This is a genomic window from Haliea sp. E17, assembly GCF_048323675.1.
Classification (GTDB): domain Bacteria; phylum Pseudomonadota; class Gammaproteobacteria; order Pseudomonadales; family Halieaceae; genus Mangrovimicrobium.
The window spans coordinates 114,215-171,885 of record NZ_JBLWFK010000008.1; the positions used below are offsets into that span (position 1 = coordinate 114,215).

General features: G+C 64.8%; 46 protein-coding genes and 1 tRNA gene (2 of these 47 running past the window's edge). 15 read left to right on the forward strand and 32 right to left on the reverse strand.

What is annotated here, in order from left to right; all coding sequences use genetic code 11:
- A protein-coding gene (locus ACNKU3_RS19135) for a sulfotransferase domain-containing protein (protein WP_418261171.1) crosses the window boundary here: on the reverse strand, positions 1–438 show its beginning. Its footprint begins 492 nt before the window's first position; the window shows 438 of its 930 coding nt (coding positions 1–438); it begins with the start codon at positions 436–438; its stop codon lies beyond the left edge, outside the window.
- Between the two features lie 186 nt (positions 439–624).
- Between ACNKU3_RS19135 and ACNKU3_RS19140 the strand changes: the two genes are divergently transcribed.
- The 4 genes from ACNKU3_RS19140 to ACNKU3_RS19155 are packed head-to-tail and all read left to right on the forward strand — an operon-like array spanning position 625 to position 4,642.
- On the forward strand, positions 625–1,761 hold the full coding sequence (locus tag ACNKU3_RS19140; protein ID WP_418261172.1) for an ABC transporter ATP-binding protein: 1,137 nt from the start codon (positions 625–627) through the stop codon (positions 1,759–1,761).
- The gene (locus ACNKU3_RS19145; RefSeq protein ID WP_418261173.1) at positions 1,758–2,675 is read left to right on the forward strand and encodes an ABC transporter permease subunit; all 918 of its coding nucleotides are present in this window, start codon (positions 1,758–1,760) and stop codon (positions 2,673–2,675) included. Before ACNKU3_RS19140 ends, ACNKU3_RS19145 begins: the two co-directional genes overlap by 4 nt.
- Entirely contained in the window at positions 2,665–3,507 is an 843-nt protein-coding gene (locus tag ACNKU3_RS19150) for an ABC transporter permease subunit (protein WP_418261174.1), read from the forward strand. Before ACNKU3_RS19145 ends, ACNKU3_RS19150 begins: the two co-directional genes overlap by 11 nt.
- 37 nt (positions 3,508–3,544) lie before the next feature.
- Positions 3,545–4,642, forward strand: a complete 1,098-nt coding sequence (locus tag ACNKU3_RS19155; RefSeq protein ID WP_418261175.1) for an extracellular solute-binding protein — start codon at positions 3,545–3,547, stop codon at positions 4,640–4,642.
- A gap of 160 nt (positions 4,643–4,802) precedes the next feature.
- On the opposite strand, the gene ACNKU3_RS19160 is transcribed toward ACNKU3_RS19155, so the two are convergent.
- The 4 genes from ACNKU3_RS19160 to ACNKU3_RS19175 all read right to left on the reverse strand — a co-directional run bounded on the left by ACNKU3_RS19160 (position 4,803) and on the right by ACNKU3_RS19175 (position 11,773).
- On the reverse strand, positions 4,803–6,047 hold the full coding sequence (locus ACNKU3_RS19160) for a cytochrome P450 (RefSeq protein WP_418261176.1): 1,245 nt from the start codon (positions 6,045–6,047) through the stop codon (positions 4,803–4,805).
- A 5-nt stretch (positions 6,048–6,052) separates the two neighbouring features.
- Positions 6,053–7,201 carry an LLM class flavin-dependent oxidoreductase gene (locus ACNKU3_RS19165; protein ID WP_418261177.1) on the reverse strand — a complete coding sequence of 383 codons (1,149 nt, stop codon included), beginning with the start codon at positions 7,199–7,201 and terminating at the stop codon, positions 6,053–6,055.
- A 260-nt stretch (positions 7,202–7,461) separates the two neighbouring features.
- Positions 7,462–10,590, reverse strand: coding sequence for an efflux RND transporter permease subunit (locus ACNKU3_RS19170; RefSeq protein ID WP_418261178.1), 3,129 nt, complete (start codon positions 10,588–10,590; stop codon positions 7,462–7,464).
- A gap of 34 nt (positions 10,591–10,624) precedes the next feature.
- Positions 10,625–11,773 carry an efflux RND transporter periplasmic adaptor subunit gene (locus tag ACNKU3_RS19175; RefSeq protein WP_418261179.1) on the reverse strand — a complete coding sequence of 383 codons (1,149 nt, stop codon included), beginning with the start codon at positions 11,771–11,773 and terminating at the stop codon, positions 10,625–10,627.
- 362 nt (positions 11,774–12,135) lie between these two features.
- Between ACNKU3_RS19175 and ACNKU3_RS19180 the strand changes: the two genes are divergently transcribed.
- From ACNKU3_RS19180 to ACNKU3_RS19195, 4 genes are all read left to right on the forward strand, one after another.
- Positions 12,136–12,486, forward strand: a complete 351-nt coding sequence (locus tag ACNKU3_RS19180) for a Rieske (2Fe-2S) protein (protein ID WP_418261180.1) — start codon at positions 12,136–12,138, stop codon at positions 12,484–12,486.
- 134 nt (positions 12,487–12,620) lie between these two features.
- On the forward strand, positions 12,621–14,018 hold the full coding sequence (locus tag ACNKU3_RS19185; RefSeq protein ID WP_418261181.1) for an aromatic ring-hydroxylating oxygenase subunit alpha: 1,398 nt from the start codon (positions 12,621–12,623) through the stop codon (positions 14,016–14,018).
- A 147-nt stretch (positions 14,019–14,165) separates the two neighbouring features.
- Positions 14,166–14,939, forward strand: a complete 774-nt coding sequence (locus tag ACNKU3_RS19190; protein WP_418261182.1) for an SDR family NAD(P)-dependent oxidoreductase — start codon at positions 14,166–14,168, stop codon at positions 14,937–14,939.
- Between the two features lie 107 nt (positions 14,940–15,046).
- Positions 15,047–15,541 carry a hypothetical protein gene (locus ACNKU3_RS19195; protein WP_418261183.1) on the forward strand — a complete coding sequence of 165 codons (495 nt, stop codon included), beginning with the start codon at positions 15,047–15,049 and terminating at the stop codon, positions 15,539–15,541.
- Here ACNKU3_RS19195 and ACNKU3_RS19200 read toward each other — a convergent pair.
- The 6 genes from ACNKU3_RS19200 to ACNKU3_RS19225 form a co-directional block, all read right to left on the reverse strand.
- Positions 15,531–18,686, reverse strand: coding sequence for an efflux RND transporter permease subunit (locus tag ACNKU3_RS19200; RefSeq protein WP_418261184.1), 3,156 nt, complete (start codon positions 18,684–18,686; stop codon positions 15,531–15,533). The genes ACNKU3_RS19195 and ACNKU3_RS19200 overlap by 11 nt on opposite strands.
- Before the next feature lies 1 nt (position 18,687).
- Positions 18,688–19,770 carry an efflux RND transporter periplasmic adaptor subunit gene (locus ACNKU3_RS19205; RefSeq protein WP_418261185.1) on the reverse strand — a complete coding sequence of 361 codons (1,083 nt, stop codon included), beginning with the start codon at positions 19,768–19,770 and terminating at the stop codon, positions 18,688–18,690.
- A 338-nt stretch (positions 19,771–20,108) separates the two neighbouring features.
- Positions 20,109–20,354 (reverse strand): hypothetical protein, encoded by a 246-nt coding sequence (locus ACNKU3_RS19210; protein WP_418261186.1) that lies wholly within the window; start codon positions 20,352–20,354, stop codon positions 20,109–20,111.
- Between the two features lie 19 nt (positions 20,355–20,373).
- Positions 20,374–22,683 carry a xanthine dehydrogenase family protein molybdopterin-binding subunit gene (locus ACNKU3_RS19215; RefSeq protein ID WP_418261187.1) on the reverse strand — a complete coding sequence of 770 codons (2,310 nt, stop codon included), beginning with the start codon at positions 22,681–22,683 and terminating at the stop codon, positions 20,374–20,376.
- 4 nt (positions 22,684–22,687) lie between these two features.
- Entirely contained in the window at positions 22,688–23,176 is a 489-nt protein-coding gene (locus ACNKU3_RS19220; RefSeq protein WP_418261188.1) for a (2Fe-2S)-binding protein, read from the reverse strand.
- A 9-nt stretch (positions 23,177–23,185) separates the two neighbouring features.
- A complete protein-coding gene (locus tag ACNKU3_RS19225; protein WP_418261189.1) occupies positions 23,186–24,055 on the reverse strand; it encodes an FAD binding domain-containing protein in 870 nt (289 codons plus the stop codon).
- 238 nt (positions 24,056–24,293) lie between these two features.
- Here ACNKU3_RS19225 and ACNKU3_RS19230 point away from each other — a divergent pair, with 238 nt between their 5' ends.
- From ACNKU3_RS19230 to ACNKU3_RS19250, 5 genes are all read left to right on the forward strand, one after another.
- Positions 24,294–26,720: a tetratricopeptide repeat protein gene (locus ACNKU3_RS19230; RefSeq protein ID WP_418261190.1), complete on the forward strand. Its 2,427-nt coding sequence runs from the start codon at positions 24,294–24,296 to the stop codon at positions 26,718–26,720.
- A gap of 186 nt (positions 26,721–26,906) precedes the next feature.
- A complete protein-coding gene (gene mddA, locus ACNKU3_RS19235; RefSeq protein WP_418261191.1) occupies positions 26,907–27,674 on the forward strand; it encodes a methanethiol S-methyltransferase in 768 nt (255 codons plus the stop codon).
- 22 nt (positions 27,675–27,696) lie between these two features.
- Positions 27,697–27,837 (forward strand): hypothetical protein, encoded by a 141-nt coding sequence (locus ACNKU3_RS19240; RefSeq protein ID WP_418261192.1) that lies wholly within the window; start codon positions 27,697–27,699, stop codon positions 27,835–27,837.
- A 143-nt stretch (positions 27,838–27,980) separates the two neighbouring features.
- Positions 27,981–28,505 carry an RNA polymerase sigma factor gene (locus tag ACNKU3_RS19245; RefSeq protein ID WP_418261193.1) on the forward strand — a complete coding sequence of 175 codons (525 nt, stop codon included), beginning with the start codon at positions 27,981–27,983 and terminating at the stop codon, positions 28,503–28,505.
- Positions 28,502–30,577, forward strand: coding sequence for a vWA domain-containing protein (locus ACNKU3_RS19250; RefSeq protein WP_418261194.1), 2,076 nt, complete (start codon positions 28,502–28,504; stop codon positions 30,575–30,577). The genes ACNKU3_RS19245 and ACNKU3_RS19250 overlap by 4 nt, the downstream gene beginning before the upstream one ends.
- 72 nt (positions 30,578–30,649) lie before the next feature.
- On the opposite strand, the gene ACNKU3_RS19255 is transcribed toward ACNKU3_RS19250, so the two are convergent.
- Positions 30,650–33,265 carry an ExeM/NucH family extracellular endonuclease gene (locus tag ACNKU3_RS19255; RefSeq protein WP_418261195.1) on the reverse strand — a complete coding sequence of 872 codons (2,616 nt, stop codon included), beginning with the start codon at positions 33,263–33,265 and terminating at the stop codon, positions 30,650–30,652.
- Between the two features lie 178 nt (positions 33,266–33,443).
- On the opposite strand from ACNKU3_RS19255, the gene ACNKU3_RS19260 reads away from it, so the two are divergent.
- Complete coding sequence (locus ACNKU3_RS19260; RefSeq protein ID WP_418261196.1) at positions 33,444–33,956, forward strand: nuclear transport factor 2 family protein; 513 nt, start codon at positions 33,444–33,446, stop codon at positions 33,954–33,956.
- Between the two features lie 15 nt (positions 33,957–33,971).
- On the opposite strand, the gene ACNKU3_RS19265 is transcribed toward ACNKU3_RS19260, so the two are convergent.
- The 11 genes from ACNKU3_RS19265 to ACNKU3_RS19315 all read right to left on the reverse strand — a co-directional run bounded on the left by ACNKU3_RS19265 (position 33,972) and on the right by ACNKU3_RS19315 (position 46,562).
- On the reverse strand, positions 33,972–34,952 hold the full coding sequence (locus ACNKU3_RS19265) for a PA2778 family cysteine peptidase (protein WP_418261197.1): 981 nt from the start codon (positions 34,950–34,952) through the stop codon (positions 33,972–33,974).
- A gap of 56 nt (positions 34,953–35,008) precedes the next feature.
- Positions 35,009–35,398, reverse strand: a complete 390-nt coding sequence (locus tag ACNKU3_RS19270) for a PA2779 family protein (RefSeq protein ID WP_418261198.1) — start codon at positions 35,396–35,398, stop codon at positions 35,009–35,011.
- Between the two features lie 73 nt (positions 35,399–35,471).
- Positions 35,472–36,533: a hypothetical protein gene (locus ACNKU3_RS19275; protein ID WP_418261199.1), complete on the reverse strand. Its 1,062-nt coding sequence runs from the start codon at positions 36,531–36,533 to the stop codon at positions 35,472–35,474.
- Complete coding sequence (locus tag ACNKU3_RS19280; RefSeq protein ID WP_418261200.1) at positions 36,530–37,222, reverse strand: hypothetical protein; 693 nt, start codon at positions 37,220–37,222, stop codon at positions 36,530–36,532. Before ACNKU3_RS19280 ends, ACNKU3_RS19275 begins: the two co-directional genes overlap by 4 nt.
- A complete protein-coding gene (locus ACNKU3_RS19285) occupies positions 37,219–39,189 on the reverse strand; it encodes a VWA domain-containing protein (RefSeq protein WP_418261201.1) in 1,971 nt (656 codons plus the stop codon). Before ACNKU3_RS19285 ends, ACNKU3_RS19280 begins: the two co-directional genes overlap by 4 nt.
- A complete protein-coding gene (locus ACNKU3_RS19290; protein ID WP_418261202.1) occupies positions 39,186–39,752 on the reverse strand; it encodes a DUF4381 domain-containing protein in 567 nt (188 codons plus the stop codon). The genes ACNKU3_RS19285 and ACNKU3_RS19290 overlap by 4 nt, the downstream gene beginning before the upstream one ends.
- Entirely contained in the window at positions 39,749–40,759 is a 1,011-nt protein-coding gene (locus ACNKU3_RS19295) for a DUF58 domain-containing protein (protein ID WP_418261203.1), read from the reverse strand. The genes ACNKU3_RS19290 and ACNKU3_RS19295 overlap by 4 nt, the downstream gene beginning before the upstream one ends.
- A complete protein-coding gene (locus tag ACNKU3_RS19300) occupies positions 40,728–41,696 on the reverse strand; it encodes an AAA family ATPase (protein ID WP_418261204.1) in 969 nt (322 codons plus the stop codon). Before ACNKU3_RS19300 ends, ACNKU3_RS19295 begins: the two co-directional genes overlap by 32 nt.
- A 160-nt stretch (positions 41,697–41,856) precedes the next feature.
- Entirely contained in the window at positions 41,857–43,449 is a 1,593-nt protein-coding gene (locus ACNKU3_RS19305) for an arylsulfatase (RefSeq protein ID WP_418261205.1), read from the reverse strand.
- 156 nt (positions 43,450–43,605) lie between these two features.
- Positions 43,606–45,186: an alpha/beta fold hydrolase gene (locus ACNKU3_RS19310; protein WP_418261206.1), complete on the reverse strand. Its 1,581-nt coding sequence runs from the start codon at positions 45,184–45,186 to the stop codon at positions 43,606–43,608.
- A gap of 302 nt (positions 45,187–45,488) precedes the next feature.
- Entirely contained in the window at positions 45,489–46,562 is a 1,074-nt protein-coding gene (locus ACNKU3_RS19315) for a glutamine synthetase beta-grasp domain-containing protein (RefSeq protein WP_418261207.1), read from the reverse strand.
- Positions 46,563–46,787: 225 nt separating this feature from the next.
- Here ACNKU3_RS19315 and ACNKU3_RS19320 point away from each other — a divergent pair, with 225 nt between their 5' ends.
- On the forward strand, positions 46,788–48,821 hold the full coding sequence (locus ACNKU3_RS19320) for a S9 family peptidase (protein WP_418261208.1): 2,034 nt from the start codon (positions 46,788–46,790) through the stop codon (positions 48,819–48,821).
- Positions 48,822–48,857: 36 nt separating this feature from the next.
- On the opposite strand, the gene ACNKU3_RS19325 is transcribed toward ACNKU3_RS19320, so the two are convergent.
- From ACNKU3_RS19325 to tolB, 9 genes are all read right to left on the reverse strand, one after another.
- Positions 48,858–50,783, reverse strand: coding sequence for a diguanylate cyclase domain-containing protein (locus ACNKU3_RS19325; protein ID WP_418261209.1), 1,926 nt, complete (start codon positions 50,781–50,783; stop codon positions 48,858–48,860).
- Between the two features lie 167 nt (positions 50,784–50,950).
- The gene (locus ACNKU3_RS19330) at positions 50,951–51,913 is read right to left on the reverse strand and encodes a glycosyltransferase (RefSeq protein ID WP_418261210.1); all 963 of its coding nucleotides are present in this window, start codon (positions 51,911–51,913) and stop codon (positions 50,951–50,953) included.
- An 83-nt stretch (positions 51,914–51,996) separates the two neighbouring features.
- Positions 51,997–53,175: an O-antigen ligase family protein gene (locus tag ACNKU3_RS19335; protein ID WP_418261211.1), complete on the reverse strand. Its 1,179-nt coding sequence runs from the start codon at positions 53,173–53,175 to the stop codon at positions 51,997–51,999.
- 415 nt (positions 53,176–53,590) lie between these two features.
- Positions 53,591–53,666: transfer RNA gene (locus tag ACNKU3_RS19340), tRNA-Lys, on the reverse strand.
- Positions 53,667–53,744: 78 nt separating this feature from the next.
- Entirely contained in the window at positions 53,745–54,422 is a 678-nt protein-coding gene (gene queC / locus ACNKU3_RS19345) for a 7-cyano-7-deazaguanine synthase QueC (RefSeq protein ID WP_418261212.1), read from the reverse strand.
- 15 nt (positions 54,423–54,437) lie between these two features.
- Entirely contained in the window at positions 54,438–55,097 is a 660-nt protein-coding gene (queE, locus tag ACNKU3_RS19350) for a 7-carboxy-7-deazaguanine synthase QueE (protein WP_418261237.1), read from the reverse strand.
- 175 nt (positions 55,098–55,272) lie between these two features.
- On the reverse strand, positions 55,273–55,878 hold the full coding sequence (ybgF, locus tag ACNKU3_RS19355) for a tol-pal system protein YbgF (RefSeq protein ID WP_418261213.1): 606 nt from the start codon (positions 55,876–55,878) through the stop codon (positions 55,273–55,275).
- A gap of 355 nt (positions 55,879–56,233) precedes the next feature.
- A complete protein-coding gene (pal, locus tag ACNKU3_RS19360) occupies positions 56,234–56,758 on the reverse strand; it encodes a peptidoglycan-associated lipoprotein Pal (RefSeq protein WP_418261214.1) in 525 nt (174 codons plus the stop codon).
- A 52-nt stretch (positions 56,759–56,810) separates the two neighbouring features.
- A protein-coding gene (tolB, locus tag ACNKU3_RS19365; protein WP_418261216.1) for a Tol-Pal system beta propeller repeat protein TolB crosses the window boundary here: on the reverse strand, positions 56,811–57,671 show its 3' portion. Its footprint extends 441 nt past the window's final position; 861 of the gene's 1,302 nt are visible here — the last part of the coding sequence; the start codon falls outside the window, past its right edge — the gene reads right to left on this strand; the stop codon is at positions 56,811–56,813.

The window sequence follows — 57,671 nt, forward strand, 5'->3', positions numbered from 1 at the left end:
CTTCTCCGGGCGCATGCGGTACTTCCACTGGAAGAACTGCGATACCGCCACGTCCTGGGGCTTGCGCACCAGCAACACGGTCTTCTTGTCGTAGAAATCCGCCTTGGAATCCACGTTACCCGTAAAACCGCGCAGGTAGTTGTCGTGGGTAAAGAAAATCCGCGGGATATCGCTGTTCAGGCGGGTGTAATTGTCGAAACCCATGAGGATGTTGTCGGGCAGCTGGTACATCAGCTGGTAGTAGCGGGAGATCATCACCCGCACCCAGGTGCGACCGCTCTTGCCGTAGGAGGCGAATATGTACTCGCAGCGCTGGTACTTCCAGTACTCCTCCCGCCCCCGGCGCCAGCGCTCCAGGCGGTGTGCCTGCGCCTCGGGAAGAAAGACGCAAATTAGGCGCACCAGCCACTTGGTCAGGCGCTTGACGATCATATGCATGGGCGGTCCCCGGCTGGAGCTGGCTAAAGCGCCGTACTTTAGCGGTTGGGGAGCGCTTTCTCAATATAGAAGGACGATTGCCCGCGGCCGTAAATATGGTCGTTTTACCGCGCTCGGAATACTGCTCAGCCGGGCCCGTTTATTGCTAGTATTAGCTCTGGTTGCCATTACAGAGTCTCATAACCCATGCCCAACAAGGTTGCTGCCGACAACAGCGCCAACCCGACTCCGAGCCCAAGGCTCGAATTGCGCAATGTCGTCAAGGATTTCGACGGCTTCCGCGCCGTCGACGATGTCAGCCTGAGCATCCAACGGGGTGAAATCTTCGCCCTCCTCGGTGCATCCGGCTGCGGCAAATCCACCCTGCTGCGCATGCTGGCGGGCTTCGAAACGCCCACCGAGGGCGAGATTTACCTCGACGGCACGCTGCTCAACCCGATTCCGGCCCACGAACGGCCGCTGAACATGATGTTCCAGTCCTATGCGCTGTTCCCGCACATGACGGTGGAAGAAAACATCGCCTTCGGGCTCAGCTACAACCGGCTGAGCAAGCCCGCCATCCGCCAGAAGGTGGGCGAGGCGCTGGAACTGGTGCGCATGACCGCCTACGCGAAACGCAAGCCGCACCAGCTCTCCGGCGGCCAGCAGCAGCGCGTGGCCCTGGCCCGCAGCCTGGCCAAGGCCCCCACCCTGCTATTGCTCGACGAACCGATGGGCGCGCTGGACAAGAAGCTGCGCTCGCAGATGCAGCTTGAGATTGTCGACATCATCGAGTCGGTGGGGGTGACCTGCGTGATGGTGACCCACGACCAGGAAGAGGCCATGACCATGGCCACCCGCATCGGCATCATGGACGCCGGGGTCATCCGCCAGGTGGGCACGCCGCACGAGATCTACGAACAGCCCAACTGCCGCATGACCGCCGAGTTCATCGGCTCGGTCAACATCTTCGAGGGTACTCTCGACGTCGATGAGGTGGACCACGTGGAGATCGGCTGCCCCGCGCTGGGCGGGACTGTCTACGTCGGCCACGGCATCAGCGGCAGCATCGGGATGGAGCTCGCCTTCGCCCTGCGCCCGGAGAAAATCCGTATTTCGCGGGAGGCCCCCGTCCAGGCCCACAATGTCGCCCACGGCAGGATCGTCGATATCGCCTACCTCGGCAGCCACTCGATCTTCCACGTCGCCCTCCCCAGTGGCAAGGTGGTGATTGCCTCGGAGGCCAATCACCTGCGCGGCACCACTGGTGAAGAGCGGCTGACCTGGGAAGACGAGGTCTGGCTGTCCTGGGAAGAACTGAGCGGCGTGGTGCTCACCTCGTGAAAACGCTTTCCACCTGGAGGAGCGAAAGCTGGGGGAAGCGGCTGGTCACTGGCGCGCCCTACCTGTGGCTGCTGCTGTTTTTCCTCGCTCCCTTCCTGATCGTCATCAAAATCAGCTTTGCCGAGTCGCTGCTCGCGCAGCCGCCTTTCAGCGACCTCGCCAGCTATGCCGACGACGTACTGACCCTGCAGCTGAACCTGTTCAACTATATCGACCTCTACCAGTACGACCTGTACCTGGAGGCCTACCTCAGCTCGCTGAAGATCGCGGCCACCGCCACCGGCATCGCCCTGCTGGTGGGCTACCCCATCGCCTATGCGATCGCGCGGCTGCCGGAGCACTCGCGCAACCTCGCCCTGATGCTGGTGATCCTGCCCTCCTGGACCTCGTTCCTGATCCGCATCTACGCCTGGATAGGGCTGCTCAAGGACAACGGGCTGATCAACAACACCCTGCAGTCCCTGGGCCTGATCGACCAGCCGCTGGTGCTGCTGCACACCAACTTCGCCGTCTACCTGGGTATCGTCTACGCCTACCTGCCGTTCATGGTGCTGCCCATCTACACCAACCTGGTGAAACACGACCGGCGCCTGCTGGAAGCGGCGGCAGATCTCGGCGCGCCGCCGGTGGCGGCATTCCTGCGCATCACCCTGCCGCTCTCCGTCGGCGGGATCGTCGCCGGCTGCATGCTGGTGTTTATCCCTGCGGTCGGCGAGTTCGTCATTCCCGAACTGCTCGGCGGGCCGGACACGCTGATGATCGGCAAACTGCTGTGGGCGGAGTTCTTCAATGCCCGCAACTGGCCGGGCGCCTCGGCGGTGGCCGTGGTAATGCTGTTGTTGCTGATCGTGCCGATCACCATTTTCCAGCGCTACCAGGCGCGGGAGCAGGAGGCGGCGCAAAATGGCCACTGAGCAGAGCGCCGGCTGGCCCACCCGCCTGATCCTCGCCGCGGGCTTCATCTTCCTCTATGCGCCGATCCTCGTGCTGATGATCTACTCCTTTAACGAGTCGCGCCTGGTCACGGTATGGTCCGGATTTTCGACCCGGTGGTACGGGGAACTGCTGAACAACCAGCAGATTCTCGGCGCCGCCTGGATGAGCGTGCGCATCGCCTTCGTCAGCGCCACCTCGGCGCTGGTCTTCGGCACGCTGGCTTCGGTGGCGATCGTGCGTTTCGGCCGCTTTCGCGGCAAGACCCTGTTTACCGGGATGATCACCGCGCCGCTGGTGATGCCCGAAGTGATCACCGGGTTGTCGCTGCTGCTGCTGTTCGTGACCCTCGGCCAGTTGGTCGGCTGGCCCCAGGAGCGCGGCATGGCGACCATCTGGATCGCCCACACCACCTTCAACATGGCCTACGTCTCGGTGGTGGTCTCGGCGCGCCTGCGCGAGTTCGATACCACCCTGGAAGAGGCCGCCATGGACCTCGGCGCCGGCCGCCTGGCGGTGTTCTTCCGCATCACCCTGCCGATCATTGCGCCGGCCCTGTTTTCCGGCTGGCTGCTCGCCTTTACCCTGTCGCTGGACGACCTGGTGATAGCCAGTTTCGTCTCCGGCCCCGGCTCGACGACACTGCCGATGGTGGTGTTTTCCAGCGTGCGGCGCGGTGTCAGCCCGGAAATCAACGCGCTGGCCACGATTCTCGTCGGCCTGGTGGCGTCCGTCTCGCTGTTGAGCTGGTGGCTGATGCGCCGGCGCGAGACGCAGCGGCAGCGCGACATGCAACGCGCCGCCTTGCAGTAAACTGTTTTCCTGTCACTCACAATCGGGAGGACCCTCCGTGAGAACCCTCGTTAAACTCGCAACCGCAGTCGCCATTGCCCTGGCTCCCACCCTTGGCAATGCCGAAGAAAAGGTACTCAACGTCTACAACTGGTCGGACTACATCGCCGAGGACACCCTGGCCAAATTCCAGGCCGAGACCGGCATCAAGGTCACCTACGACGTTTTCGACAGCAACGAGGTGCTGGAGGCGAAACTGCTCTCCGGGCGCACCGGCTACGATATCGTGGTGCCGACCTCGACCTTCCTCGCCCGCCAGATCCGCGCCGGGGTGTTCCAGAAACTGGATCGCGCCAAGCTGCCCAACTACGGCAACCTGGATGCGGGCCTGATGGCAAAACTCGCCGCCCTCGATCCGGACAACGCCTACGCGGTGCCCTACCTGTGGGGTACCACCGGCATCGGCATCAACGTGGACAAGGTCAAGGAACGGCTGGGTGCCGACTTCCCGCTGGACTCCTGGGACATGCTGTTCAAGCCCGAGATCGCGGCGAAACTCGCCGACTGCGGCGTCACCATGCTCGACGCCTACGACGAGATGGTGCCGACGGTCCTCAACTACCTGGGTGAAGATCCCAAGTCCCAGGATGCGGGGTTGATCCAGGGCAAGGCAGCCGAGACGCTGCAGGCCATTCGCCCCTACGTGCGCTACTTCCACTCCTCGCAGTACATCAATGACCTGGCCAACGGCGACGTCTGTCTCTCGGTGGGCTGGTCCGGCGATATCCTGCAGGCGAAGACCCGCGCCGAGGAGGCCGGCAACGGCGTCAATGTCGCGTATATCATCCCGAAAGAAGGCGCCGGCCTGTTCACCGACATGCTGGCGATTCCCACCGACGCCACGCACGTGGAAAACGCCCACACCTTCCTCAACTACCTGATGCGCCCCGACGTCATGGCGGAAATCACCAACTACGTCTGGTACGCCAACGCCATCCCCGCGTCAAAAACTGCTGTCGACGAGGCCATTGCCTCGGACCCCTCGATCTACCCCTCCGAGGAAGTGGCGGCCAAGCTGTTCACCTTCCCGGTCTACGAGCCGCGCGCCGACCGGGTCGGCACGCGTATGTGGACTGCGTTGAAGGCGGGGCGGTAACTTCCTGACGGGGCCCACCGGACGGGGCCAGAGTCAAAGACTCTGGCCCCATTAGTCGCTCCGCCTCCACCTCACTTCGATTCAGGGTTAGTGGTACGCACGGAATGGGGTCAGAGTCGTTGACTCTGACCCCGTTGGTCACTCCGACTCCGACTTTTCTTTATTCCGTATCGAACTCGATCGGCAGGCCGCGCAGGCCCCAGGTTCCGGGGAACGGCCGGTAGCCCAGTGGACCGGGTGAGCGCGGATTGCGCATGCGCCGGGCGATTTCGTGCAGGCCCTCGTGGATCTGGAAGCGGGCGATGTACTGCCCGAGGCAGATATGTGGCCCCAGGCCAAAGGCGATATGCCGGTGCTGCGTCTCGCGCTCCGGGTTGAAGCGGTCCGCATCCGCAGCGTAGCGCTCGTCCCGGGTGGCCACGCTCAGCGGGAACCAGACAATCGAATCTTTCTCCAGCACCACGCCGCGGTAGGCAATATCCCGGTTCAGCACCCGCTGGTTGGAGGTCGTGCTGTGGAAGCGGAAGGTCTCCTCGACCACCTTGCGCGCATAGTCGTAATCCTGCGCGCAACGCTGGTACATCTCCGGCCGGCTCAGCAGTTCCCAGAAGGTGAGCGTGAGCATGTTTTTCGAGGTGTCGTAGCCGGCGACAAACAGGAAGATCAGCAGATCGGCCAGTTCCCGGTCGCTGAGTTCACCCCGCGCATTGGTTTCCAGCAGCAGGTCCAGCAGGTCCGGCTCCCGAGCCCCGCCCGGGCTGGCGCGGCGTTCGGCAATCAGTTCGTCGGCGAATTTCTCCATGGTGATGACACCTTCCTGCATCGCCGGCAGCCAGCGTTTGTCCATGCTGGTGGACAGGCCGATCGCCTCCATGGCGTCGCGCAGCCCGGGGATGACAGCGGGAGAGGCGCCGATCAACCGGCACATCACCGTGATCGGGAACCAGGACGCGAACTCCTCGAAATCGAAAGCGCCCCTGGGCAGCCACTCGTCGAGCAACTCGCCGATCACCTCGCGCATCAACTCGCGCTTTTCGTTGGCCCGCCGCGGCGTAAAGGACGGCGCCAGCACGTCGCGCAGGCGCTGGTGCGGCGGCCCGGAGATACTCAGCATGTGGCGCTCCTGGAAATTGCCCCAGGGGGTACCTTTCGCGTCCATGATCTCGACGATGCCGTCGTACATCATGCGCATGTCGTCTTCCCTGGCGAACAGGTCGCGCATCGCCTGGTAATCGGTGACCACGTAGCCGAGGGGCCAGCGGGCGAGCCAGGGATGCTGCGCCCGCGCCCGGGCGAAGTGGGGGAAGGGGTCCACGGAAAACGCGTCCTCGTCCATCGCCAGCCAGGGCAGTTCCAGGCTGGCCCCCGCTTGCAGCGTCGTCTCCTGTTCCGTCTGTTCGGGCATCGCGCTCACTCCGCCTTGCGACCGGTCTGCTCTTCCCACTTCCTGAAGGCCGCGTCGGCACCTTTCTGCCGCTCGGACTCGAGGCGATCGATGGCGTTGCCGAGGTCGTCGTAGGAGTCCTGCCGATTGCGGTTGGTGCCCGCGAAATGGGGCATGACGAAGCGGGCGTAAAGCTCGTAACTCTTGCGGGTCTCCTCCCAGTCCGCCCAGTTGTGCGCCTGCAGCAGGACCACACCGAACTCGCCCTGCTTGGCCTGCAGCTTCTCGATCATGGCGATTGCATCCGCCGGGGTACCGATCACCGCCCGGCCCGAATTGACCAGGGTGTCCACCGGGTCGCCACTGGACATGCCGCGCATGCCCGCCGGCGCCACGCGGTCGAAGTATTCCACCCACCGGGACAGGCCGTACTCCACGTCCCGGCGCGCCTGTTCGCGGGAATTCGCCAGGTGCATCGGCACCACCAGGCGCAATTTCTGCGGGTCCATGGTCTTGCCGTGTTCGGCGGCGATCTGCCGGGCTATTTTCCAGTTCTCGTCCAGCACATCGAAGCCCGCGCTCTCGGTCGCCGCGACGCAGAGCATACCGAAACCGTGTTTGCCCGCCAGCATACCGCCGGAGGGCGTCACCGCGCTGGCGCAGGCAATTTCCGGGTGCGGCTGGGTATAGGGCAGGATGTGGGCGCGGGCCTTGTTCAGCTTGTACCAGGAAGTCTCGTGGGTCACTTCCTCGCCCATCAGCAGCGGTACGAGGATCTCCGCCACTTCGGTCAGTTTTTCCCGCAGGCTTTTCACCTCCACACCGATCATGTCGGCATCGGTGGGCAGCAGGCCGGGCCCAATGCCGAACATCGTGCGGCCCAAGGTCATGTGGTCGAGTTGGAGTATGCGGTTCACCACCATCAGCGGGTTGTGGTAGGGCATGGAGACGACGCCGGTGCCCAGGCGGATGCGACTGGTGCGCTCGGCGGCCGCGGCGATCATCAGTTCCGGCGAACAGATGGTTTCCCAGCCGGTGGAGTGGTGTTCACCGAACCAGGCTTCGGCGAAACCCAGCTTCTCGACCCATTCGACGATCTCGACATCGCGGCGCAGGGCGATGGTGGGGCTTTCAGTGACATCGTGATAGGGCGCTATAAACAAGCCGTGCCGCACGGTGGATTCCTTTTATGCCGACCGGCGGGCCCGCACGCACTATCCGCGGGGCCTGCTGGTACCTGTTATGTTTTTGGTCAGTGCAGCTTCGATCGCGGGGGTCGGGATCGGAGCGGGAATTATAAAATTATACTTTGTAGTTTCTGCATTACAACCGCCCTGGTCTGGGGCGGGGGAAAAGGGTTTAAAAGAAAAAAGGGGGCAGGGTCACGACTCTGACCCCTTTTTTCTTTTAAACCCCTGCTTACTGCTCCCTCTCCCTACTCCGGCGGCAGGGTGCGACCGCCGTGGAATTTCTCCCGCAGGGTCTGCACCAGCTTGAAGAAAACCGGGACCAGGATCGTGCCGCCCACCGACGCCATCAGGGTACCGCCGAAAATCGCCAGGCCCAGCGATACCCGGCTGGCAGCGCCGGCGCCGGAGGCGATCACCAGCGGGAATACCCCGACCACGAAAGAGAGCCCGGTCATCATCACCGGGCGGAAGCGCAGCCGCGCGGCCTCCACGGTCGCCGCCTGCAGGTCCATGGCATCGTTTTCCCGCAGTGACTTGGCGAACTCGACGATCAGGATGGCGACCTTGGCCGCCAGGCCCACCAGCAGCACCATACCAATCTGCCCGTAGAGGCTGAGCGGTTCGCCGCCTATCGCCAGCGCCAGCAGCGCACCGAGTATAGCCACCGGCACCGAGAGGATGATCGCGATCGGCATGCTGAAGGACTCGTAGAGCGCCGCCAGGAACAGGAAGGTGAAGACCAGTGAAAGGCCGAGGGCGATGGGTGCCAGGTTGCCGGATTTGCGCTCCTCGAAACTGGAATCGGTCCAGTCGAACTTGAAGCCCGGCAACAGGGTACTGGCCGAGACCTCCTCCAGCGCGTCCATTGCCTGCCCGGAGCTGTAGCCCGGCGCCGGCTGGCCGTTGACGACGGCCGAGTCGTAGGTGTTATAGCGGTAGAGGACGTCTGCCCCCTGCACCGCGCGGGTCGACACCAGCGCGGACAGCGCGACCATTTCCCCGCCCTTGCCGGGCACGTAGAGATTGCCGAGATCGGCCTCGTCCTGCCGGTACTCCGCCTCGGCCTGGGCCATTACCCGGTAGGTCTTGCCGAAGAGGTTGAAATCGTTGATGTAGAAGCCGCCGAGCTGGGTCTGCAGGGTGAGGAAGATATCGCTCACCGAAACGCCCAGCGCCTTGGCCCGCACCCGGTCCACCTCCAGCCAGATCTGCGGGTAGTCCGCGCGGAAGGTGGAGAAGGCGCCGGCGATTTCCGGCCGCGCATTGGCCTCGCGCAGGAGTGTGGTCTTCATCTCCGCCATCGCACTCGCGCCGCGGGCCTGGGTGTCCTCGAGCACGTAGGAGAAACCGGCCACCGCGCCGAGGCCCGGAATCGCCGGGGCGCCGAACACCACGGCCTGGGCCTCGCCGAGCGCGGCGATCTCCGCCTGGTACTTCTTCTGCAGCGCGAACTGGTGCATGGCCGGGGATTTGCGCTCACTCCAGGGTTTGAGCTTGACGATCAGCATGCCGGCGTTGGACTGCAGCGCGGCGTTGAGCAGGCTGTAGCCGTTGACGGTGAGTACCCGTTCCACCGCCGGGTCGTCCGCCACCAGCTGGTAGATCCGGTCCATCACCTCCCCGGTGCGGTTGAGGGAGGAGGCCGCGGGCAACTGCACATCCACCATGAAGAAGCCCTTGTCTTCCTGGGGAATGAAACTCGACGGCACCACCCGGTAGAGCAGGTAGAGGGCCACGAACAGGCCGGCGATCAGCACGCAACTCAGGGCCAGGTGCCGGGCAAGGAAAGCGACCAGCGCCACATAGCCCCGGGAAACCAGCGCAAAGCCCGCGTTGAATACCCGGATCACCGGGTTGGGCTTGTGCTCGCCGGACTTCATGAAGATGACACACAGAGCCGGGCTGAGGCTGAGGGCGTTGATGGCGGAAATCACTACCGACACCACCAGCGTGGCGCCGAACTGGGCGAACATCTGCCCGGTGATGCCCGGCAGCAGCATGGTCGGCGCGAACACCGCCGCCAGCACCAGGGAGGTCGCCACGATGGGGGCGGCCACCTGCTGCATGGCTTTCTCGGTGGCCGCGCGCGGCTCGAGGTGCTCGTCGTGCATCAGCCGCTCGACGTTTTCCACCACCAGTATGGCGTCGTCGACCACCACGCCGATGGACAGGATCATCGCGAACAGGGTCACTGTGTTGATGGTCATGCCAAAAGCGTGCAGCACCGCGAGCGTACCGATGATCGCCACCGGAACCGCGATGGTCGGCACCAGGGTGGCGCGCAGGTTGCCGAGGAAGAGGTAGGTCACCAGGATCACCAGCACCATGGTGAACACCAGGGTCAGCAGGGTTTCCTCCAGCGAGGCCTCGATGAACAGCGTGGTGTCGTGGCCGATGGCGTAGTCGAGGCCCTCGGGGAAGTAGGCCTTCAATTCCTCCATGCGCTCGCGCACCTGTTCCGCGGTTTCCAGCGCGTTGGCCTCGGAGAGCTTGTACACCGCCAGCACCACCCCCGGCTGGTTGTTGTACTCGCCGTAGCCGACATAGGCCTGGGCGCCGAGTTCCAGCCGCGCCACATCCGCCAGCCGCAACTGGGAACCCTGTTCGTCACTGCGCAGGATGATATTGCCGAATTCCTCGACGCTGGACAGCCGGCCCTGGGTCTTCAACACGTACTGGAACTGGGTGGAATCCGGATTGGGCGGCCCGCCGAGCTGGCCGACGGCGGCCTGCACGTTCTGCTCCTTCACCGCCGCCAGCACCTGGTCGACGCTGATCTGGTGGGCGTTGAGCTTGAGCGGGTCGAGCCAGATGCGCATGCCGTAGTCCAGCGCGCCGATAATACTGGCCTCGCTAACCCCGGGGATGCGCGCCAGCTCGCCGGTGACATTGAGGCTGGCATAGTTGGACAGGAAGATGCCGTCAAAGCGCCCGTCCGGCGACAGCAGGTTCACCACCATCAGCATGTCCGGCGAGCGCTTCTTGACCCGCACCCCGCGCTGGCGCACTTCCGCGGGCAGCCGCGGCTCGGCCAGGGCGACCCGGTTCTGCACGTCCACCTGGGCCATGGAGGGGTCGGTGTCTATATCGAAGGTTATCGTCAGGGTGTAGCTGCCATCGCTGGCGGCCTTCGAAGACATGTAGACCATGCCCTCGGCGCCGTTCACTTCGTCCTCGATGGGGGCGGCCACGGCTTCCTTCACCGTCTCGGCACTGGCGCCCGGATAATTGGCGCGGACCACCACCTTGGGCGCGGAAATATCCGGGTACTGGTCGATCGGCATCACCAGCCCGGCGAGCACCCCGAGCAGGGTAATCAGGGCGGAGATGACCAGGGCGAAGCGCGGCCGGCGGATGAAAAAACTGGGACTCATGGGTGTGGCCTCAATCCAGTGTCACGGGATGTGCTCACTGCGTGTCGTCGACAATCCGGACCCGCGTCCCCGGGGCCAGGCGATCGGCGCCGCGCACCACCACCCGGTCGCCTTCCTCCAGCCCCTTGTAAACCGACCAGTCGGCGCCGTCGCGGATACCCACCTCGATATTGCGCCGCACGAGGACGCCGTCGTCGCCGACCGCAATCACGTAGTGGCCCTGCTGGTCCTGTAACACCGCGCGCTGGGGGACGAACACAGCGGTGACTGCCTCGATCGCCTCACCCCTGACAATCACGTTCTGTCCGGGCAGCAGGATCTGGTCGGGGTTGGGAAACAGGGTCCGGCCGACGATCATCCCCGGGGCAGCCTTGGCGCTGTGGTCCCAGGACTGGAACTTGCCGCTGTAGGGGTATTCCTCGCCGCCCGTGAGCTGGATACTGACCTTGAGTTCGGGCACATCGACGCCCTCGGCGTCGAGCTTTTTGCGCAGCAGGACAAAGTGGTTGTACTTGCCCTGTTCGACCGCACCGTCGACATACATCGGGTCCAGTTGCACCAGTTCGAACAGCGGGTTGACCGAAAGCGGTCCCACCAGGTCCCCCACCGCGTGGCCGGGAGGGCTGATGCGGCCGCTGAAGGGGGCGACAATGCGGGTGCGGTCGAGATTCAGCTGGGCCTTCTGCAGTGCCGCCTCGGCCTCGGATACCGCCGCCCCGGCGCTGCTGAAGCTGGCCTTGGCCTGGTCGTAGTCCAGCTCGGAAATAAAGCCGTCAGGTTTCAGTTCCTCGGCCCGCTTCCAGTTGGCCACCGCCTGGGTACTGGCTGCCTGGGCGGACTCCAGCTGGGCTTTGGCGGCGGCGAGTGATGCCTCGAAACTGGCGGGATCGAGTTCGACCAGCAGCTGTCCTTCCGCCACCTGTTCACCCCCGGCGAAGTGGTTGGCAAGCAGGCGTGCCTGCACCTGCGGCTTGACCCGGGCGGACTGGTAGGCCGCAGTAATACCGGTAAGCTCGAAGGTGGGGTTCACCGTGCGGGTTGCGACCGTGCCGACCTGGTCGGCGGCAAGGACCACCGCCGTGTCGGCCGAGGGACCTGCCGTTTTCTCCTGCGAGCCGCGGTCACAGCCGGCGATAGCCAGCGGCAAAAGCATTGCCACCGTTACGATTTTCCAGTTGTGCATCAAACCCCCTGGGCGGGACCAGCGGCCCGGACCTGTCTAATTTGTGACTAACTATAGTCCACGCCACTGGCGCCTGCCGGGAACTGCAATGCGCGTGCGAAGTGCAGATTGCGAAGCCGCCCCGCCGCTGCCGGAAAGTAATGCCACCCGCCCTTTAATGACCTGTGGCAGCAGGCTTGGCCGGGCGCACGAATGCCGTTTCCATACTTCAGGCATGGCGGTGCACTTCAGGGCCAGCCGCCTGCAACCGGCTTGAAGCAATTGACGTGACAGCGGTAGACGTGGAGGATTAAGGCGGTATCGCGAACCCGCGCGGGCGAGTGGTACAGGCCCTACAACGACATAACAGGAGCGCAGCGACAATGGCCAAATTCCCGGTCTGCCACGTTGAGGACATACCCATTGGCGAACGAGGTGTTTACCGGGTGGGTGACACCAGGGTCATTGTCTTTCACCTGGAAGACGGCTTCTTCGCCACCCAGCACAACTGCACCCATGTGTTCGCACCGCTGGCCAAGGGCAAATTGATCGACGGCGCCCAGGTCCAGTGCCCTTTCCACCGGGCCTGTTTTGACATCCGCACCGGGGCGGTGGTCCAGTGGGCGAACTTCCCCCCGGGCGTCCAGGTGCTGAACGCGGTGCGCGGGGAAAAGGCGCTGCGCACCTTCCCCGTCACCGTCGAAAACGGCGAGGTTTACGTCGAGGTGGACTGAACCCCGAACGCGACAGCCCTGCGCCCTTCGCTCGTCAGCCTATACAAACTGTAATCCAGCGCCCTTGATGCCCCTACACCGTATGGGGTAATGTCATTCGACCTGAATAACAGCAACCAGCCGTGGTACCCGCGATGAACAAGCCGATCGACATTCCCAATCCCGTGCCCTTCCAGATTACCGACCCGGCGCAGATTCCCACGCCGCGCTATTACGACGAGGATTTTTACCGACTGGAGTGCGAAAAGCTCTGGCCGCATGCCTGGCAGATGGCTTGCCGGCTGGAACAGATTCCCAACGTGGGTGACTGGGTGCAGTACACCAACGTCGGCAAGTCAGTCATCGTGGTGCGCACCAATGACGGCGTGAAGGCCTTCCACAACGCCTGTCGCCACCGCGGCGTGCCGGTGACTGAAGGCGAACACGGCAACTGCCGCAGCGAAGGCTTTATCTGCCCCTTCCACGGCTGGCGCTGGAACATCGACGGTGAGAATACGTTCGTCTATGGCCGCCACCTGTTCGATGAGAAACAGCTGGAACCACAGGAACTGGCCCTGCGCCCCTGCCGGGTGGAGACCTGGGGCGGCTGCGCTTTCATCAATTTCGATGACAACGCACCCTCCTTCCGTGAGACCATCGGCCCGGTGGCCGACAACCTGGAAGCGCGCGGCATGAGCAACATGCGCTCCGAATGGTGGTTCGCCACGGTACTACCCGCCAACTGGAAGATCGCCATGGAGGCATTCCAGGAGGGCTACCATGTCATGCGCACCCACCCGCAGCTGCAGCGCGCCCAGCCGGCGCTGTACAACACCCGCTACGGCCACGACACCGGCGGCATCGGTTCGCCGATCAATCCCAACCTGACCGTGCGCCAGAACATCGAGCAGGCCTTCAAGGGCATGGAACTGCTCAGCGAAGGCATGGCCGGCATGGTCCACGCCAAGGAAGTGGAGATTGCCCGCCAGTTGGTCGGCATGGAACTGCCCGATAATCCCGAGCAGGCCATGATGACCTGGTACGGGGCGGTGGCCGCGCAAATCACCGAACAGCTGCAGGCCCGCGGCGAACCGGTCCCCAACCTGCTCGAGGTCATGCAGAACAACCCGGTACAGGCGGTGGAATTCCTTTTCCCCCACTACTTCCTGCTGCCGACTTTCACCAGCATGTCCTCCTACCGTATTCGCCCGCTGGGGCCCGAGGAATGCCTGTTTGAGATCTGGTCCCTGACCCACTACCCCGAGGGCGAAGAGCCGGAACCGCCGATGGAGCCCACCTTCCTGCCATACGACAGCAAGGACTTCCCCCCCATTCCCCAGCAGGATTACGCCAACATCCCCACCCAGCAGAAAGGCTGCCATGCCGAAGGCTTCGACTTCATGCGCCTGTCGCCGCAGATCGAGGGTCTGCTGAGCAACTACCAGCGCATCATCGACGGCTATCTCGGTGATGTACCGCAGGACAAGCTGGCAGCGGCGATCCAGAAACTGGGCGGCAATTTCGACGGCCCGATTCTCGACCTCGGGTTCTGAGCGTCCCCCGCCGGAGCGCTGCGAGCATTGCACCGCGCGCAGCTGCCCGGCACAACGCCTGTTTTTCCGCCGCAGGCGCGCCGGTGCCATACTGGGACTTCACCTATCCCCAGGTACGATTGACTCGAATAACAACAGGAAATTGCTATGACAAAAACGCTGGCAGGCAAAACCGCGCTGGTCACCGGCGGTGCGCGCGGGCTGGGCAAGGCCATGGTGGAGCGACTGGCCGACGAGGGCGCGCTCGTGCTGTTCAACTACATCAGCAGCAGTAGCGCCGCCGAGGCAGTGGTCGCAGGTGTGGATGCTCGCGGCGGCCGGGCCATCGCCATCCAGGCGCCGCTGGAGGATGACGACTCGATCAGCCGTTTCGCCGCCAGTGTGACCGCCACCCTGCGCGAGGCCACCGGCAGCGACGGCCTCGACATCCTGGTCAACAATATCGGCGGCGGCGTCTACGGTGGAATCCCGATGACAACGCCGGAGGTCTACGACCACACCTTCAACAACAATGTTCGCGTGCCCTTCTTCCTTACCCAGGCACTGCTGCCGCAGCTGCGCGACGGCGGCAGGGTCATCAACATTTCCTCCGCCGCGTCGCGCCTGGCGGGCAAGGATTTCGTCGTCTACAGCATGAGCAAGGCGGCGCTGGACATGTTTACCAAGGTCCTGGCCAAGGAGCTGGGGCCGCGCGGCATTCCGGTCAATTCCGTGTGTCCCGGCTTCAACGCCACCGACGCCAACGAGCACGAGATGAACGACCCGGAAATTCGCCAGCAGATCGAGGGCAACACCCTGCTCGGCCGCTTCGGCCAACCGGAGGACATCGCGGGCATCGTCTACGCCCTCGCCTCGCCCGACGGCGGCTGGGTCACCGGCCAGGTGATCGAGGCCAGCGGCGGGTTCAACTTCCTGTCCTGAGACCCGGTTCAGTCCCGCCTGCGCCGGCCCGCAGCATGCCATTGGGCCGGCGCCCGTTACAGGTCTTATACTTACCGCGTCATCTGAACACGGCAGGCGGGCAAACTATGCAGGTAAACTGGGAAGCGCTGGGCGCCAGCGCGGAGTTGATTGGCGCCGCCGCGATCTTTGTCTCGCTGGTCTACCTCGCGGTGCAGATCCGCCAGAACACCCACATGATCGCCCAGAATATCGAGAACAACCGGCTGGCCGCCTTCGAGCGCAATGTCGAGGCCGGCAACCGCTCGCGGGAGCTGCTGCTCCTGCACCCGGAACTCAGTGCGCTGTTCCTCAAGGGCGCCCCCGGCCTGGACCAGCTCGACGCAAGGGAACAGTTCCTCTACGGGCTGATCCTGCGCAACCTGTTTTCCTCCATCCAGGGCGCCCACATCCGGCAATTGAAGCTCACCCACGACCCGGACGAATTTGCCGGCACCATCAAGGTAATCGACGAACTGCTGGCCAGCCCCGGGGTGCGCGAGTTTCTCGCCCGACACAACCTGGATTGGCGCCCGGAGTTCAGGGACCTGGTCGCCGAGCGCACCAGGCGCTTCAGCCAATAGCCTCCGGCGCCTGCTCCGCGGAATCATCGGGCTTGCCCGCGATCCGGCGGATATCCCGGCCGAGGTAGTACATGACCGGCACCAGCAGCAGGGTGACGAAGGTCGCGAAGAGCACGCCGAAGGCCACCGAGATCGCCATCGGCTTGACGAACTGGGCCTGGATCGCGGTCTCCAGCTGGATCGGCAACAGGCCCATGAAGGTGGTCAGCGAGGTCAGCACCACAGCGCGGAAGCGCTTGACGGCGCCGTTGATCACCGCGTCCTGCCAGAATTCGCCGCGGTCGCGCAGCCGGTGGTTGATGTGGTCGACCAGCACCAGGCTGTCGTTCACCACGATACCGGTGAGGCCGATCATGCCCACGACCGATAGCACGCTGACCGGGTTACTGAGTATCAGGTGACCGAGCACCGCGCCCACCAGTCCAAAGGGAATCACCGCCATGATGATCAGCGGCTGGCCGTAGCTGCGCAGCGGAATCGCCAGCGCGGCGTAGATCATCACCAGGATCGCCATGAAACCGAGGCCGAGGGAGCTGGAGGAATCCGCCTGCGCTTCCGCCTCGCCGGCCAGCCGGTAACTCACCCCCGGGTGCCGCTTGAGAATCTCCGGCAGGTGCAGCTGGGCAATCTCCCCGTTGACCTCGCCGGGTTCGATACGGCTCTTGTCGACATCCGCCCGCACGTTGACCACGCGCTGCCGGTTGAAACGGTTGATCTCGCTGACCCCGGTGCGCTCCACCGCGGTACCGACGACATCGAAGGGCACCTTGCCGCGCCCCGGTACGTCGATCCACAGGGAGTGCAGGGCCTCCAGGGACTCGCGGTGACTTTCCGGCAGGCGCACATAGACGCGGATTTCGTGACGCCCGCGCTGCACCCGCTGTACCTCGGCGCCAAAGAAGGCCTGGCGCACCTGGCGCGCCAACTCGACCTGGCCGAGGCCGAGGGCATCGCCCTCCGGCGTCACGCGAATATCCAGCTCTGGGCCGCCGGCGTCGAAGGTATCGCGCACGTCGGAGACGCCGTCGAATTCCAGCAGTACCTGGCGCAGTTCGCTGGCCGCGGCGCGCAGTTCGTCGAGTTCGGTGCCGGTCAGCTCGAAATCCACCGGTGAAATGCCCGGACCCGCGTTGGCGTCGAACACCAGCGACTGCACGCCGCTCAATTCACCGAGGGCCTCGCGCAGCCACATCGACAGGCGCACCGAGTCCACCGAGCGCTCGGTACTGGGCACCAGTTCCACCTCGATATTGGCCTCGGTATCACTGGTGGACATGGTCATGATTTCCTTGACCACACTTTTGTTGGTGCCGGTCTCGCGCTGGTAGCGGCTGTCCATGACCTGCACCGCATCCTCGATACGCAGGGCGTATTCGTGGGTGGTCCGCCAGGGCGTGCCACTGGGCATCTTCAGTTCGGCACCGACGAAGTTTGACGGCACACTGGGGAAGAACACGTAGCGCACCATGCCCGAGGGAATCAGCGCCAGGCACACCACCAGGCCGCCGAGGAAGGTCGCCAGGGTCAGGTAGCGGTACTCCACGGCCTTTTCCAGTATTGCGCGGTACTGGTTTTCGCTGAAGCTCTGCATCGCCCCGGTGCAACGCAGTTGCAGGGCCTTCAGCCAGCCCAGCGGGCTGCGCATGTTGGGCGGCCGGTTATCGATGCGAATGTGCCTCAGGTGCGCCGGCAGTATCAGCTTGGTTTCCAGCAGCGAGAACATCAGGCTGAACACCACCACCGGCACCAGCACGGACAGGAAGCGCCCCATCCCCTCGGTCAGCAGCATCGCCGGGGTAAATGCCACCATCGTGGTCAGCGCCCCGAACACGGTGGCCAGGGAGACCCGGCGCACGCCGCGCACCACGCTGTCCACGCCCTGGCGTTCCTCCTCGAGCTGGGAGAAGGCGCTCTCTGCGGTGACGATACCGTCGTCGACCAGCATACCCAGTACCAGGATAAAGCCGAAGACGGACATCACGTTGATCGAGACATCCACACCCAGCAGGTCAATCGTCGCCAGCGCGCCGAGAAAGGAGAACGGCACGCCGAGAATCACCCAGAAGGCCAGCGAGGCATTGAGGAACAGGGCCAGGGTAATCATCACCAGCACCGCGCCCTGGGCGGCGCTCTTCAGCATCAGGTTGATGCGGCCCTTGAGAATGACACTGGTGTCCGCCCAAGCCGCCAGTTCGACCCCCGGCGGCAATTCGGACTGTTTGTCCTGCACCCACTGGCGCAGGGTGTCGGTCATGGCGAGAACGTCCTGCTCGCCGACGCGATCCACCTGCAGGGTTGCGGCGCGCTTGCCGTTGAGCCGGCTCAGCACCGGCTGTTCCTCGAAACCATCGCGGATGGTGGCGATGTCGCCGAGGGTGATCAGGGTACCGTCGTTGCGGCTGACCAGCGGCAGGCGGGCAAAGTCCCCGGCATTGTAGGCCTGGCCGACCGAGCGCAGGGTAACGGCGCCCTCGCTGGTGCGCAGGCGGCCGCCGGGCAGGTCGCGGGAATTCTGGCGCACGGCGTTGACCACACTGTCGAAACTCAGCCCGTAGCGGCGCAGCGCGTGATCGGAAATCTCGATGGAAATCTCGTACTCGCGCACGCCCTGGATCTCCACCTGGCTGATGCCGGGCAGGGTCAGGATTTCATCGCGCAGGTCATCGGCCAGTTCCTTCATCTGGAACTCGTCGATATCCCCGAACACGGTAACGCTGATCGCCCGGCCGCGGCGGATAATCCGCTCGACAATCGGCTCCTCGGCGTTGACCGGGAACGAGGCGATACCGTCCACGCGGGATTTCACCTCGGCGAGGGCCTGGTCCATCGGCGTACCGACTTCCATCTGCACGTTGACGATACCGACGCCTTCGGTGGCCACGGAGGAAATTTCCTTCACCCCGACGATATCCTGCACTTCCTCCTCGACCACCCGCAGGATGCCTGCCTCGACCTCTTCCGGCGAACTCCCGGGATAGGGCACGGTGACCGTGACCATCTCCGGATCGAAGGTGGGAAAAGTTTCCTTGGTGAGGTCGGTGATCGCCGCGAGGCCGCCGAGCATGACCACGATCATCAGCAGGTTGGCGGCAACCGGGTTGTTCGCCATCCACGCGATGACGCCTTTTTCGACTGGCGTATGCACCTCAACCCCGCCCGGCTTCGTTCACGGCCATGCCGTCGACGACCAGGTCGAGGCGGCTGGTCACTACCCGCTGTCCGGACTCGAGGCCGCGCAGGATTACGCTGTCCTTCTCCCGGCGCAGCAGTTCTACCGGTTGCAGGTAGAGCCGCCCGTCGCGCACGACATACACCTTGTTGTCCTTGTGCAGCACCGAGCGCGGCAGGCGCACCGCGTCGGGGATGTCGTTGCCGGTAAACTGCGCCTCGACGAACAGGCCCATCACCAGCGCCCTTCCGTAGCGCGCCAGGTCATAGGGATTGTCCACTTCCGCGACGACGAAGAAGGTGCGGGTCTGCGGGTCGACCCGACGCTCCAGCCGGGCGAGACGCGCGGGCCAGCTCTGGCTCGCGTCACCCAGTTCGGCGGTCAGCGTGGCCTGCTCCCACTGGTCCCCGGCATTCCTGCCGTAGCGCAGGTAGGGTACATCGGCGGCCAGCACCGGCAGGCGCACTTCGGCCGTCTCGATACCGAGCAGGGACAGCACCGGGCTGCCGGCCTGCACGTACTGGCCGAGGTCCGCGTGCTTGCTGTCGACCACCGCGTCGAAGGGCGCGGCGATATGGGTATTGGCGAGATTGACCTCGGCCTGTTTCAGGCGCGCTTTCGCGGCCTCGACCTGGGCTTTGGCCTCTTCGATGGCAGCCTCCTTGCGCACCACGCTCACTTCCGCCAGCCCCAGTTGCGCGCTGGCCAGCGCCGCGCGCGCGTCGGTCACGGCCACTTCGTAGTCGATGGGGTCGATGCGCAGCAGGTCCTGGCCGGCCTTGACTTCGGCACCGGTGCGCACATCCGGTGAAACCCAGATGACCCGGCCGGAGACTTCGCTGACCAGTTCGGTGTTCCAGCGCGGTGTCACCACGCCGCGGGACTGGATGGTCACCGCCACCGGGCCGGTTTCCACCTGCACGGTTTTCACCAGCGGCAGGTTTTCTTCCCGGTCGCGTTTCGGCAGTTCGGCGCGGCTGTTCACCATGGCAAGGGCAATCAGCGCGGCGAGCGCGAGTGCGGCGATGGGTAGCACGAGGTTTTTGATCAATGCGGGCATAGCATCTTATACGTAGGGGATCGGCGTTTGGCCTGCATTGTTGGCGGGCCGGTGGCCTATGTTAGCGGGAACAACACCGGGATGGGCTGAAAAAATCGTAACAATTCAACAGGGCGAACTGGTTTGGAGATTCAAGCGCACTCAGTGGTGAACCTGACCTCCGGCGCACAAAACCAATTTACCCTGTGGAAACACGCCAAAAAGCGCACATCCCTGTGCAGGCTCGGTCGGCGACGTCCTGTCGCCTCACGGTTTCCAGAGGGTAAATTGGTTTTGCACGCCTCTGTACTACGGAACGCCTCCACAAGCGAGCCTCTGGCTATGAATTCGACCGATATTTACCCCCCCGCAATCCGCGCCACAAACACCAGCTGGCTGTCCTCGCGAAAACGTTCCAGCATCGGCGTGTGCACGATCATGCCGTCGATCGCCAGCGACTGGCGGCGAATGATCTCTTCGCCGAGTGCGGGATAGCGCGCGAGCAGTTCCCGGACCAGGTCCGGGTAACTGCCCGCGGCGACGTCGATCTCGCGATCGCCGTCGCTGAAGCGCTGCAGGTCGCTGGACAGTACCAGCTTCGGCACGGCAAACCCTCCGGGCGGGTTAGCCCGCGTCGATCGCCGCCAGCAGTTTCGGCGGCGACAGGGGCAGGTCGTAGAGCAGGGTGCCGGCGGCGTTGTTCACCGCGGTGACCACGGCGGGTACTGGCGGGCAGATGGGCACCTCGCCGACACCGCGCACCCCGTAGGGGTGCATGATGTTGGGTTCCTCGACGATGATGGTGTCGATCATCGGCAGGTCCGAGGCCACCGGTATGCGGTAATCGAGCAGGCCGGCGTTATCGAGGACGCCGTTTTCATCGAACAGGTATTCCTCGTTGAGCGCCCAGCCGATGCCCTGCACCGCGCCGCCCTGCAACTGCCCTTCCACGTAGGCGGGGTGGATTGCCTTGCCGACGTCCTGGGCGCAGGTGTAGCGCAGGATGGTGGTCCTGCCGGTTTCCGGGTCGACTTCCACGTCGCAGACGTTCACCGCGAAAGCGGGCGCCGCGTTGTGGGCGTGCAGGGAGGCCACCGCAGTCAGGGGGCCGCCGGTGTTGCCGGCGGTCGCCGCGAGTTCCGCCAGGGTCAGGGATTTTGCTCCGTCCTTTACCGGCGAGGTGCCCTCGATCAGTTCGTCGATGCCGATGCCGCAGCGCTCCACCGCCTTGCCGTCGAGCCAGACCACGTCCTCGATCTCCACCTGCCAGGTGGCCGCCGCGCGCCGGCGCAGTTCCTCGACCAGTTTCTCTGCGGCCTGGATCACTGCGCCGCCGGTGGCCAGGGTGGTGCGGCTGCCGCCGGTGCCGTCGCAGTAGCCGATGGAGTCGGTATCCATTACCGCGGGGCGCACGGTCTCCACCGGCACGCCGAGCACTTCCGCGGCCATCAGGGCCATGGAGGCACGGGAACCGCCGATATCGGGGTTGCCGGTCTGCACGCTGATACCGCCGTCCGGGGCCACGTGGATGCTGGCGCTGGACTGCATGCCGGCGTTGATCCAGAAGGCGCAGGCGACGCCGCGGCCCTGGTTCTTGCCGAGCGCCGCCTGGTAGTTGGGGTGCGCCTTGGCCTGGCGCAGGCACTCCTTCAGGCCGACCGGCTGGAAGGGCACGCCGTAGAGGGGGATATCGCCCTCCTCCACCGCGTTGTGCAGGCGCAGGTCGATGGGGTCCATGCCCAGTTCGGCGGCGATCTCGTTGACCACGCACTCCACCGCAGTCAGTGCCTGGGGTGCGCCGGGGGCGCGGTAGGCCCAGACCCGCGGGGTGTTGGTGAGGATTTCCCGGCCCACGCTGCGGATGTTCTCGCACTTGTAGGGCGCGGTGCCGAACAGCACCCCGGCGAACATCGCAGAGGCGGAGTAGGCGCCGGTGTTCATCAGCATGTCGGAATCGATGGCGGTGATGGTGCCGTCCTTCTTCGCGCCGATTTTTACCCGGGTTTCCGAGTTGGAAACCGGTCCGGAGGCGCGGAACACCTCTTCCCGGCTCATGACGATTTTCACCGGACGGCCGGCTTTTTTCGCCAGCACCGCGGCCACCGGTTCGATGTACACGGTGGTCTTGCCGCCAAAGCCGCCGCCGATTTCCGAGGGCGTCACCTTGATGTCTTTCTGCGGAATGCCGGTCACTTCGGCAGTGAGGATGCGCACCATGAACTGGCCCTGGGTAGTGCACCAGATATCCACCCGGCCGTTCTCGTCCACCTTCGCCACGCAGGCGTGGGGTTCGATGTAGGCCTGGTGGCACATGGGCAGTTTGACCGTGCGCTCGATCACGATGTCCGCCTCGGCAAAGCCCTTTTCGATATCGCCCTTGGCCATGTCGATGTGCACCGAGATGTTGGAGGGCTTTTCCGCCGGCGGGTTGAGCCCGACGGTAAAATTGTCCGCGTGCAGCAGGGGCGCGTCGTCGCGGATCGCCGCGTGCATGTCGAGCACGTGGGGCAGTACTTCGTACTCGACCTTCACCAGCGCCGCCGCCTCGGCGGCGATCCGCGGCGAGGTGGCGGCCACCGCCGCCACCGCCTGGCTGTGGTAGAGCACCTTGTCCCGCGCCATGATCACCGGGGAGAGGTTTTTCAGCTTCATCTCCACCTCGGCGCCGGGGATCAGCTTGTCGCCGGGGTCGGGCAGGTCCTGCGCGCTCATGGTGGCGACCACGCCGGGCAGCTTCACTGCCTCGCTGAAGTCGATGGACCTGATCCGCGCGTGGGCGTGGGGGCTGCGCACGATGTGGCCGTAGACCTGGCCCTGCAGGTTGAGGTCGGCGCCATACTTCGCGCGGCCGGTCACTTTATCGAGGCCGTCGGGGCGCACCGGGCGGGTGCCCACATGGCGAAACTGCGTCTTCACTTTCACATCACTGGTCATGGCTTCACTCCCCCCGCATCGCGGCGCCGGCGTCCAGCACCGCGCGGATGATCTTGTCGTAACCGGTACAGCGGCAGAGGTTGCCGGCCAGCCAGTAGCGGGCCTCCTCTTCGCTGGGATCGGGATTGCGTTCCAGCAGGGCTTTCGCGGCGATCACGATGCCCGGCGTGCAGATGCCACACTGCAGGGCGGCATTTTCCAGCAGTTTCTCCTGCACCGGGTGCAGTTGCCCGCCCTTGGCGACGCCCTCGACGGTTTCCACGGCACGGCCTTCGACTTCCGCCGCCAGCACCAGGCAGGAACAGACCAGGGCGCCATCCAGCATGACCGAGCAGGCGCCGCAATCGCCGGTGGTGCAGCCTTCCTTGGTGCCGGTGAGGTCCAGGGTGTTGCGCAGGATATCGGAGAGCACCTGGGTGGGTTCGCAGAGAAACTCGCAGGGTTCCCCGTTGACCGTGGTGCTGACATGGCATTTTTTCTGTACGACTGTCATGGCAGTCTCCTAGGCCTGTGCTTCGATACGTGACTTGGCGATCAGGGCCGCCCGACGGGTAAGCACGCCGACGACCTTCTTGCGGTATTCGACGGTTCCGCGCTTGTCGGTAATCGGCGTGGCGGCGGCACTGGCGGCGGCGGCCGCAGCGTCCAGCGCCGCAGCATCCAGCGTGCTGCCGAGCAGCGCGTCCGCCGCTGCGGGCACCGCGATGGCCCGCGGCCCGACCGCGCCGATGGCGACCTTTGCCGCGGTGCACACGCCCGCGTCGTCCAGGGTCAGGGCGACGGCGGCGCCGGCCACCGCGATATCCATCTCGGTGCGCGGGATGAAGCGCAGGTAGGCATCGCTGCTGCGCGGGGCCGGGCGCGGGAATTCCAGCGCCACCAGGATTTCGTCCGGCGCCAGGCAGTTGCTGCCGGGGCCGGTGTTGAATTCGGCCACCGGCACACGGCGTTCGCCGGCGGCGCCGACGATATGGCAGGCCACGCCATTGACGATCATCGCCGGCACCGAGTCCGCCGCCGGGGAGGCGTTGCACAGGTTGCCGCCGGCGGAGCAGCGGCCCTGAACCTGACTGGAGCCGATCAGCCCGAGGGCCTCGACGAACCCGGGGTACAGTGCCTGCAGTTGCACATTGGCTGTGACCACCGCACCGGGGACGGCGGCACCGAGCACCAGGCCCTGGTCATCCAGGCGCAGTTCAGTGAGTTCGGGGATACGCTTGATGTCAACGATGGTGCCGGGCCGGCGCGCGCCGAGTTTCATCTGCACCAGCAGGTCGGTACCGCCAGCGAGGATCTTGGGCTGCTCGCCGGCAGCGAGCACCTGCGCCGCCTCGGCGAGGGAGGTCGGTGCGGCATAGTGGACTGACGACATTATTATGGGCTCCTGTCGGGAAAAGCGTGGCTGATGCGCAAGTACCGCGAGCGCAAGTACCGCGGGGCGACCTGAGACATTACTCGCTTGGCACCGGGTGTCAACAACGCGGGTTGCAAGCGGGGATTACAGTGCGTTCATCAACAAAAGGCGAGCACCGCGGGGCTGTGCCGCCCTGCCGCAGGGAATTACACTAGGACCGGGACCACGGACAGGCAACAGGGCACTACCTCCCGCTATGACCACGACAGCGAGCCCCGGCGCGGGGACAGTTCAATTCGGCGAATACAGCATCGATGCGGCGTGTCGGGAACTGCGCCGGGCAAACCAGCCGGTGGAAATCCAGCCGCGCGTATTTGACCTGCTGGTCTACCTCGTTGCCCACCGCGACCGCGCCGTGGACAAGGACGAGCTGCAGGAGGCGGTGTGGCCCGGAGTGGTAGTCACCGAGACCGCGCTGACCCGCGCCATCATGAAAGCGCGCAAGGCGGTGGGCGACGACGCCCAGCAGCAGGCCGTCATCCGCACCGTCCACGGCCACGGTTACCGCTTTGTCGCCGAGGTCGCGCCGGCCTCACCGGCAGCGCCTCATCCACATTTCGAACAGCAGCCAGCGCCACCGGCAGCACCCGGGGCAGAAGCAGAAACTCCGGCACCGGCCCCGGCGCTGACTCCGGCGCCACGCAGACACCCGCTGGCCCTGCTTGCGCTCGGCCTGTGCGCAATGCTGGCCATCGGCCTGCTCGGCTGGTGGGCCCTGCGCCCGGCGCCGGCAATCGACGAGCGGGCGCGGGTCGCCGTTCTGCCACTGGTGGATGACACCGGCAACCCGGAACTGGCCTGGACCCGTCTCGGCCTGATGAGCCTGGTCAGCAACCAGCTGTCGGCGGAGGACCGCATCGCGGTGGTGGCTGACGGCAGTGTACTCGGGCTGGCGGAGACCCTGGACTGGCGGGGCGACCTCGCGGCGGAGCGGTCCGCCGAACTGGTCGACAAACTGCGTGAGGTCTACGGCGCGGACTACCTGGTGGCCATGCAGTTGCGCAGCGAAGGCGCCGCCCTGCGCCTGAACCTCAGCCTGCTGGGCCCGGACGACCGCCTGCGCCAGGCGACCATGGTCGGCGACCAGCCGGCGGGACTGGCGCAGGGGGTAGTGCAAAGCCTCTACGGCGACCTGCTGAACGCCCGCGCCCGGCACTTCAATGCCGACCCGGTATCCAGCGACGCCTTTCACAATGAGGCCTTCGCCCGCGGCATGGACCTGTCCCTGCAGGGGCGCTGCGCCGATGCCAACACCTATTTCCGCCTGGTAATGGAGCGCGAGCCGACCCTGTTCGCGCCGCGCTACCAGTACGCCGCCTGTGAGCGCATCCTCGGCCACAACGACGAGGCCGAGCAATTGCTGGATGCACTGGCGAGCGAACTGCGCCCGCAGGGAGCCGACCGCAAACTCGCCCAGGTGTTGATGACCCTGGGCGTCATCTACAACCGCACCGGGCGCCTCGACGACGCCGAGGCCAGCCACCGCGAGGCCCTGCACACCGCCGGCGCCATCGGTGACCGCGAGCTCAGCGGCCGGATCCTGCAGAACCTGTCGATCGTCTACGAGGATCGCGGCGACTTCCAGCAGGCCGAGGAGATGCTCGATCTCGCGGTCCTCGAATACCACGGCGCCGGACGCGAAACCCTGCCCGGCCAGCTCTACTCGGCCCGCGCCAACCTGTGCATGGACCGCGGCGAGCTGGCGGAGGCGCGCGATTACCTGGAACAGGCCCTGCAGTCCTTCCGCGCCAGCGGCGATTTGCGCAGCGAGGCGATGATGCTCAACAACACCGGCTACCTGCTGCGCGAGATGGGCCGCCTGGACGAGGCCGAGGACTACCACCTGCGTTCGCTGGCCCTGCGCGAGGACATCGGCGACCGGGTGGGCGTCGGCCGGGTCTACGGCCAGCTCAGTGCGCTCTACAGCACCCAGGGCAAATACAGTGAGGCCGTCACCGCCGCGAAGTCGGCCCACGCGATCGCCCTGGAGACCCACGACCGCCTGTTCGAGGCCACCTCGCTGGCCCAGTGGGCCACCGCGGAACAGGGGCTGGGCGAGCGGGCTGCGGCCCGCGGCCACCTGCTGCAGGCGCGGGAGATTTTCGCCGACATCCAGGACCGTATGCGGGTGCTGCAGAGCGATCTGCTGCTGGCCCGACTCGACCTCGAGGAAGGGCAGGCGGACGTGGCGGAGCAGGCGGCGGTTCAGATCGAGGCGGCGGCCCGGGAGGCAAACCTCAACCAGCCCGAGGTCGAGGCCATGGCCCTGCTCGGCGAGACCGCCGAGGCCCGCGGCGACCACGCGCTGGCGGTGGAGCGCTACCGGGCGGCGCTGGCCCGGGTCCGCGAGAGCAACTGGGAGGGCAAGGAAGCGGAAATCGTCGCCCACCTGTTGCGCGCCCTGGTCACCACCGGCGACCTGCAGGCGGCCGCGCCGCTGGCCGGGGCACTGGCGGGCTTCGACGCCACCCCCGCCAACCTCTCTGCCCGCGCCAACTATGCCTTCGCCAGCGGTGACAGCACCGCGGCGGTGAACCTGATGGAGCAGGCCAGGGCCCTCGCCGGTACCAATTGGGATGAAAGCGCCGCATCGGAACTCGCCCGGTACCGCCAGTCACCCTGATCCCGGGCCTTTTCACACCCGTATTTTAATTTTTATCCTGTTGATTTTATTAAACTTTTTTCGAGGTCATAAAAAAGTCAGGCAATAGTCAGGCAACGATCAGGACTTGTCGGGAGGCTTCGACCAGAGTGTGCCCCATACCGGTAAGGGAGCCGGTTCAATTCACACTCACTGGAGAATAAAGTCATGCAACGTCTGTTCATATTCCTCTACGGCATACTGTCCTATGCCCTGTTTTTCGTCACCTTCCTGTACGCGATAGGGTTTGTCGGCAACATCTTCGTGCCCAAGTCCATCGATGCCGTACCCCAGGTGCCGCTGCTGCACGCGCTGCTGGTGAACCTCGGCCTGCTGGCCCTGTTCGCGGTCCAGCACAGCCTGATGGCGCGGCCCTTCTTCAAGCGCTGGATCACCCGCTTCATCCCCAAGGCCGCTGAGCGCAGCACCTTCGTGCTGGCCTCCAGCCTCGCCCTGATCGTGCTGTTCATCTTCTGGCAGCCGATGGGTGGTGTGATCTGGTCGGTGGATAACGGTATCGCCCGGGCGCTGCTGCACAGCCTGTTCGGCTTCGGCTGGCTGATCGTGCTGTACAGCACCTTCCTGATCAACCACTTCGACCTGTTCGGCCTGCGCCAGGTCTGGCTCAACCTGCGCGACAAGCCCTACACCCCGCTGATCTTCGGTACCCCGATGCTCTACAGCCTGGTGCGCCACCCGCTCTACCTGGGTTTCCTGCTGGGCTTCTGGGCGACCCCGGTCATGACTGCCGCGCACCTGGTGTTCGCCGTGATGACCACCGCCTACATCCTGATCGCGATCCAGCTGGAAGAGCGCGACCTGATCGCGGAGCACCCGGAGTACGCCGACTACCGTCGCAGTGTGCCGATGATCGTCCCCTTCCTCGGCCGTCGCAAGCTGCGCCAGGCCTCCGCCCTGCGCGGCGAAACCGCCTGATCCGGGTTCGGGGGATAGCGTCGTGTCCATCGTATTACAGCGCCGGCCGCTGCAGCTGCCGGCCTGGTTGAGCCGCCTCGGCGTGGCCGGTTTCCTGTTCTTCCTCGCCAAGGGCCTGCTCTGGCTGGCCCTGCCCTGGGTCGCAGCCCTGCTGCTGACCTGATTCTCACGGCGCTCCGCCAACACGGCGGGGCGCCGACTTCCCTCCCCCGGCCCCTGGCCCGACTTTCTGCAATTTTTCCGGCGACCCCGCCAAGGATTCGCGCCTAAGCTTCGTCCTACAGTGGAACAGTGCACGGGCCGGACATGACTACCGACCTCGAGGAGACAATCAAGCGCGCCCAGCGCGGCGACCGGAACGCCTTCAGCCAGTTGGTGGAGGGGCACTATGCCGCCATGTTCCGCTTCGCCATGCAGTACTGCGGCAATCGCGAGGATGCCGAAGACGTGACCCAGCAGGCCTGCGTCAAGCTGGCCCGCGCCCTCGACCAGTTCCGCTTCCAGTCCGCCTTCAGCAGCTGGCTCTACCGCCTGGTGATCAATTGCGCCCGGGACAACTACCGCGCGCGCGGCCAACAGGCCGTCGCGGAGCCCGCGGACCTGCCCGCGCCCGGCAGCGCAGAATCGGGCATCCTGCTGGGCCAGGTACTGGCGCTGGTAGAACAGATGGGTGAGGGTTTTCGCGAAGCCCTGGTGCTGGTCCACGGCGAGGGCCTGAGCCACGCCGAGGCGGCCGCGGTACTGGAGGTGAAGGAATCCACCGTGTCCTGGCGCCTGCATGAAATTCGCAAACGGCTGCGCGAGCACGCGTCGCCGGGAGTTGATGTATGAACGATGACGAACTGAAAGCCCTGTTCGATACCGGTGACGCGGAGCCCCGCAAAGCGGCGCAACAGGCCGCACTGGCGGCAGCGCTGCAGGCCTTCGATGCCGCCCAGGCGGAAAAAAACGCCGACGCCGGCCAAGGATTCGCCGCCGGGCCGCGTCTCACCCCCGAGAGACAATCACTCGGGAGAAAAATCATGAACGTACTGACCGCGCAATCACCCTTTCAACGCTGGGCTTACAGCGGCATGGCTAGCGCCGCCGTGCTGATCCTGGGCGTCTTCCTCGCCCTGCAGCTACCCCGGGACCAGCAGCCAGTGAGGGTGCCAACCAGCGACACGGCAGCCGAACCGGAAGCCGCTCACCCGATACCCGGCAAACAGGCCGAGACCAGGGAGATCATCGTCACTGCCCCCCGACCCGCTCCGGCAGCAGTCGCCCGTGAACAGGATGTGGTGGCCGATGCCATCGGCGGGGGCGCGGCGGCGCAGGTCATCCTGCTCGAAGAGAGCGTTGCGGCACGCGACAGTAGAGCCACGGTCGCCGCGGCGGCGGCCGCGCCACAAACCCGGTTAAGTGGCCGCGCCATGGAAGCCAAATTCGCAGCCAACTCGCAGCCGGCCTCGCTGGACGACAGTGCGAGCTCGCCGTTCTACCAGGACCGCGGCCGCGACCGCTTCGAAAAAATCGACAGCAACCCGGTGAAACGCGTGGCCGCGGAACCGGTCTCGACCTTCTCCATCGACGTCGATACCGCCGCCTACAGTTTCATTCGCCGCCAGCTGAACGGCGGCGTGCTGCCGCAAAAGGCCGCGGTGCGCATCGAGGAAATGGTCAACTACTTCCCCTACGACTACCCGCTGCCGCAGGACCGCGGCCAGCCCTTCAGCACCGATATCGCGGTGATCGACGCGCCCTGGAAGGCCGGCAACAAGCTGGTCCGTATCGGTATCCAGGGCTACGAACTGCAGGGCGCTCAACCGCGCAGCAATCTGGTCTTCCTGCTCGACGTCTCCGGCTCCATGAACAGCCCGGACAAGCTGCCGCTGGTGAAGCAGTCGATGAACTTGCTGCTGTCGCGCCTGCAACCGGAAGACACCGTGTCCATCGTGGTCTACGCCGGTGCCGCGGGCAGTGTGCTGGAACCGACCCCGGTGCGCGACAAGCAGAAAATCCTCGACGCCCTCAACCGCCTGCAGGCCGGCGGTTCCACCGCCGGCGGTGCCGGCATCCAGCTGGCCTACCAGCAGGCGCAAGCGAGCTTTGTCGAGGGTGGCGTCAACCGCATCATCCTGGCCACCGACGGCGACTTCAACGTCGGCATCAATGATCGCGAGGAGTTGCAGGGCTTCATCGAGCGCAAGCGCGAATCCGGGGTCTACCTCTCGGTGCTGGGCTTTGGCCAGGGCAACTACAACGACGCCCTGATGCAGGCGCTGGCGCAGAACGGCAACGGCGTGGCCGCCTACATCGATACCCTGGGTGAAGCGCAGAAGGTGTTGGTGGACGAGGCCACCTCCGCCCTCTTCCCGATCGCCAGGGACGTGAAGATCCAGGTCGAGTTCAACCCGGCGACGGTCAGCGAGTACCGCCTGCTGGGCTACGAGAGCCGCATCCTCGCGGAGGAGGACTTCAACAACGACGCGGTGGACGCGGGCGACATCGGCGCCGGCCATCGGGTGACCGCGCTGTACGAGATCACCCCCGCCGGCCAGGCCAGCGGCGTGTTCTCCGAATCCCGCTATGTCCAGCCGGCGCAATCAGGGAGCGCTGCCCGGGCCTCGGAGTACGGCTACCTGAAACTGCGTTACAAGCTGCCGGATGAGGCTGTATCGAAACTGCTCAGCCAGCCCATTGCCATCGGTGACAGCAGCGACGCCACCAGCCTGCGGGAGACCCGCTTTGCCGCGGCGGTCGCCGGCTTCGGGGAACTGCTGCGCGGCGGCAAATACAGCGGCGGCTGGGACTATGCCGATGCCCTGGCCCTGGCCCAGGCCAATCGCGGCGACGACCCCTACGGGTACCGCAGCGAGTTCGTGCAACTGGTACGCAAGGCGGAAACCGCCAGCGGCATGTAAAAAAATCCCGCGCGACAATCCCTGTCGCGCGGGGATCATCCCGGCAGCGTCGCTGCCGCCAACCTTCCTTTCCTAGCGTTGACCTGCCGTGTAGAGCACACATTCCCGCTGGTGTTCGAAGACACTGCCATCCGCGCGGCGCAGAGTGCGCCAGTTGAAGCGCGCGCAATCCGCCGGCGATTCCGGGTACAGGAACAGGCTCAACCCGACGACCACCGGGTCGTGGTCGGAACTGCGGAACTCGTCGGGCGCGAACAGCGCAGCCTGTGCCGGTTTCTTGAAGCTGGTGTCGTAATCGATGAGGTCCGGTTCGTCGGCATTGATATGCCAGGTCGCCGCGCCGGCTACCTGCAGGGCCAGCGGTGCGCTGGCCAGCGCATGGTCGAGGTAGCCGACCTGGCCATCGAAGACGTAGCTGTAAGCGAGTTCACCTTCAAAGGCCGCCAGCAAGTCGCTATAACCCGCTTCAGCGAGGGCCGTGATCGGGTCTTCCTTGTCGTAGGAGTTCAGGTCGCCGAGGATCAGGAAGTCCGGGTCGCCGGAAGCGGTGGGGTCGGTCGCCAGCCACTGCGCCAGCACCTGTGCCGCGTTGCTACGGGTGATGTTGCAATTGCCCTGGCCGTCGCCGATATCCGGGTCGCCGAGATCGTTGCAGTCCGAGCCCTTGGATTTGAAGTGGTTGACGACGGCAGTGACCACGCCGCCACTGGCCGCGGCAAAGGTTTGCGCCAGCGCGGGCCGGTTTTTCGTATCGATATAGCTGCCGTCGAAGTTGCTGTCGAGAATGGCGGGATCGCCCTGGGGCGTGGCCAGGGCCGGCTGGTAAATAAAGCCGACGCGGATGGCATCGCTGCCGATAACGTCGCTTTCGATCGCGGCCCAGGTGCCAGCGCCGGCGACAGCGTTGAGGCCCGCCACCAGGTCGTCGATGGCGGCGCCGCTGTTTTCCAACTCGACCAGACCGATAACAGCTGCGTCGAGTTTGGCCAGCGCGGCGATGATCTTGCTGCGCTGCCGCTCGAACTCATCTGCGTTGTCTGCCCCGCGACAGTCCATATCGCCGCTGGGCCCACAGATGGGACCGAGGTTATCGAGGGTGGTGAAGTAGTTGAGCACGTTGAACGCCGCCACCCTGAACTCGCCACCGACCGCCGGCGCCGACGCCGGCCGCGGGTTGGCGGCTGTGTAGCTCGCACCCTGGGTCGGCTGCACCCGGTAAAGGTCGAAGGCGTAGTGCATCACCCCGCTGGTGCCGGTCAGCAGGTCGCCGCCGCGGAAGCGGTTGTCGAGCGTGAACTCGCCGCCGTTGGGGTGCCGGGCCGGGTCCGGATTGGAAGCGGTGCGTCCGTCGTCGAGGGTGATCCGCGAGCGGGCGTTGAGGTCCGCGCGCTCGAAGTAACCGGCGGAATTGGGCTGTTCCACCGCAGTGGGGGTCATCGCCCGCGCCTCCCCGGCAAGCGGCTGCGCCAGTACGATTTCCCCGAAGCGATCGAAGTTGTAGTACTCGCTGATCACCAGGGACTGGGGCAGGACCACCCGCATGCCTTCCACGGCCTCGAAGTCGGCGATATCTGCGACCGGCAGCAGCAGTTCCGTCGCGGCGGGCAGCGCAACCCCCGACGCCAGTACCTCGACCGCGCTGGCGGTGACTTCGGTCAGGCCGTTGAACTCGGAGACCACCCCGGTGACGCGTACCCGGTCGCCGACGCTGACATCCACGGCGCCGCCGGGGTAGTAGACGAAGATGCCCTCGGAGGTGGCGCTGTCGCCATCTGCATCGGTATCTTCTTCCTGCAGGAAGAAGCCGTTGAGCTCGCCGTCGTCGGCCATGCCGTTATTCTGGAAGTCGCCTACCACCACGGCTTCCAGGACCAGTTCAATACCCTGCAGGGGCGAAGCCTCACCCGCGCCCTGGACCGCGTGGATCAGGGTCAGTTCGGGCTCGGGTTCCGGCGGCGGCGGCACGAGTTCATCCTCGAAACCGCTGAGGACGACCAGGTCCTGGAAGGCGAAGGCTTCCGAACCGCCATCGGTGTTGGCGGCCAGTGTCAGTTTCAGCGTATTGCCCGTGCCGGCGACGGGCGCGCGCAGGGCCAGCAGCTGGTTGCTCAGCGTTACGCCACTGACTGTCATCGGGTCATCGATGGTCACTGACTTGCCGCTGGCGAGGACATAGGTCAGGCTGGCAGCCTCATCGGCACTGCCAGTGAACAGCACCTGCTCCGCGCCACCGTCGATGGAGGCGCGCCACACAAACACATCAACGGCTTCAAAATCCCCCATCGCACCCATGCCGATGGAGACTCCGAGGTCGCTGGCCCCGCTGATATCAAACTCCCAGCTGGCGAGTACATCGCCGGACGCATTGTCGCCGTTCACCGTGTCGGTGATGCCGAAAAATTCGTCGAGATTGCTCTCGTCTATGATACCCAGGGCATCAGCCGAAAAACTAACGGTGTCGTCCAGAACGGAGAACGGTATCGAGCCCGAAACCCCGCGCCGGTATTTCTCAGCGCCGTCACCCGCGTTGCTGAACGCACCGGCGAATGTGTTGGTGTGGTCATTCAGGCGACCGCTGGTGCTATCCACCATATCCCAGGCCAGCGCTGTTTCCTGCGCCGCGGCGGGTAGAACGGGAAACAGGATGGCGGCGAGGGCCGCGCTCAGGTAGCGGGGACTGTAAGGCATGGGATCGACTCCGGGAAAAGGGAAGTCCCCCACGCTACGGAGCCGCGGTGACGGGAATATGAACGCGGTGTGTTGATTTAATGGCATTTGCCTTACAGACTCGGGCTGCCGCAGTGGCACGGCCACCGGCCGCTCATCCGCCGCGGCGCAATTTGCCCACAACGTGGAAACAATAACGATGCGAAAACAAACCGCGTATCTTTGCCGCCTCGCCAGTTGCATTGCCCTGCTGTCCCTCCTGCCGCAGACACTGGCCGCGGAAACCGTCGCAGAAAATAACAGGGAAACCACCATGACCGATACTGTCGAACTCACCCGCGCCTGGCTGGAGCATTTTCCGGAGGGCAATTTTGACGCCTTCCCCGGCGCAATCGCGGAAGATTTCCTGCTGCGCCTGCCCTTCATGCCCGCCGGGGTGCCCACCGATTACCGCGGCCGGGAGACGGCACAGGCGGTGCTCAAAGGCAGCGCCGAGGGGCGCAGCCCGCTGGTGTTCAGCGAGGTCCGCATCCTGCGCACCGAGGACCCGGAACTGGTGATGACCACCGCCAGGGGGCAGGCGACCATGAACAGCGGCAAGCTCTATGAAAACGAGTACATCATGCTGACGCGCATTCGCGACGGCGTCGTGCTGGAGCACATCGAGTACCTCAACCCGCTGGCGGTGATCGCCTCCATGGGGAGCGACTGAAGCCGGCGCCGAAGCTTACGGCGATTCCCGTCCGGCGCGGCTGGCCCGGGCTTCCGCGAGAGTCTGTTCCAGGTAGGGATTGCTGCCACCGGCCACCGCCAGCCCGGCGCTGGCGGTGGCGATAGCGCCCTCGGTATCGCCCAGTTCCACCTGCAGGCTGGCGAGGTTGTTGTAGCCCGGCAGGTAATCGGGAAAACGCTCGACAATACCCCGGTAAGCCGCCAGTGCCGCCTCGCTGTCTCCGCGCCGGTAGTACAGGTTGGCGAGCCCCAGGGCGAGGTCCGGGCGCTGCGGCCAGGTCGAGACTCCCGCCGTCCACACCGCCTGCATGGCGGTCGCGGGCTGGCTCTCCTCGAGATCCGCAGCGGCATGGAAATAGCGGTCGGGATCATCCCGGTAAGGCAATTCACCGGGTTTTAGGGTAACCAGCCCCCAATAGCTGGAGCGCGCCCAGGTCAGTTCGAACGTGGCCATACTCACATGGTAATTTTCAGTGACGCCGGTGTGCAGGATCATTTTCCGGGCGTCGAGGTCGTAGCCGATTACGACCGCGTAATGCCAGACCGGGTACCAGTCCGTCCCGAGGTTCTGCAGCACCAGCACCGGTTCGCCGGCGTCCAGCCAGCCCAGCAGGCTCGCCATGGTGGGCGTCACCGTCAGCGCGAGCCGACCCTGGGCGCGTGTCGCGGCGAGCATTTCCACCTGGAAGGAACCCTTGCGGGCGGGCACGTAAACCGCGGAGACCAGTGCCTCCGGCGCGATGCCTATACCGCTGTGCTGCAGAGTCATCGCCAGCGCCGCGGGACCGCACTGGTAGGCGTCCTGGGCGAAGAAGGGAACATCCGCCAGGCGGACCTGTGGCGCCAGTTGCGCCGGTCGCTCCCGCAGCAGGGCGGTGGTCTGCGGCGCGTTGACGCAGGCGGTCAACAGTCCGGCAAGCAACACCAGCAACAGGGGCCCGGTGCAGCGCCCGGCAGCTTTTCGCAGTCTGTTCATGGGTGGGGGGAAATACCCCGGCACCGTTTGTCCAGTGCCGGGGAAGCGCTTGCAGATCAGAGTTTGGGGAAGATATCGATAACGCCGGCAACTTCCAGCAGGATGAGAATCAGCAGTACCAGTACCACGGTACCCAGCACGCCACTACCGGCCGGCAGGGCATCCAGCTGGCCGTTGACCTGGGCGATTTCCGCGCTGGTCAGGCTGTTGATGCGGTCGCTGACGGTGTCCGGGCTCACCCCCATCTCGACCAGTTGGGCGCGCACGTCATCGCGCATCACGCGCTGGTGCAACTGGTCGCGCTCCGCCTGCAGGCTGCCCTGGGCGGCAATCTGCTGGGTGCTCAACATGGCGGCGTAGGCCGGCGCCTGGAGACCGACAGTGGTGAAGGTCAACAACAACATCATGACGATAAAACGCTTGGCGGATCCGGTGTGCATGTTCATAGGTAACTCCTTTTTCTGTGAAGAACATCGCCGGTAGCTTAACAAACCTGCCCGCCTGTCCCGAGGTAGTATTTCATAAACATTTTCGGGAACTCACCGAATCCCCACCGCTGCCGGGGTTCAGCGGCTGCAGGCGCAGCGGACGCAGGGGTGCGCTAATCCTGCCTAGCCAGTACCCGATGCTCCTGCGGACGCGACCCGCAAGCAGCGATGCCAGCGCCAGGCCGGCCAGCGCCAGTAGCGCCCAGGCAACAGTGTCGCGACCGGATACCTCGCCTGCGCTTGAGACAGTGCCGGAGGCCATGGCGGGGTTGGGTATGACGGCGAAACTCCTGGCAGCGAAGTCCCTGCTGCGAACCTCGCCACTGTCAGGATCAAACCAGCTGAAGGTGACCGCCGGAATCGTGTACTGTCCCGGTGCCGCGGTGACATAGGTGAGGGTATCCCGGCGCTCGCCGACAAAGCCGCCGCGCGCATCGCTGTGATCCTCGACCCGTGGCTTGCTGTATACCCTGATCCCCTCGATCGGCGCCGTCGGGAACGGCGGAAAAATCATCCCCGGCAGGTCCGGCGCCGAGAATGTGATAGTGCGCGTATAGGCCGACCCCGCCTCCACCGGGCTGCTCCCCGGCTCCGGTTCCCAGTGCTCGTTCACCGCGAGGTCGCGCGCACTGATCAGCGTACCCATGCCCGCGGTACCCGGCGGTTGCTCGACATCCAGCACGACGGCCTGAGTGCTCACCGCTGCGGCAATGCTTTTCGTATCCAGGGGATTGGCCTTGTAGGCGAAACGCACGGTGATCGGCGCGATGGTCTGCTGCCCCGCCCGCATCGGCCAGGCCCGCAATTCGTGTTGCTGGGTGGTGTAGGTAATGCCGTCGACAGTCCGGTTGCCGATAACCGGACGCTCGGTAGGCCGCATCAGGATCACCCCCGCCGGGTCCGGCAGGTCGAAGGTGGCCGCACTGTCAAAGTATCCCGGCGCCATCAACTCCACCACCAGGGTCACCTGCTGGCCGGCCCACAGGGGTTTGCCGGCCGCGACCCGTATCCCGACACCCGGCTCCTGCGCCAGCGCCAGCGCCTGCATACCACAGGCCAGGGCGAGTACCAGGCAACACAGGCGGCGGATCACGGCTGCTCCCCCGCCGCTTCCGGCGCGGCCCCGGCTTCGCCGGCTTCCCGGTGGGCCGCCTGGTAGGCGAACTTGGCGCGCAGGAAATCCCCCGGTGTTGTTTGCACCCGGCGCAGCCAGCTGGCGCGCAGGGCCTCGTCGGAGAGCGACTGCTGGTTCATGTCCTGCGGCTTGCCCGCCTTGTCTTCGCCCTTCTGGTCGAACACGGTGTCGTCCGGTTTGTAGGCATCGGCGGATTCCTGTTCGCGCTCCCTGCCGGCATTGTCGATCAGGGCCTTCCGCGCGCGGGCGAGGGCCATATTGTCAGCGGCAGCCTGCCAGCCCGGGCGGAAGCCCAGGGCCTGCTGGTAACTGGCGATGGCCTCCTCGTAGGCGCCGTGCATGAGCTGGGCGTTGCCGCGGTTAAATGCACCGACGGCGCCGGGTACCCGGGCAAAGGTAGCGGCCGCCGCCTTGAAGTCGCCGTCGCGGTACTGGGCGGTACCGATCCGCCAGGGGTCCTGGTAGGTTTGCGCCGCGCTCCGGAACTGCTGCTGCACCATCAGCCGGTCGCCGCGCCGCGCCGGGTTCATCCAGAAATCGGGATTCGACCAGCTGCCGTAGGCCAGCCAAGCGATGACCAGCGACAACAGCGCGGAGAGCAGGACATGCCTGCCGCGCAGTCTCGCCGTCCTGACCGCGGCGCTCACGCGCGCCCCCCGGCCAGCGGTACCAGCCAGCCGCGACGGAAAAATACCAGCAGCATCAGGGCCAGCAGCGGGGTCAGCCAGTAACCGCTCTCCGCCCAGCGGGTGTCCGAATCACCGGCCTGGACCGGCGCGAAACGCGCGGCGGTGGCGAGCGCAGCCACGTCGGAGTCATCGGCTGCCAGTTGCACGGTGTCCGCCCGCACCGCTCGACCCATGGATTTCACGGCATCCAGTTCAGTGCCCCGCAGCAGGGGAGGCCACAGCCGGACCTCGCTGGAAGAGGCCTTGCGCCAGCGGCGCAGCGCGTCGGCCGCGCCGGGGCTGATCGCATCCGCAATCCAGAGAATGGAACCGCCCCCCGCCTGGGCCAGCGCCAGGTCGGCGAGCTGCAGGGCCTCGGCAGCGGCATCGCCTTCCACCGGCATCAGCGCGGGATCGAGCGCAGCGGCGAAGGTATCGATGATGCCGGCATCGGCGGTCGCCGGCATCACCAGGTGGGCGGAACCCGCGTAGGCGATCAGCGCGCTTTTCGCGCTGCCGCGGGCCGCCAGCAGGTCGTGTATTTTCTGGGTGGCGCGCTGCAGGCGGCTGGGCTGGATGTCTTCCGTCAGCATCGAAGGCGTTACCTTGACGACAATCGCCAGCGGCGCCGTGTCCTCGGCGAATGCCGAGGGCATGCGCTTCCAGCTCGGGCCGGCAATGGCGACAATCGCCAGCAACCAGCACAGGCCGATCCAGGACAGCGGCCCGAGGCGGCGGCCAGCACTGGCGTCGCGCCAGAGCAGGCGCAGCAGGTGGGGTGCGACAATCCCCCGCCAGGCGCGCTCCTCCTGGCCTATCCGGCGCAGGCGCCACCAGAGCAGGCCCGCGGGCAACAGCGCCAGCAACCAGCCCGGGCGCACAAAGTGAAAGGCCAGCAGGGCCGTGCCCAGCAGCGCTGGTGAAAAACCCGCTACGCCCTCGACCAGGCGCTTCTCCCGCCCGGGTAGCAAGAGTCCCCGCAGCAGCATACCGACGGCAAAGTAGGCCATCGATACCACCAGCGCCGCGGCCAGGGGCCACCAGTAGACATCGCGCCGCGGCCGGTGCGAGATTGTCTGCACCTTGCGTGTTTCGAGCTGGTCCAGCTGGTCGTAGATGGCCTGCAGCTGGCTGCGGTCCGTCGCGTGCGAGTAGATGCCACCGGTAGCGGAAGCCACCTGCTGCAGGGTTTTCTCATCCAGGGCATCCTCGCCCGCCGAACGGGGATCGCCCACCGCCACGCTGTGGATGACAATGCCCTTGTCCCTGGCAATCTGTGCCGCCTTGTCCGGTGGCACCTGGCTGGCGGTATCGTTGCCATCGGTCAGGGCGATCAACACCCGTTCGCGCACCGTGCTGCGCTCGAATACGGTAATCGCCAGCCCCAGGGCATCGCCGAAGGCGGTCTGCGGTCCGGCCATGCGTACCTGGGCTTCGTCCAGCAGTTGCCTGACGACGTCCAGGTCCTCGGTGAATGGCGCCTGCACAAACGCCGCGCTGCCAAACAGGATCAGCCCGACCCGGTCGCCCTGCCGCCGCGCGAGGAAATCATCCAGCACTTCCTTGACCGCGGTGAGTCGATCGACCTGCCTGCCCTGCGCATCGGTAAAGTCGCGGGTTTCCATCGACCCGGAAAGGTCCACCGCCAGCAGCATGTCGCGCACCGGGATCTCCTTGCTCACCGGCGGCTCCACCAATTGCGGCCGCGCCAGCGCCAGCACCGCGCAACACCAGCAAAAACACACCACCAGGAGACGCCACAGGCCACTGCGCGCCACCACCGCGCCGCTGCCGGGCGCGCTGCCGGCCGCCGCAGCGAGCCGTGGCAGGAAAGGCACCTGCAAGCCGCCGCGACGCACCCGGTGGGGCGGCACCAGCCACCAGACCAGCAGTGGCAGGGGCAGGCAAAGCAGCCACCAGGGCTGGGCGATCGCGAGGTTGCTCACGCCACGTCCTCCAGTACCGGCTCCGGGTCTCCCGCCCGGGTGGCAGCCCGGCCGGCCGGCTCCGCGGCTGACTCCGGCAACACCCGGTGGTGCCTGATCCAGTGCCGCAACTGGCTCTCCAGCAGCGCCAGGTCCTGCGCCGCAAGCGCGTTCCCGGCGATACCGTAGTTCACGGCCTCCATCAGCGCCCCGGTCCCCGCGGCGAACCGGGTACCGCCGGTACGGTCGAGGAATGCAAACCACGCCTCACCGCTCAGCGTCGCCACCCGGGTCCGTGGGAAGGCGGTCAGGGCCACCCGTTTCAGCAGCACCGACATATGCGCCACCACCTCCCCGGCGTCGTCACCGCGTTCACCACGCTTGCGCAGGGCGGCCAGTTCCGCCAGGGCCTCGCGGCGGTAGTGATTGCCCTGCCAGCGGATAAAACCGCGCAGTAAGGCCAGTGCCGCCAGCGCTGCGAGTACACCAAGAAGAATCTGCCAGCCAGGCGCCGGCGGCCACCAGGGCGCGGCAGCGGGCGCGACTATATCGTGCAGCCGGTCGAGGCTCGTGCTATCGCTCATCGGTGCAGCGCGCCGATGCGCCGGCGCACCTGTTCGGCGACATCCTCGGCGGTGTTGAGCGGGATCACGGGAATCTGCCGGTGCAGCAGGAAGCGGCGCCCGTCGGCGCGGGTGTCGGCAAATTCATCACGGTAGCGATCACGCAATCCGCGCTGGCCGGTATCGACTTCCAGTTGCTCGGTACCACCGGCAAACACCAGGGGGCCCGCGGTGGGCAACTCTGCTTCCAGCGCGTCGTGAACAAAGCCGAAGAGCAGGTCATTGTGCGCGGCGATACGGTTCAGCAGGCGCCGGGATTCCTCGTCCTGGCCACTGCAGTCACTGATGACATTGATCAGGCAGTCATGCTTCGCCAATTGGTCACAGCGGCGCAGGACCTCATTGAGCATGGCGGGATTGCTGCCGCTACAACTATCAATAGTGAGGGCGCGGTTCTGGCTCACGATGGCCTGCAGGATACGCATTACCGCGTTGCGGCTACGCTGGGGACGGATTTCCACGATGTCCGTGTCGTTGAATACCAGGGCGCCGACCCGGTCCTGCTGTTCCAGCACCCGCCAGGCAGCCAGCGCCGCGGCTTCCGCTGCGGTGACCGATTTCATGCGCTTCACGCTGCCGAAAAACATGGCGGCGCGCTGGTCGACCAGCAGCAAGGTAGTGCGCTCGCGTTCCTCGGTATAAACGCGGCTGTGGGTTTTGCGGGTTCGCGCGGTGATTTTCCAGTCGATCTGGCGAATGTCGTCACCGGCCTGGTAGCGGCGAATCTCCTCGAAGTTGAGGCCGCGGCCGCGCAGGCGCGAAGCGTGCCGCCCCGCCAACAGCGAATGCACCGGTTGCCGCGGCAGGTAGCTGAAGCCCCGGGCGCGGGAACGCATGGCCACCAGGGCTTCCAGACTGGTATACGCCCCTTCGGCGGCATCCTCTGCCGGCGGCCGGGCAGGGCTGCCCGCCTGGCGGGCCTGTAACTCCCGCTGCTTAAGCGACTGCGACTTGTTGAAGAACTTCATCCAGCACCGCGTCCCTGGTTACGCCTTCGGCCTCTGCTTCATAGCTCAGTATCAGGCGATGGCGCAGGCAGGCATGGACCACCGCCTTGACGTCATCGGGTGTCACCGCAGTGCGCCCGTCGAGCCAGGCCCAGGCCCGGGAGGCGCGGTCCAGGGCCAGGGTGCCGCGCGGGCTGGCGCCGACACTGAGCCACTGGGCCAGCGGGGACCCGGCGTATTCCGTGGGGCGCCGGGTCGCCGCGATCAGCGCAACCATGTAGCGCTCCACCGGATCGGCAACGGTAACCGCCAGCACCTCCCGACGCGCGTCGAGTACGGCGCTGGCGGGAATCACCCCCTTGTCACCGGCACCGTGGCCGGCGTCTTCCCCGCGCACCAGCCGGAGTATTTTCTGCTCGTCGGCGTCACTCGCGTAGTCGACGAACACGTGCAGCAGGAAGCGGTCCATCTGCGCTTCGGGCAGCGGGTAGGTGCCCTCCTGCTCGATCGGGTTCTGGGTTGCCAGTACCAGGAACAGTTCCGGCAGGCGGTGGGTGTTGCCGGCAACGGTCACCTGCCGCTCCTCCATGGCCTCCAGCAGCGCTGACTGGGCCTTGGCCGGTGCGCGGTTGATTTCGTCGGCGAGCACCAGGTTGCCGAAGATCGGCCCGGGCTGGAACTGGAACTTGTCGTCCCGGGCCTCGGCGATATAGATCTCGGTACCGGTGATGTCACTGGGCAGCAGGTCCGGGGTGAACTGGATACGGCTGAACTCGCTCTCCAGGTTGGCGGCGAGGGTCTTGATAGTGCGGGTCTTGGCGAGGCCCGGAAGTCCTTCCAGCAGCACGTGGCCGTTGGCCAGCAGGGCGACGAGAAGGTTATTGATGACGGCATCCTGGCCGATGATGCCTGCGGCCAGCCGGTCGCGAAGCTCGAGAATCTGTTGCCGTGTACTCATGGGACGTCCGTTGGCGGTATTGATGTCAGCGCGGTATTGCGGGCTGTGGCATACAGCATAGATGAATTTGATTTGCTTCGAGAGCGGAGGCCAACAAAAAAAGGGGTACGTTGTACCCCTTCTCATTGCGTGAAAGCGCTTGAAGTTGATCAGGCGTGCATCAACGCGGCTTCATCCCTTCCAGTTCGTTCAGGCGCTTCAGGGCGTCCTGCTGCCGCAGCAGGCCGTAGTTGATACCGGCCGCGTTCAGCGAAGACCCGGTCTGGTAAGGGTAGTCGGTGAAGTCCTTGAAGAAATCCTTGATCACACTCTGGATAGGCACCAGCAGCCACATCTGTCGGGCGTACCAGTCGAGGTACTGGCCACCTTCGTGGGCTGCCTTTTCATAGGGGTCCATGCGCAGGTTGGTAATGCCCGCCCAGGAAGTGACCTTGCGGCTACCCATGGCGATATTGCCGTCCTGGACGGCGAAACTGAGCTTCCAGTCGTTCCAGCGGACGGCGTTCAGGTTACCGCCCTGATCGAAGTACATGATGCGGTCGCGGGGGCCTTTCTCCGCCTGTGCTGTCAGGTAGGGCAGGAAATCGTAACCGTCCAGCTTGACCTTGAATTTCTTGCCGTTCAGGCGGGTACCCTTGGAGAGGTCCCCCTTCACGTGGTCATTGCCCGCAACGGAAAGCAGGGTCGGGAACCAGTCGAGGTTGGAGATGATCTCGTTGGACACGATGCCGGGCTTGATGTGCCCGGGCCAGCGCACCATCATCGGCACGCGGAAGCCACCCTCCCAGGTGGTGCCCTTCTCGCTGGCGAACATGGTCATGGCGCCGTCCGGCCACAGGGCGATCTCGGCGCCATTGTCGGTGCTGTAGACCACAATGGTATTGTCGGCGACACCCAGCTCATCCAGCAGGTCGAGCAACTGGCCCACGTGGCCGTCGTGTTCCACCATGCCGTCCGCGTGGATGCCCTTGCCGGTGACCCCGTAGGACTCCGGCTTCAGGTGAGTGAATACGTGCATGCGGGTGGAGTTGAACCAGGTGAAGAAGGGCTTGTCGGCTTTCACCTGGCGCTGGATGAAATCCTTGGCGGCGGCCAGGAATTCCTCATCCACGGTTTCCATGCGCTTGGTGTTGAGCGGGCCGGTATCCTCGATCCGGCCGTCGGCGAAGGACTTGATCACACCGCGGGGACCGTATTTTTTCTTGAACTCCGGGTCCTTCGGATAGAAATATCCCTCCGGCTCTTCCTCCGCGTTCAGGTGGTAGAGGTTGCCGAAGAACTCGTCGAAACCGTGGTTGGTCGGGAGGTGCTGATCGCGGTCGCCGAGGTGATTCTTGCCGAACTGGCCGGTGGCGTAACCCTGGTCTTTCAGGGCGTCGGCGATGGTCGGCATCCAATCGGTGATCCCGTGGGGATCGCCGGGCATGCCAATAGTCAGCAGGCCGGCGCGGAAGGGTTCCTGGCCGACAATAAAGCTGGTGCGCCCCGCGGTACAGCTCTGCTGGCCGTAGGCGTCGGTAAACAGCATGCCCTCATTGGCAATGCGGTCTATGTTGGGGGTGCGGTAACCCATCAGGCCCTGGGTATAGGCGCTGATCTGCGGGATGCCGATATCGTCCCCCCAGATCACCAGGATGTTGGGTTTTTTTGCCTGTGCCTGTACTCCCAATGGCACAAGGATAGCCACGGTAAACAGTATCAGGGTGGATCGCAGTTTGCGTCGCCAGTGGGTAAGAGGTCTGCTGGTATTCATCACTGAACTCCCGGTTTGAATGTCAGGCCATCAGGCCGAAGCGTGACCTTCAGCGTAGTCCAGTATCGGGAAATTTCTATTAAACTTGCTTTAACATTGGCGTCGTTTGAGTTGCTTTGATCAATGACGTGTGTCGATCCCGAGCCAAAGCCGTCTTCAATCCCGGTCGACAAACTCCCTGACCGCCTCGACAAACACCTGCGAGGCCGGCTCGCGACCCAGCAGCAGGTGGCCGTCACTTTCCAACCCGAGGAATTCCGCGCCGGGAATACTGGCGGCGATATCCCTCCCGGTCGCCACGGGAATGCGGTGATCGCCGAGGGAGTGAATCACCAGCGTCGGCACCGTCACCCGGGCCAGTCGTTGGCGCACATCGATATCGCCAAAGGCCGACAGGAAGCGCACCGCGTTTTCCGGCGAGGTGGTGAGGCGCTGGAATTCATTGAACCAGTTGAGTTCGTCGGTGCTCGCGCTGGGCAGGAAGGTGGAGGAGAAAATCTGCCGATAGGCGGGATTGTCCTGGCCCCAGCCCGAGGCGGTCAGTGTCATTACCGCCTCGCGCTCGCGAATGGTCTGCTCGCTGGCGTTGACCCGCCAGCCCTGGGGGTAACCGCCGAACAGGATCAGCCGGGAGACCCGTTCGGGGTGGCGCACCGCATACTCGATGGACACCGCAGCACCCTGGGAAATGCCGAGCAGCGCGAAGCGGTCCAGTCCGGCGGTATCGACCACGGTTTCGAGGTCGGTGACAAAGGCTTCGAAACTGAGGTCCGCCACATCCCAGTCGGAGAGGCCGTTGCCGCGCTCGTCGTAGCGGATGACCTGGTGGTCCCGGGCCAGTTCCCGGAACAGGGGGCTCCAGATGGGTGCATCCCAGTCCAGTTCGAGGTGGCTCAGCCAGTTGGCCGCCTTGACGATCGGCCTGCCCTCGCCAACGCTGGCATAGGCGATGCGCACCGCATCCGAGGCTGTACAGAACTGGATTTTCTGGCGGGCGAGAAATTGCCGCGGGGTATCCACTGCGGCCGGGCCGGGCACCGCCGCGGCCGCGGGCTGCGGCAACCAGGCGATGCCGGCATTCTGGAATCGCGCAGCCAGTTCCCCGCGCATTGCCGCCGCGTCGGACGCCCGGCCAAACTGCTCGAGACGGCTGACCAGGTGGGTCGCCGCGTCGGTACTGTAGGGCTCGCTGGCAGACCAGGCTCGGGCAACCGCCAGCACCCGCTCGGGGGCAAGGTCCCGGTGAACCGCCAGCCGCCGCAACGCCCGCCCCCTCAGTCGATGGATATCCTCGCGCTCTGCCGTCAGCCAGGCCTGGAACAGCGACTGGTCGGGCAGGTCCATGCTGTCGAGGAACGGTTCTGCGAGCGCTTCCAACAGGCGGTCCAGGCTGCCGATAGCCAGGTCGGGTGCTTCCAGGTCCGCCGCGAGCGATGCCAGGTCGACTTCCAGGTCCGGCGCCCCCAGGGACACCCGTTCGCGATCCGCATGCAGGCGTTCACCGGCGTCGTCATTGACCAGTGGCCGGATCTTGCTCAGGGACCAGCGCAGGGCGCCGCGAGGGTCATCGGGAATCTCCCAGAGTAATTCGCACAAGCGGTCGCGCCGGTGGGGGCGGCCGGTGATCGCCAGGTAGGCCAGCAGCGCCCGGGTGCGCCGGGATGCCGGCAGCTTCAGGGCTTTGCCGTCGCGCTCCACCGCGAATTCACCCAGGGTGCGTATCCGAAGTTTCCCCATTGCCTACCGCCTTCCTACCACTGAAATCCGGAAGATTCCGCGCTGCTTCACACGCTATACCCACGGCCATTCCTACTGTCCAGCCGGATAATCGCCCCTCTGTATCCGGGGAGGTACAGCTACCCGGGTCAAGAATTACGCCTTTCGCAGAGTATCATGAGTACACGCAGGCGCATTTCAAAAACGCGATTTTCCGGCACATTCCCCAGTATCCACCGCGGCCGAGCCATCTTCCCAAAGTCCGGCGGGACCCGCGAATTACCGACCGCATGATCACCCTGGCCACCGCGGTGCCGGGAAATTCAGGCCGCCCGCTCGCCCGGTTTCGACAGCAAGCGGCCTATCGCGCCCACCAGGCAACTGGCGACGACATAGGGATCCGCATTGGCCCCGGGGCGGCGATCCTCCAGGTAGCCCTGGCCCTGCTGGGCGACTGACTGGGGAATCCTGATAGAGGCGCCGCGGTGCGCAACGCCGTAGCTGAACGCGGCGAAGTCCGATGTCGATTGTCGACCGGTCAGGCGCTCCGCGAGGCGCTCGCCATAATGACGAAGATGATCGGCATGGACTTCCTCGAGGATATCGATGAGCCGGTAAATGGCGGCGAGCCCGAGGCCGGGATTCCGCGTCGACAGAGTGGAAAAACTGGTGTGCAGTCCCGCCCCGGCCCAGTCACCCGGCACGGGTTTCGGGTCCAGCGATACGCTGACGCCGAGGCGTTCACCGCAGCGGTACAGCAGATAACGCGCTACCCATAGATCGTCCGCTACGCGCAGCGCGCCCGGGTCTTCACCGCGGAATCCCCGCTGGCCGACCTGGAATTCCCACTGCCCCGGCATTCCACCGCCATTGCTGCCATAAAACAGGATCCCGGCTTTCACGCAGGCGGTGGCATGCGTGTCGACAAAATCCCGGCCACGAATGCAGTCACCGCCCACAGCGCAATAGTGTGACCCCTGGGGCCGCGGATTCGAGCCGGGTTCAAAACCCAGCGGCAGCCCGCTCTCGAACAGCGTGTATTGCTGTTCGAAGCCCAGCCAGGGGGACTCGTTCGCCGCAACGATATCCAGCAGCGCCCGCAGCTGGATACGCTTGTTGGAGGAGTGGGGCCTGCCGTCCGCGGCAAGGACTTCACACAGCACCAGGAAATGGTGGCCGGGGCGCAGGGGATCCCGGTAGACGCGCACCGGTTGTAACAGGCAATCGGCGTTGTCGCTGCTGGCCTGGCCCGTGGAGGAACCGTCGAAACCCCAGCTCGGGAAATCCGCCGGTGCGGGGTTGCCGGGCACGCTCACGACGCGCGCCCTGGAACGAAGTTGGGCGGTCGGGCGGGTACCGTCAATCCAGAGGTACTCCGCAAATACAATGTTGTTCATGGTGGACTCCTGTCGGAATGATTGTCTTGTCTCTGGCTCCGGAGGGTCCGCCCATCGCGGCCGGATTCCGGGGATCAATGACATCGTCCGGCAAGAGCGTGGAAGGGGCCGTGACCGCAGCGTGGTAAAGAGCGTGGTAATTGCCCGTAAGTGGCCAAAAATGCGCTGACCGCTGCGAGGCAGTCGTACCCGGCTATACTCTGGAACTTTGCAGGAGGAAACCGCATGCAACGGATACTGTTCGTTCTGGCAATCGCCTTTTTCACTGGCTGCGCAGGCAGCGCGGGAACGGGCAAAAGTGCTGCCGAGGCCGCCAGCCTGATCAATCGCGAGGCAATCTTCGGCAATCCCCAGCGCACCCAGGGCCGCATCAGCCCCGACGGCCGCCACCTCAGCTGGATTGCGCCGAAAGACGGTGTCCTGAATGTGTGGGTCGCCCCCGCCGCTGCGCCGGACCAGGCCGTTGCGGTAACCGGCGATACCTACCGCGGTATCCGTTTACATTACTGGGCCCCCAACTCGGCCTATATCTACTATGTGCAGGACCAGGGGGGGGACGAAAACTTCCACGTCTACGCCAGCGACATCAGCACCGGCGAAGTCCGTGACCTGACTCCGGTGGCGCCGGGTGCGCGGGCAAGCATCCAGGCACTGTCGCGGGACAAGCCGGACTACATCCTGGTCGGCCTCAATGAACGCGACCCGCAGTATGTCGACCTCTACCTGGTGGACGTGCGCAGCGGCGAGCGCACCCTGGTCGCGGAAAACCCCGGTTACGCCTCGTGGATCGTCGACCATAGCCTGACTCCCCGTTTCGGCGTCATCCAGTCCCCGGGCGGAGTTTCCCGGGTCGTCGACATGCAGGGCAAGCAGCTCACGACCATTCCCGCCGAGGACTTCATGATCACCAGTGCCGTGGGTTTCAACGCCACCAACGACCGCATCTACATAATCGACAGCCGCGGTCGCAACACTGCCGCCCTGGTTTCCGTCAGCGCGGAAGACGGCTCTGTCGAAGTGATTGCCAGCGACCCGCGCGCCGATATCAATAATGTCCTGCTGCACCCGACGACCCGCGAACCCCTGGCCTACAGTTCCGAATACCTGCGCGCCAGGTGGCACGCGCTGGACCCCGCCGCCGCCAAAGACCTGCAATTCCTGGAGTCGCAGCTGGAGGGCGACATCCAGATAACCGCCACGACCGACGACCTGTCGCGCATGGTAGTGCATGCGGAATCCGCCACCGCCCCCGGGGTGTACTACCTGTACGACCGCGAACAGCAGGCGCTCACGCCGATGTTCGCCACGCGACCGGAGCTGGAAGGCGCCCCCCTGCAGGCGATGTGGCCGGTCGAGATCCCCGCGCGCGACGGGCTGACACTGGTTTCCTATCTCACGCTGCCGCCGGGCAGTGACAGCGACGGCGACGGCCGGCCGGAGCAGCCGGTCCCCCTGGTACTCGCCGTGCACGGTGGCCCCTGGGTCCGGGACAGCTACGGTTACAACAGCTGGCACCAGTGGCTCGCCAACCGCGGCTACGCGGTACTTTCGGTGAATTACCGCGGCTCCACCGGCTTCGGCAAGGATTTCGTCAATGCGGCCATTCACGAATTCTCGGGCAAGATGCACGACGACCTGATCGACGGTGTGGACTGGGCGATCAACGCGGGCATCACCCGGCCCGACACAGTCGCCATCGCCGGTGGATCCTATGGCGGTTACGCCACCCTGATCGGCGTGACCTTCACCCCCGACAGGTTTGCCTGCGGTGTCGACCTGGTCGGCCCTTCCAGCCTGGTCACCCTGGTGGAGAGCTTCCCGGAATACTGGAAGCCCCTGCTGGAGGGCTCCTGGTACAAATTTGTCGGCAATCCGGAAGTGGCAGCGGACCGCGCGGACATGCTCTCCCGCTCAGCCATCTCCAGGGTGGATCACATCCGCGCCCCGCTGCTTATCGGCCAGGGTGAAAACGACCCGCGGGTGACCAAACTGGAGTCCGACCAACTGGTGGCAACCATGGAAGAGAAAGGCCTGCCGGTCACCTATGTGAATTTCCCCGACGAGGGCCACGGCTTCGCCCGACCGGAAAACCGGCTGGCCTTTTACGCGGTGATGGAAGGCTTCCTGGCCCACGAGTGCCTGGGAGGCCGCGCCCAGCCGGTTGAAAACGACTTCGAGGGTTCAACCATCGAAGTACTGGCGGGCGCGGAAAACGTGAAGGGACTGGCTGACGCACTGGCCAGGAGCGAGGGCAAGTGATGCCCCAGCGGCGACGGAAACCAGCGCCGCTCCTTATCAGCCCGTGCGGGCGGTTTTCCGGCTGCCCACGATGGCTGCGTCCGGCGTATCGAGACTGCTGGCGAGCATGACCCGATCGCGGCCCGCGGCCTTGGCGCTGTAGAGCGCGGCGTCCGCCCGATTGACCAGGCCCTGGAAGTCCGCGGCGGCGCCACCCGCCGCCACCCCAAGGCTGGCGGTGAAATCTACGGTAATGCGGCCAGCATGCTGGAAGCGCGCGCTCTCCTTCACCGCCCGGCGCATGGTCTCCGCACGCACGCGGGCCTGTTCGGCGGTGTGGCGGGGGAGGATGACAATGAACTCCTCGCCACCCAGGCGACCCAGTAGCTCCCCCTTGTCGAGGCAACCACCGAGGGCGGCCACCGTCGACCGCAAGGCCCGGTCCCCCACCTCGTGACCGTAGCGGTCGTTGACCCGCTTGAAATGATCGATATCGATCAGTACCACGGCCAACGGCTGCTGCCTGCGCGTTGCGCGCTGGAACAGTTGGTTGCCGCGCTCGAAAACCCGGGCGCGGTTGGCGACCCCGGTGAGAAAGTCGGTCGAGGCGCGCTCCCGGTGCAGGCGCAGGCGGTATACCAGCCAGCTCGCCAGGCCCACCAGTATCAGCGCCAGCAGGCCGAGAATCAGGTTCGACTGCCGGGCCAGGCGCGCGCTGTCTTCCGCCCGCGCCAGCTCCAGGTTCTGCAATTCCAGGCGCTGCTTCAGCAGGTCCGACTCGTAGGCCGCGATCTTGCTCTCGTGTTCCGCGGTGAACAGGCGGGTGTTGGCGTCGAGAAAGGCGATACGCTTGTCCAGCTCCCGCTGGCGCCACGCCTGTAGCGCGGTGACCAGCAGCTCACTGTCGTTGCGGGTGATGGCATCCGCCAGGCGGCTGTAATACTGGTACTCCGCGTCATCGGCTCCCGCGGCCGCAGCATATTCCTGCAAATCCGCGCGCGCCCCCGGCAGGTCCTGCTGCCAGAACCGCGCGATTCCACGCAGCATCCGGGAGTGATGGACGAAGCGGGTTTCCGCGGTAGTCGGGCCGAGCTCAATCGCCGCGCCCAGCGCCGCCTCCGCGGCGGCGTAGTCTCCCCGGGCCAACGCCAGTCGGCCCCGGTTGAAGCGGGTAAAGAACGCGTAGTCGTTGTCGTCTCCGGCCCGCTCCGCTATCGAAGACAAGGCCTGCACGTGTTGCTCGGCCTCTGCCCAGCGACCCAGCGGGATCGCGGAGCCAACGAGGTTATGCAGCATGTTGAAAGCATCAGACTCCTCGCCCTGGTCGCGCCAGATCAGGTAGGCGTGGTAGTAGGCGTCGTAACTCCGGTCGTAGAGATCGAGACTGCGGTACAGGTTGCCGCTGACATTGAAAATCATGGCCTGTGCGTCTTTCGCCAGCTTCGCCTGCAAGGCCACATCCATGGCCTCCTGCAGGTCGGCCATGGCCCGGCGCACTGTCTCCGGCTGGTCATAGCAAAAGGCCCGCTTGACCAGGGCCTCGACCTGCACCTCGGCATTGCCGAGGTCCCGCGCGATGGCCACAGCTCGCTCCCGGTCCGGGCAGTAGTCCTCGCGCTCGCCCGTCCGCAGGTAGGTAATGTAGGACCGCTCGCCGAGGGACTGCACGAGCTCCTCGCCGGGCGGCAGCGCTTCCAGCATATGCACAGAGCGATCATAGGCGTCGAAGGCGTCGTCTATGGCGTTGAAGGATTCGTAGCGGTAGCCGATTTCCCTGAGCAGGGCGGCTTTTTCGAGGCCCGGCTCCAGGCGTTCGTCGAGCGAGTGGTCGAAACCCTGGATACCGCTGAGACTGTCCTGCGCCTCCAGTTCCGCGAGCAGAGCATCCCGGGTATCGGCGGAGGCTGGCAGGACAGATAGCGCGAGGCATAACCCGGCTGCGGACAGCCAACTGGCCGCCGGTTGATGGACTTTGAAATTCACGTTGTGCCCCCAGCCCCACCCCTTGCAGGGCAACGCTACCACGTCGCTACCGGATGTTGTTCTGCTTGCATGTTTCCGTGCGAGTGCACGGCAGTAACCGAGACTAACCCATGGGCGTCCAGGCGGGCAACGCAGGGCGCCAGTCGCGCCGCTCTCCTGCACCGGTTTCAGCGCGAGTAATAGTTGAGACCTCGGCCACTCAGGCTGGTGTAAATGATGCCCCAGGATTTTGCCAGCCGGTAGAGGTGATGGCGGAACTGGTTCGGTGAAAACACCGAGAAAGGCAGTAACACCAGCGAGACCAGGAACTTCAGGCAAGCCGCACCCAACAGACGCAGCCGGCGCCGGCGATCCCCGTGGACCATTGCCAGGTTGATCTGGGAACAGCCATTTTTCATACCGCGACGCAGCAAGCCGCGCAGCGAGTAGCGTTCGCAGTCATGACTGCGCTGAATGATCGAGCGCTCAGCACAGGCCAGCGTTGCGCCCAGGCGGTGGGCGCGCAGGAAAAAGTCCTTGTCCTCCCCCCCTGAAAAACGGAAATGGTGGTCAAAAACCGGGCCTGCTGCACCCACCCGCTCAAGAATTTCACGCCCTGCAAGGAGGTTACAACCGGAGGCGAAATGCGGCAGGCCGTAGCGCCGCTCCTTGTTGCGCTTGGGTTTGTCGGGTGAACGGAAGATTCCGGATTCCCTGACCCACGGCGGCAGATCCGCATCCAGCACCCACGAGCCGAAAACCAGGTCAGCGCCACTGGTCGACTGCTGTTCCAGGAGGCGCAGCAACCAGTCGGGGCGCGGTCGATCATCGTCGTCGATGAAGGCAACAAAGTCGGCGTTGCGTGCCAACGCCACCGCCACCGCGCGATTGCGGGCGTAGGTAAGCCCCGGTTGCGGCTCCTCCGCGTAATGCAGAACGATCGGCAGGGAGGGCGCCATCCGCTCACAGAGTTCACGGGTTTCCCGACCCGGACGGTTGTCGATGACAATGAGTTCAACGCGCTCCGGCGGATATTCTTCCAGGTCGATAGCCGACAGCACATCCAGCAGTCCCGCGAGTTGCCGTGATCGCCCGTGCGTGCATACGCAGATCGCGATACGGGGCACTGCAAGTAAATTGGCGGCGGTCATGTCTGTCTGCTATCCCACCATACAACCGGCGCCGGTCAGGCTGGCCAGCTTCGCGACGGAGCAACTGGGGACTCGCTTGGCCATCATGCCCGGGACACCCCGCCAGCACGCGTGCGATCCCGTTCGCGATATGCCGGCCACACTGCCATTACCAGGGCCACCGGCAGCCAGAAGAACAGCCAGAGTTCCGTGGGATGAACCAGCAGGCGGTCGTAGTCGAGGACGAGGGAGAGCGCACCATACAACAGCAACGCCAGGTAGATTGGCTCGCCGGAGCGCGTGCGCATCTGCCAGCCCCATCGCAGGGCGACGGCCAGGAGAACGAGCAGAAGGACGACACCAACGGCGCCGCCATCGCGCAGGGTTGCCAGATAGCTGTTATGGGCATGGCTGAAGAGCTTACCATAAGCAGGGACCACGGTATCGACCAGGTAACCGTGCCCGAACCAGAAGTGATCCGGCACTTCGCTCAGCACCTGCGCCCAGATTCCGGGGCGGAAAGAAAACAACAGGACTCGCGCGTTCCACAGCCCCGGCGTCACCGCCACCAGCAGCCAACTGGCGGCCACAGTTGCGATGACCGGAGCAATGGCGCGGCGCCCGACCAGGGCAAACAGTCCGACACAGACGGCCAGCAATGCGGTACGCGACTGGGTCAGCACAACCAGCCCGGCCAGGATCAACGCCGCGGCGAGATACATCAGTTTTTCCCGGCGCGCATCGGACCTGCGCAATTGGTGGATTGCCAGCACCAGGAAGAGTCCGTAGGCACAGCCGCTCTTGTTCGGATGATGCATCACCCCCAGCGGTTCGAGTCGCGAATCCGGGAAGGGGTTGTGCAGGTACCATACTACCGTCGACACCAGTGCGGCGGCCGCCGCCAGCCACACGGCCCGGCCGGCAAGGTACTGCATCTGTTGCGGGTAACTGACCCAGAGGTAGCCGCTAAGCAGTACAAAGGAGAGGACACAGAATCCGTACCAGGTTACCCAGAAGGCTCCGATCCCGCTGAAGTTCGCGGTCCAGGCCAGTGAGGACAACATGTAACCGGCGTACACCAGGATCAACCCGGCCAGGAGGTTGTGGCGGTAGAACGCCAGCAGTTCTCGCCACAGCAGCAAAACCGCGGGAACTACCAGGATGTAGAACACGCGCCGATGCCCCGCGGCCATTGGCATCAGGAAAAATCCGGCGACAAAAATAGCGTAGAGGTAGACCACGCCACCGCCCAGCAGAAACTGGCGAAGCTTAGCGAGGCCCATGGTCAGCGAAGCGTCGCGATACCTTCCGGTATGCCTGCCCCGGATCCCCACCCGGGTTCGCCCGAAGCCTCCGCCAGTTGCACCATCGACAGCTCGCAGCCCGGTAGTGGCCGCAGTGCTGATTCGGAGGCTTCAATCATGCGCATCACCCGATCCAGTGTCCTTTTTTCTCCAGTGTATAACACTCGCTGAAGTAAAGGTGATCCACGGATAAGGATTACAGGAATCGGCCGCTGAGAATGGCCGGAAGGGCGAAGGCTGCCGCCAGAAGTTGCTTGCAGGCACAGGCACTCGCGCGGAGAACGGCCGGCCTGATCCTGCACGGGACGGAAACAGGGCTAAACGACGTGCTTCGCAGCCAAACGTATTTAGAGGGTAGTGTCAAAAGCCGCAACGAGACTTGCGCTGGGCGAAATGGTGGGCCGTGCTGGATTCGAACCAGCGACCAATTGGTTAAAAGCCAACTGCTCTACCAACTGAGCTAACGGCCCTCAGAGGAGGTGCGTATCTTACGGATTTAGGAAGAAAACTCAAGCCCCGGGAAGTCATTTTTTCCGCTGACGGTTATCTTAGCCGTAGCGGGTTGGATCCGCCACGCCGGCATCGATGAAACCCTGGCGACGCAGGCGGCAGGCATCGCATTTGCCGCAGGCCACACCCTCGTCGGAGGCCTGGTAGCAGGACACGGTGAGCGCGTAATCCACCCCCAGCGCCAGCCCCTGGCGGATGATCTCATCCTTGCCCATGTTCATCAGCGGCGCGTGGATAGTCAGTTTGTGACCCTCGACACCGAGCCGGGTCGCCAGGTTGGCCATGGTTTCGAAGGCCGCGACATATTCCGGGCGACAATCGGGGTAGCCGGAGTAATCCACGGCGTTTACACCGATAAATATATCCTGGGCGCCCAGCACCTCCGCCCAGCCCAGGGCGATGGACAGAAACACAGTATTGCGCGCCGGCACATAGGTCACCGGAATCCCGGTGGTCTCGGTTTCCGGTACGGCGATAGCGGCATCGGTCAACGCAGAGCCGCCGATACTGTCGAGGTTGAGCTTCACCACCTTGTGTTCGACATCGCCGAGAGCGGCAGAGACCCGCTCCGCTGCCAGCAATTCGGCGCGGTGCCGTTGGCCGTAATCGAAACTCAGTGTGTAACAGGCATAACCCTGCTTGCGAGCCATGGCCAGTACGGTGGCCGAATCCAGTCCACCGGAGACCAGGATGACGGCAGGTTTTTGTCCACTCATATGCGCTCCGCCCCGTCAGTGCCCCGGTTCGTCGTTCCACAGGAGCTTATGCAACTGCAACTGCATGCGCACCGGCAGGTTGTCCTCCAGCATCCACTCGGCCAGTTGCCGTCCGGGCAAATCCGCGTGGCTGGGCGAGAACAGTACGTCGGACACCCGGGAGACCAGGTCATACTTGTCGAGGGTGAAACGCGCCCACTCGTAGTCCTCGCGGTTGCAGACCACAAACTTTACCTGGTCCCTGTGCGTCAACAGGGGGATGTTGTCATAGTCATTGCGCGACATCTCGCCGGAAGCCGGCGTTTTCAGGTCCAGCACCTTGACCACCCGCGGGTCCACACCCGCTACACTCAGCGCGCCGCTGGTTTCCAGCGAAACCTCGTAGCCCGCATCGCACAGGCGGGCAAGCAGGGGCAGGCAGTTGGGCTGCGCCAGGGGTTCGCCACCGGTGACCGTGACAAAGCGCGGATTGAAACTACCCACCGTCGCCAGGATATCGTCGATTTGGCGAATTTCCCCGCCGCTGAATGCGTAGGCAGTATCACAGTAGACACAGCGCAGCGGGCAACCCGTCAGGCGCACGAACACCGTGGGCAGGCCCACGGTGCGGGTCTCGCCCTGCAGCGAATAGAAAATTTCCGTGATTCGCAGGGTATCTGCGCCCTGCGCCTGCATGTTGCTCATGTTGGTTCCCGGCGTGGTAAAGCCTGGCGGTTGTCTGGAAAAGGGTAGCCGATTTTGCGGTGATGAAAACACATCGGGCCTGAACCCGGGTCACACGCCCGACCCGGTCATGGCTCGGGCGCGCTGTGTTTGCGGCTGCGTTTAACAGGTGCCGGCAGGGCGCCCGTCAAAAGTTCTGGGTGATGAAATCCCTGGCCATCTGTACCGCGGAACTGTTGCTGTTACCGTACTCGTTGATAACCCGGTCGAGGTATTCGCGCGACTTGGCGCGATTGCCCTTGAGGTAATACACCTTGCCCAGCTTGAACATGGCATCGGGTGCCTTGGGGTTATCCGGGTACTCGCTGAGCAGCAGTGAAAAGGCCTGCCGGGACGCTTCCGGATCCGGCGGGTCGATGACCAGGTACAGTTCGCCGAGCCAGTAATGGGCGTTGGGGGCGTACTTGCCGTCCGGGTACTGCCGCAGGAAAGCATTGAATGCGTCTACCGCGGGTTTGAAGGACTGCTCCCTCACCAGGGCGTAGGCCGCGCGATAGGCATCGGCCTCACCGGGGATTTCCTGGGCCGAACCCATGGCGATGGCGCCGCCAGCCGCCGGGGCTACCGAGGCCGAGGGGCCCGCGCCAGCCGCGCTGCCACCGAGGCGCTGGTCGAGATCGCGGTAGCGATCCAGGCTCTGGGATTTCAGCTGGTTGAGCTCGTTGCTCAGTTCTTCCACCCGGCCATTGAGCCGCATGACTTCCTGGCGCAATTGCTGGACTTCATTAAACATCGCCCCCATACCGCCAACCGCGGCAGTATCTGCCTGCACGGGAGGTGCACTGAGGGAAGACTGCGGGGCACTGGTCACCGCGGGGCCGGCCGGGCCGTCATTCATTCCGTAACTGGTGGCGGGGGCCGTTGATCCTGGGGGGGCCGCGTAGTCGGGCGCGGCGGAGCCTGCACTGTAGTCACCCGGGGAGCTAGCCTCCGGTGAGGCAGTGGCTGGTGATGCGGGAGTGGTACGCGAACCGCGCTCCGCTTCCACATCCACGTAATCCTGTGCACAGGCCGTAAAACAGAACGGGCTGGTCACCAGGACCAGCCCGCTTGCCACAAGCCATTTGCTTATGTTCGCCATAGGCGTATTACTTCAGTTCGACGCGCCGGTTCTGCGCCCAGTTGGACTCGCCGCTGCCCATGGCCAGCGGACGCTCTTCACCGTAGCTGACGGTTTCGATGCGGTAGCTGGGGAGGCCATTGACAACCATGTAGTCGCGAACTGCGTTGGCACGACGCTCGCCCAGGGCCATGTTGTACTCACGGGTACCACGCTCGTCGGTGTTGCCTTCCAGGCGCACGGACTCTTCATTGGACTTGTAGTACGCGATATAGGCGTTCAGGGCTTCGATCGCTTCGGGCTTCAGGGTGTAGCTGTCGAAATCAAAGTAGAAGACGTTGCCGTAAGTGGCGGCGGCGTCTTTCAGACGTTGCTGCTCGGCGGCGGCAGCGGCAGCGATGCGCTGCTGTTCCGCCTGGGCGGCAGCTGCTGCATCAGCCGCAGCTTTCGCTGCTGCATCGTCGTCTTTTTTCGCACTGCTGGAGCAGGCAGCCACGAGCACTGCAGTCAGCAGTACGATCAGTGCTTTACCGGCAACAGGCAAATATTTCATATGTCCCTTCCTTAAAGAGAAAAAGTTCGTTACAAAAACGTTTAGAGCCCGGTCAGCGGCTCATATAGGGTGACCAAGCCGGCTCGCGCACGTCACCTTCCCGTGCCGGCAGCCTGAACTTAACACCGCCGTCCACAGATACTGCTGCCAGTATTCCGCGGCCGTCATGTTTAGTCGCGTACAATACCATAGAGCCATTAGGCGCGATACTGGGGCTTTCGTCCAATTCTGTGGAAGTGAGAATTTGTACCCGATTTGTCACCAGGTCCACCACGGCGATGTGGAAACGGCGGTCCTGCTGGTGCACCAGCACCACGTTGCGGCCGTCCTGGGCAACCCGTGCACGGGCGTTGTAACCGCCTTCAAAAGTCACCCGGTCGATATTGCCGGTGCGCAGTGTATAGCGGTAAATCTGCGGCCGACCGCCGCGATCGGAGGTAAAGAGGATGGCGCTGCCGTCGGGCATCCAGGTCGGTTCGGTGTCGATCGCGTAGTGCTTGGTCAGGCGGGTCAGTTTCTTGGTCGCCAGGTTCATCAGGTAGAGGTCGGGACTGCCGTCCTTGGACAGCACCATGGCCATGTTCTGGCCATCCGGCGACCACGCCGGTGAACTGTTGAGGCCCTTGAAGTTGGTCAGCTGCTCGCGGGCCCCGGTGGTCAGGTTCTGCCGGTAGATGGCCGGGCGACCGGTCTCGAAGGACACGTACGCAATCTGCTTGCCGTCCGGCGACCAGTTCGGCGCCAGCACCGGTTCGCGGGATTCCAGCAGCACGATGGGCCGCGCGCCGTCCGAGTCCGCGAGGGTCAGGCGGAAGTAATCCTTCTGGCCCGGCACGTGGGTTACCGCGACATACAGCAGGCGGGTCGCAAAGGCGCCGGGGATTCCGGTCAGTTTTTCATAGATCGCATCGGA

Coding starts and splice junctions, on each gene's coding strand:
- ACNKU3_RS19140 (WP_418261172.1), top strand. CDS start 625: ATGCCCAACAAGGTTGCTGCCGACAACAGCGCCAACCCGACTCCGAGC.
- ACNKU3_RS19150 (WP_418261174.1), top strand. CDS start 2,665: ATGGCCACTGAGCAGAGCGCCGGCTGGCCCACCCGCCTGATCCTCGCC.
- ACNKU3_RS19160 (WP_418261176.1), bottom strand. CDS start 6,047: ATGCCCGAACAGACGGAACAGGAGACGACGCTGCAAGCGGGGGCCAGC.
- ACNKU3_RS19170 (WP_418261178.1), bottom strand. CDS start 10,590: ATGAGTCCCAGTTTTTTCATCCGCCGGCCGCGCTTCGCCCTGGTCATC.
- ACNKU3_RS19175 (WP_418261179.1), bottom strand. CDS start 11,773: ATGCACAACTGGAAAATCGTAACGGTGGCAATGCTTTTGCCGCTGGCT.
- ACNKU3_RS19180 (WP_418261180.1), top strand. CDS start 12,136: ATGGCCAAATTCCCGGTCTGCCACGTTGAGGACATACCCATTGGCGAA.
- ACNKU3_RS19185 (WP_418261181.1), top strand. CDS start 12,621: ATGAACAAGCCGATCGACATTCCCAATCCCGTGCCCTTCCAGATTACC.
- ACNKU3_RS19190 (WP_418261182.1), top strand. CDS start 14,166: ATGACAAAAACGCTGGCAGGCAAAACCGCGCTGGTCACCGGCGGTGCG.
- ACNKU3_RS19195 (WP_418261183.1), top strand. CDS start 15,047: ATGCAGGTAAACTGGGAAGCGCTGGGCGCCAGCGCGGAGTTGATTGGC.
- ACNKU3_RS19205 (WP_418261185.1), bottom strand. CDS start 19,770: ATGCCCGCATTGATCAAAAACCTCGTGCTACCCATCGCCGCACTCGCG.
- ACNKU3_RS19215 (WP_418261187.1), bottom strand. CDS start 22,683: ATGACCAGTGATGTGAAAGTGAAGACGCAGTTTCGCCATGTGGGCACC.
- ACNKU3_RS19220 (WP_418261188.1), bottom strand. CDS start 23,176: ATGACAGTCGTACAGAAAAAATGCCATGTCAGCACCACGGTCAACGGG.
- ACNKU3_RS19225 (WP_418261189.1), bottom strand. CDS start 24,055: ATGTCGTCAGTCCACTATGCCGCACCGACCTCCCTCGCCGAGGCGGCG.
- ACNKU3_RS19230 (WP_418261190.1), top strand. CDS start 24,294: ATGACCACGACAGCGAGCCCCGGCGCGGGGACAGTTCAATTCGGCGAA.
- mddA (WP_418261191.1), top strand. CDS start 26,907: ATGCAACGTCTGTTCATATTCCTCTACGGCATACTGTCCTATGCCCTG.
- ACNKU3_RS19245 (WP_418261193.1), top strand. CDS start 27,981: ATGACTACCGACCTCGAGGAGACAATCAAGCGCGCCCAGCGCGGCGAC.
- ACNKU3_RS19250 (WP_418261194.1), top strand. CDS start 28,502: ATGAACGATGACGAACTGAAAGCCCTGTTCGATACCGGTGACGCGGAG.
- ACNKU3_RS19255 (WP_418261195.1), bottom strand. CDS start 33,265: ATGCCTTACAGTCCCCGCTACCTGAGCGCGGCCCTCGCCGCCATCCTG.
- ACNKU3_RS19260 (WP_418261196.1), top strand. CDS start 33,444: ATGCGAAAACAAACCGCGTATCTTTGCCGCCTCGCCAGTTGCATTGCC.
- ACNKU3_RS19265 (WP_418261197.1), bottom strand. CDS start 34,952: ATGAACAGACTGCGAAAAGCTGCCGGGCGCTGCACCGGGCCCCTGTTG.
- ACNKU3_RS19270 (WP_418261198.1), bottom strand. CDS start 35,398: ATGAACATGCACACCGGATCCGCCAAGCGTTTTATCGTCATGATGTTG.
- ACNKU3_RS19290 (WP_418261202.1), bottom strand. CDS start 39,752: ATGAGCGATAGCACGAGCCTCGACCGGCTGCACGATATAGTCGCGCCC.
- ACNKU3_RS19295 (WP_418261203.1), bottom strand. CDS start 40,759: ATGAAGTTCTTCAACAAGTCGCAGTCGCTTAAGCAGCGGGAGTTACAG.
- ACNKU3_RS19300 (WP_418261204.1), bottom strand. CDS start 41,696: ATGAGTACACGGCAACAGATTCTCGAGCTTCGCGACCGGCTGGCCGCA.
- ACNKU3_RS19305 (WP_418261205.1), bottom strand. CDS start 43,449: ATGAATACCAGCAGACCTCTTACCCACTGGCGACGCAAACTGCGATCC.
- ACNKU3_RS19310 (WP_418261206.1), bottom strand. CDS start 45,186: ATGGGGAAACTTCGGATACGCACCCTGGGTGAATTCGCGGTGGAGCGC.
- ACNKU3_RS19315 (WP_418261207.1), bottom strand. CDS start 46,562: ATGAACAACATTGTATTTGCGGAGTACCTCTGGATTGACGGTACCCGC.
- ACNKU3_RS19320 (WP_418261208.1), top strand. CDS start 46,788: ATGCAACGGATACTGTTCGTTCTGGCAATCGCCTTTTTCACTGGCTGC.
- ACNKU3_RS19330 (WP_418261210.1), bottom strand. CDS start 51,913: ATGACCGCCGCCAATTTACTTGCAGTGCCCCGTATCGCGATCTGCGTA.
- ACNKU3_RS19335 (WP_418261211.1), bottom strand. CDS start 53,175: ATGGGCCTCGCTAAGCTTCGCCAGTTTCTGCTGGGCGGTGGCGTGGTC.
- queC (WP_418261212.1), bottom strand. CDS start 54,422: ATGAGTGGACAAAAACCTGCCGTCATCCTGGTCTCCGGTGGACTGGAT.
- queE (WP_418261237.1), bottom strand. CDS start 55,097: ATGCAGGCGCAGGGCGCAGATACCCTGCGAATCACGGAAATTTTCTAT.
- ybgF (WP_418261213.1), bottom strand. CDS start 55,878: ATGTTTAATGAAGTCCAGCAATTGCGCCAGGAAGTCATGCGGCTCAAT.
- pal (WP_418261214.1), bottom strand. CDS start 56,758: ATGAAATATTTGCCTGTTGCCGGTAAAGCACTGATCGTACTGCTGACT.